Raw genomic sequence first — 57,671 nt, 5'->3', positions numbered from 1 at the left:
CGCAACCAGAAAGCGGGTATCAATAGCAATGTTACCGCCAGGAACGTTATTGCCCGTAGCGTTGGTGGTAATGTTGCTGCCATTACGGAGGAGGATGAAAGGCGATCGCAGATTGATATTTCCACCACCGCCCGTTGTATCGGCACGGATGCTGCCTTGATTGTTAAGGAAGATGCGATTCGCATCCACAAATAGAGAACCCGCCGTGCCAGTACCGGAACTACTCACCGTGACTTCCGCTTGGTCTTGAATGTTTAGACTTCCAGTGCGGAGACTTAAATTTCCACCTGCCCCAATGCCCCCCGCTCCAGCGGCGATGATGGAACCATTCCCTGCTAAAGTAATGGATTCGGGAGCAGCGATTGTTAATTGTCCTCCGCGACCGCTGCTGGCGGTGGAGGCAGAAATCTGCGCCCCATCTTGAAGGTTCACTTGGACACTTTGCCCGTTTCCGCGTGGCTGAATTGTTAAATTACCCGCATCTCCGGCACTGGTCGTGCCAGCAAAGAGACCACTGTTTGCGCCTGATAATTGCAAGTTTGGAGTCTTCACTGTAATGTCGCCTGCTCGACCGTTACTAGATGTTGTGGTGAGCAGTTGTCCACCGCTGTTCACAGTCACCGTATCGGCACTGGCTGTAATATTGCCCGCATTCCCGTTGCCAGTGGTGGAAGCTGAGAGTTGAGCGTTATTCAGAACAGAGAGCGATCGCGCCTCAATCTCAATATCACCGCCCCTACCTGCTGCTTCTGAATCGAACGTACTGATAGCATCGCCACCATCAAACAAGACAACACCACTCGCTTGAATCTGGATATTGCCGGCATCGCCTTGCCCTTCAGCATTTGTAATGATTCTTCCCTGGTCGGAAACGGAGAGTGAGCCTGTTGCAAGGCTGACATCCCCGCCGTTTCCCACCGATCCTGGCGTTGCCGAGGTAAACACGCCACTGCGGAGATAAGTATAACTAGGCGCTGTGCCACGAATCTGCACAGAGTCACGTGCCTGGATGGTAACGCGACCGGCATCGCCTGTACCACCTGTGTTTGCAGTATTGATAGCACCCCCGTTGGTTAGAAACAGCGTTCCCGTTGCGATCGCCACATTGCCACCCTGACCGAAAGCACCTGGATTCACTTGCGTGAAGATAGTGCTGGCTATAGTTCCATCCAAAGACTCACCGTCCACGGAAACGCGATCGCGGGCATTAATTGTAACGTCACCAGCATTCCCCTGTCCCGAGGTTCCAGCAATCATTTGAGAACCCTTCACGAGAGATAGTGATTCCGTAGTGATGTTAATAGCGCCAGCATTCCCGATGCCTGTTGGTTCCACAGTATTAAATATAGTACTGCTGTCTAAGGAGACGCGATCGCGGGCATTGATAGTCACACTGCCTGCGTTTCCCTGTCCACTCGTGTTGGCAAGCAGGTAACTGCCCCCTGTGAGCGTAAGTAACCCTGTCGTGATAGCGATATCGCCAGCATTACCGATACTCGTTGGTTCCACGGTATTGAATATCGCACTGTTATCTAAAGAGATGCGATCGCGGGCGTTGATAGATACATTGCCGGAATTTCCTTGTCCTTCCGTTCTGGAAATCAGTGCAGCGTCGTCTGTGAAAGCAAGTGCCCCCGTCGTGATACTGATGTTACCAGCATTCCCAATACCCGTTGGCTCTACGGTATTAAATACCTTACTGTTATCCAAAGAGACCGTATCGCGGGCATGAATATTCACACTTCCTACGTTTCCCTGCCCTCTCACGCTGAAAACTAGTTCAGTACCTCCTGTAAGAGAAAGCAATCCCGTAGTAATGTTGATACCGCCAGTATTACCGATAGCCGCATTTTGCACAGCGTTAAGTATGTAGCTATTGCTATCGAAAGAGACCGTATTGCGGGCATGAATATTTATACTTCCTACGCTTCCCTGTCCGCTCGTAGCAGCAACTAGTCGAGAAACCCCAGTGAGAAAAAGCGATCCGGTCGTGATCGTCATGTCACCCACATTACCTGTGCCCCTAGGAAGTACTTCAATGCGGATCGAGCCCGCATTAAACAAATTGACTGTTTCTGTCGCATCAATCTGAATGCCCCCTGTTTGAGCGCCAACAAAGCCCAAATCAGCATCAATTCCTACCCGAAATCTGCTTTCCTCACTCAAGGAAACGTTTCGGGCTGTGACTGCAATACTCCCACCTTCCCCACCAAGAACGTTGATTCGGGAGTCATTACTGAGAGAGACATCTGCTCGCACAACACTATCGGGAATACTCAGTTGCCAATCTTCGGAAGTAGTTGACAAACCAACGGTTCCTACTCCACCCACATTTCCTGACTCGACATAACTGCCCGGACTCGCTATCCGTCCGTTATCGAATTGCACAGCGCCACCAACCAGTAATAAGTTCTGTTTCACTGGAACTTGTAAACCTGTGCCGTTGAATGTTGATTGATTGACGATCGGCTTGGGTGTCAGTTGATTAAAGAAGAAGGCATTGGGATTTACAGTGAGCAATTGACTCGGTAATGGTTGCGTCGCGTCGCTGCTGAACACCTCACCATTGGGGAAGCCGATCGCATTAGCAGTCGTTGCCGCAAAGGAACCGCCAATGTTGAGGGATGCATTTGGGCCAAACAAAATCCCGTTGGGATTGAGCAGAAATAGATTTGCCGCCCCATTTGCCCGAATTAGCCCGTCGATATTCGAGACTGACCCACCCGTCACGCGGCTGAAAATGTTCTGCACATCAGCGGCATTGTTGAAATAAGCAGAGCCTCCCGTTGGCACAGAGAACTGACTGAAGCTGTGGAACAGGTTGCCGCCTCGCCTTGCCCCACCATCAATTTGCACGTTAGGGTTGCCTGTGACTTGCGATCGCTCTCCAGCAGGCAACGTGGCATCAGGAACAACTTGAGCGGCGATCGGTTGCACACCACCGAATACCCACATAACACTGCTCAGCAAAACCCATGTCCTTAAATTCCATTCGGTCATCTCGCTGCCTCCAGCAATACGTGAAGCACCTTTATCGTTCCCTAGCCGACTTTGAACGATAACCAGATTGCCAGGAGACTTACTTTTGCTGCAATAGTCATACCATTTCAGGACTTAAACGGCTGTTCCTTTTTAGGCCTTTTTTCTACAGAGCTTGAAATGATAGTGACCACGCTTCAATCCGTTTTAGAGCTGCTGGCTTCTATGTTCCATTTGAAACGCCACTGCTGGCCGTTTCGGGTGTGGTTGGGGTTCGGGCATCATGGGTTGCCCCTCAATAGAGCGGTGATCGCCTTCACCAACGCTTCTGGTGCAATGGGTTTACTCACATGCTGTTGAAATCCGGCTTGCAAGGCCTGTTGGTAGTTAAAGTCTCCAGCGTAGGCGGTGAGAGCGATCGCCTTCACCTGTCCATTTTGCTCAGGTGGAAGACCTCTCACCTGCTGCATCAGCATATAGCCATCCATATCCGGCATCCCAACATCACTCAGCAGCACATCGACTTGGGATTGCAGCAGCAGGGCAATGGCTTCTGCCCCAGAAGCCGCGATGCTTACGGTTGCCCCCGCCTGCCCGATCACAAAGGCAATGAAGTCACGCGAGTCAGAATCATCATCCACCACCAGAATGTGTAAACCAGTGAGAGGGGCGTGGGGTGTGGGGTGTGGGGTGTGAGCATTTTCTCCCCATCCCCCCGTCTCCCCATCTTCCTGTCTTTTTATTAACGGTAGCCTGACCGTAAACGTGGCTCCTAACCCTTCGCCCTGGCTCTCTGCCCAAACGGTGCCGCCGTGCAGTTCCACAATCTGGCGGACGATCGCTAACCCTAACCCTAAGCCACCAAACCTGCGCGTGGTGGCGCTATCTTCTTGCTGGAAATAGTCAAAGACATGCGGTAAGAACTCTGGCGCAATGCCTTTGCCATTATCACGGATGGTCATTTGAGCTTGATTGTCTACTGATGCCAGTTTCACTGCCACATGCCCCCCAGCAGGGGTAAACTTCACCGCATTGGAAAGCAAGTTCCACACGACTTGTTGTAAGCGAGTAGCATCACCCGAAACCATAAAGGCTGACAAGTCAGCAGGGAGAGGTGCGGGGAGGTCTGGTTCTTCACTCGCCACTCCTCTCAACTCACACTTCACTTCTATCCCTTTGGCTTCCGCCGCCAGACGCACCGTTTCCATTGCCGCTCGCATCACCGTTGCTAAATTGACTGCGCTAATGTTGAGACTGAGTTTTCCTTGCAAAATGCGGGAGACATCCAGCAGGTCTTCAATCAGTTCCGATTGCAGTTGGGCGTTGCGTTCGATCGTCTTGAGTGCCTGCTCGGTTTTTGCGGCGTCTAGTCTGCCTTGTCGCAAGAGTTTCGACCAACCGAGGATTGGGTTAAGGGGCGATCGCAACTCGTGAGACAACACCGCCAAAAACTCATCCTTGACGCGATTGGCGCGATCAGCTGATTCTCGTGCAGCTTCGGCTGATTTCCGTGCGTGCTGTTCTCCTTGGTACGATCGCGCACTTTCCACCGCTACCGATGCCATCTGCGCCAGTTGCACCAGCAGCGCTTCGTCTTCCTCAGTAAACTCACCCACATATTTATCGGAAAGTTGAATCAGCCCAACGGTTTGCCCATCTCGCCCGACTAACGGTGCAGCTAACCAACCCCGCATGGGAGGATGGTTTCTAGCTTCTGCACCAAAGCCCCGCCAGCGAGGATGCGCTTCCAGTTCAGCTTGAGTCATGCGGATGGGTTGGCTGATCTGACAAATCAGGGCATAGATGCCCGTCCCGTCTATTTGTGCGTCGTAGTCTCGCCACTGGGCATATTTATCCGAGAGGTGAGCGACGGTAATCGCTTCCGTCCAGTTCTGCTCAAACACGATGTTGATCACCGCTTGATGAGTACCAATGATGCGGTAGGCTTGTGCCGTTACAACGTTTAGCACGGCTTCAATAGAGAGGGTAGCGTTGAGCGCGATCGCCGCTTGATTCAACTCGTGCAGTTTGGTGGTGTAGTATTGCTCTCGGCTCAGGAGTTGCTCTCGCTCGTATTCGACTTGTTTGCGATCGCTGATATCCAGTGCGACCCCTGTCATCCGTATGGGTTTACCTGTCAGGTCATAGGTGCAGGAACCTTTCGCCGCAATCCAATGTACGCTACCGTCTTGCCAACAGGTGCGGTATTCAATGTCGTAGTCGGCGTGATGGTTAATGGAATGAGTCACGGCAGCGTGTGCACGATCGCGATCATCTGGGTGCAGGGCTGCCAGAAAGGTGTCGTAAGACATCTCCGTGTCCGGTGGTAAACCAAACAGCGCCTTACATTGTTCAGACCAGGTGAGGCAACCCATTTCCAGATCCCAAAACCACACTCCCAGGCAAGAGGCGGCTGAAGCCAATTGCAATCGTGCTTCACTGTCGCGCAAGGCTTGCTCAGATTGCCGTTGCTCAATCAGGTCGGCGGCTTGACGCGCCAGGAGATCGAGGAACCGCAACTCGCGATCGCTGGGTCGATAGTGGTCACTCCAATGGGTGGAAACCATGCCGATCGCCCTGCCAGAACGGGTGATCAGCGGCGTGGACTGAGCCGAGCGATAACCCGCCTCCAGATGCATTCGGCGTGAACCATCGGGGTCTTCGCTAGCGGGGACATCAAAATCAATAAAGGTGCGATCGCCCGTTCTCAGGGCAATGTCGCAGGAGGTGTTGGAACTGGCATCAAGGCGGTAGAAATGCTCAAAGACAGCGCGACTAAAGCCCTGGCTGGCAAGCGTCAGCAACTTCTGCGTTGCACTGTCAAGCATCTGCACCGTTCCGCCATTGGCGCGGGTGAGCGCGATCGCGGCAGACAAAATCTCTTGATACAGGGTTTGAATGTCGCCTTCTGTGACGAATCGTGCCCCCAGTTCTTGCAGCAGTTGCGTATCTCGCAGATCGGCAGCAGTGGCTTCCTCTGCGCGAGCACGCTCCAGGCGTGGAAAGATCTGGTTAGCGAGTTCACGGAATAAATCAATCTCATCCGCTCGCCACTGACGCGGACGCGAGTCATACCCGTTGAAGAGAAACTTCCATTGCCCATCGCGCAGAAATGGCACGTGGATGAATGCCTGGATGTTAAGTGCGGCACAGTTCTCTGCATGGGTACGCGGATCTGTATTCGTATCGTTAACGATGACAATCTCTCCAGCCCGTACCGCAATGTAGAATGCTTCCGATACAAACTCAGAAATGCGATACGTGCCCATTAGGTTTGGTGCGTCTGCTCGATGCCAGTTGTGCTGCACGATCGCCCGATCCTGGGCCTCGTCCACATCTACAAAGGCACAGATCGAAAGATTCAAATAGGAGCCGATTTTCGCACCAACGGTTTGCATCATGGCATCAGCCGTGGTGAGATGGGCGCAGTCGTTCTGGATTTCAGCTAAAAAGACAAGGTTGGCTTCGCGGCGTTTGCGATCAGTGATGTCATAGGATATTGCCAGCACGGCATAGATCTCACCCTGATCGTTCACCAATGGAGTGCCGTGAGAAATGTAGTGGCGATCGTGGCTGTCATGCTCATGGCTAAACGGTTCACCCTTTAGCGCTTGGCGGTAGTTGGGTTCATAGGTCGCCGCCAGGTCTAGGTCGAGTGCCTCCCAAATGGTTTTACCCACCAGGTCTTCAGACGTCATGCCTGCATCTTCAAGCGCTTTGCCCTCCGCCAGGAGATAGCGCAAATCGCGATCGACCACAAACACCGCTCCCTGGGGCAGGTTCGCCGCTACTGCACGAAAGCGGGCTTCACTTTGCCAAAGTGCTTCCTCCGTCTGACTGCCCCTGGTTCGCGCTGCTGCCTCGCGTTCCATAGTTTCTCGGAGCGTCTGATCGTGTGCTCTAGCATCGGCGAGTGCCCTGTAGCGTGACCGACTGAGCCAGCTGATGACTCCTGCTGCGATCGCAAACAGGCCCAACTGCACGATCGTTCTAATGCCAAAAATTTGTAAGGAGTAGCGTGGCTCAATCCAGAAGTAGCCAATGGCTAGCATGGACAAAACGGTCGCCAGCAACCCCGCTTCCCAGCCTCCCACCCACGCACTGACCATAACTGCCACAAAAAAGAGGGGCGTAACGGTGGGATAGAGCCACGGTGCCAGCAGCTTCGTCAGTCCCAGTGCTACAACCACACTGAAAATGGCTATCCCAAAGTGAAGCAAGCGACTGCTCTGGTTTCTCCTTCCACCCCTCATGCGTTTGCTTCCTTTGCCAGAAAATATTTGCCTCGAAGAGCCTGGCTCCGTTCCCGCAACGTTACATTAGGGGCCTGAGCCAGTTGGTTCAATAATGTGTCAATTTGCTTGAGTGCTAAAGGAGACAGCGTGGCGCGTCCATTTTCCCACCGATTGATGGTGGCAAAGGTCATGCCTAATTCGTCAGCAAACTTTTCTTGGGAGAGCTGCATTATAGCGCGCAGTTCCCGCACGAATTGAGCGATCGCGAGTTGTTGTAGCCGATGCGATTTGGGTTGGGAGCGCATCTTACGGGAAAAATAGAGAGAGAGCTACCTACCACTTTTGACGGAGATCTCCCTTCTGTTATCTATCTGTAGGCTGAAGCCTTGCTCTGATACCAATTTGAATTGAAAATGCGACACATCCTGTAGGGGCAAGGCAATGCCTTGCCCCTACCCACCGATTGATCTGTAGCCGTCATTCTTTAAATCGGTATGAGCTTAAAATGATGCAACATGCTTGAGCGCTACTCAGTCCACCGCAAAGCGGAAGCAAGCTACAGCACTCAGCACTCTTGCAACCGACGTTGCAGAACTTTTGCTGCGCTGTGCTAGAGGCAACAGTGGAGCCAAAAGTGATCAACTTATGAAATGGATAAAGTTGCCGCCGCGATCGCACGTTCAATTAAATCAGTGTTTTTCTCGCAAGCGCAATCGGTGAAAAAGACGAAAATCCCTATGATTTCTTGTTCACAGAACGCTGGAAAGCCAAAGCCAGCTTTAATGCTGAATGCTTTCGCAATTTGGTTACGCAGAAAGTAACTTTCTGACTGCATGGAAACATCGTTAATCCACTCAGGCTGTCGCGATCGCCAAATTCTTCCTGGCAAGCCTTCGTCAATGGATAAAGCAAATTTTTCACTACAGGCTCTAAACTTTCTCAAGTCTTCCAGGCGATCGGAGCTTCGGTTTGGGTGCCCATGCCAAACTGGACTGAGTTCGAGTAGATTTATTTCTAGATTGGGTAGCCAAACTTCGCCATAATCCCAATCAATAACCTGACAAACCCCACTGAGCGCAGCGGCGAAATCAGCATGCAGTGTTGAGGAATCCATACGCATGAAACTAACCATTATTGAATCGCTTCCATACCTCCAAAACCTCACACCCGTTCTCAAAGGACTGTGGCTTAGCCAAACAATCACTACTGTAAGTACTGCATCGCCTGAAATATGCACAACAACCGTCAGGCTACCGTTTCTAACGGCTAATTAGTGATGTCTTCGACCGCCAGTAGAATCATCTGAGTGCTATCAATCTTGGGCATTTTGCGCGCTTTGAGCCGCATGACTTTACGTCCGATTTGTTCAAAATGATGCTCAACCACAAAATCTTGAAACTGGGTATTGTCAGCAAGAATCGCTTCAAGCTGCGATCGCAGTTGGGGAATGTCCCACTGTCCGTCGCCCAGTTCAAACAGCGACTGCTGCTCGGTTTGCACAGGCGCAACCTGAAACGCCTCGTAGAATGAATAATTGGCGGTGATGATCTGCAACTCATCATTGAGCACAAGCAGCGGTTCCCAAATAGTTTCGACGATCGCAGCGGCGTAGCTTCTGGCTTGGAGCAATTGGGCATTACCGCGTTTGAGTTCATCAATATCAATCAAGACCAATACTGCCCCATCGATCTTGTTGTCGAGCGTGCGATAGGGACGAATTTGCAAATGATACCAGTGTCCATCCCGGTCTTGAATCTCCTGAGTCCTTAAATTGAGCGTCCGAATCACCTCCAAAATTTGTTGCTCTAAGTTGGGCAGATTCAGCTTGTGGGTAATGTCGCTCAGGGGTCGCCCAACGTCGGTCGAGATCAGGTTAAAAATACCTTCAATGGCGGGGGTAAACTGCCGAATTTGCAGATCCGCACCCAGCATTAAGATGGGGATCTGAATGCTGTTGAGTAAATTCTGCAAATCGTTGCTGACTTGAGTGGCTTCCTGGGTGCGGCGGCGCAGCTCGTCATTCACGGTGCTCAGTTCTTCATTCACCGCCTGAATTTCTTCTTTTGCCGTCTCCAATTCCTCATTCGTACTCTGCAACTCTTCATTGCTCGACAAAATTTCTTCGTTAGCGGCGCGCAAGTCTTGATTAGTGGCTTGTTGCTCCTCAATGATCGATTGCAGATGCTCTCGCGTTGCGGCCAGTTCTTGTTTAAGCCGATTGATCTCCTGAGTTTCTCTGGCCTTGCGCTTTGGGGTGCTGCTGCCATCGTCGGTTATAGGGGGTAACTCCAGCATCGGAGCATCTTCAAACAGCACTAAAAAACACTCCTGAGCGTTCCCCAACTGAAAAGGGGTGACCTTGATGGCGACTTGCCGCATCTGCTGCGAGGCTGTTCCTCCGTCGGGGTAAATGTTCACGGGTAAGCCATCTCGCTTGACGGGCAAATTCTGTTGTTTTGCCTGATAGATGGCAGATTGCAACTCTCGCCGCAATTCATCTTTCGCCATGCTCAACAGGTTTAAGCTGGCGCGACCCGGTGTTGGTTCCAGGTAGGGGCTGGTCTGTCCCCGAAATTGCAGAATTTCCAGGTTGGCATCAATCACTACTCCAGCGGGGGCGTATTGATTCAACACAATGCGATCGGCTTCTCGTTGCAGCTCTAAGTCGTTGGGAAAAGGCCCAGCCACGACCAGTTGGGGATTGATCATCGCTGGTGTATAAGAGTTGGCGGTCAGCTCAATATTGGGTCGAGCCGTTGTCAGCTTTTTGGCATAAATTTTGTTCTTTTTGTCGTTCAGCGTGAACAGGTCTGTAAAGTCACCGATGGTTTCTGACGTACCTAACATGAGAAACCCGGTGGACTTTAACCCGTAATGGAGAATGGGCAAGAGCCTTTTCTGCAAGGCGTTGCCTAGATAGATCAACACATTACGACAGCTAATTAAGTCCAGCCGCGAAAAGGGTGGATCACCAATCAGGTTTTGGCGGGCAAAGACGCACAGTTCGCGCACGGCTTTACTGATCTGATAGCCTCCCTCAACCTGGACAAAAAACCGATAGAGCCGTTGGGGAGCAACATTGGCAACCTGGCTCGCCGTATAGAAACCGTTGCGGGCATGTTCGATCGCCATCTCACTGATGTCAGTGGCATAGATTTGGATCGGCGTGCGGGGCGACTGATCGGCGAGAAACTCTAGCAGGCAAATGGCGATCGAGTAGGCTTCCTCCCCCGTGGAACAGCCCGCTACCCAGATCCGAATGGGTGTACCGGGCGATCGATCTTTGAGAATGACGGGAAAGACGGTGCTTTTTAAGGCATCAAAGCTTTCCGGGTCGCGGAAGAAACTGGTGACATGAATTAAGCAATCTTGATAGAGCGCCATCACTTCTGTCGCGTTGTTCTGAAGATAGCGAGCATAATCCTCCAGGTGCTCTAGCTTGTACAACACCATCCGTCGCTGGATCCGGCGATTTAAAGTAGTCTGCTTATAGTGGGTAAAGTCAACGCCAGTGGTGCGCCGCAGCAAACTGAAGATCACCGTGAGGGCATCCTGGCTGTTGGCTGGAATAACTTCCAGTGCAACGGGGAGAGAGCTGGCAATGTAGGGATGACGGCTAATTTCTGCCAGTTTCTCGGCAATTTGGTCGGGCGGCAAAACGAAGTCTACTTCGCCTGTGGCAACCGCCGTGTTAGGCATACTGTCGACTTGTGCCGTACTGTCAGATTGGGCAAAGGTGACACCCCCCACCCCTTTGATCGCTTCAATCCCCCGCGCTCCATCGGAATCGCCCCCCGACAGAATGATGCCGATCGCTTTGTTGCCCCGCTCCTCTGCCAGGGAGAGCAAAAACGCGTCTACCGACATAAAGGCACCGAGCGCCTTTGAGCGCGGCTTGAGCCGAAGCGCCCCCTCCACGATCGTCATTGACACATTGGGCGGAATGACATAGATCTGATTGGGTGCTACTATCATCCCCTCTTGCGCTTCCTGCACGGGCATAGCAGTGGCTCTACCCAGAATGGCACTCAACCCGCTTTCGCGATCGGCAGGCATATGCTGAATCAGGACAAACGCCATACCCGTATTGGTTGACAAATGATGCAGCAATTGGGTAAACGCTTCCAAGCCTCCGGCAGATGCACCAACCCCCACGACCGGAAAGACTTCATGGTCGTTGCCGATTTGATCACTGCCTGTTGAATTGACACTGGTTTGATTGTCACTATCCGGCTGTGGCTCACTCGGAGCCTTGCCATCCGAAGCATTATCATCCGAAGGGTTAGGTTGAGCTTTTCTGGAAATGCGTCTGGGTGCCATATTTTGTCGCTGTTAGCTGCGTTGACTACGCTGATTCTAGATGAGTAACCGGAATCTGTTCGGTTCGTGCAGGAGCTTTTAGCTTCTCGCCCGGTTCGTGTCACTTCCCTTGCACTGATGAGGCGCGCTGCCTTATTTTCGTCCCAGTCAAATTGCATAAGTTATTGTTAGGACTTACGCACTTGCCCCCGAACCCCCAATGCTGGGGGGTTTAATTGGCTCTGTTCCCCCAAAATTGGAGGCTTAAAGCCCTTTGGGCATACAAGAAAAGGGAGCCACTGCGTAAGTCCTGACTTCAACTGATTGCACAGTTTGATCTGGAAGCACTTTAATTACACGGCAAGATCGGCAGGCGATTGCACTTACGAACAAACACTTAATAGCTTCGGCATTTCTCGTAGGGGCGCACGGCCGTGCGCCCTTACCTGCAAACATTTGTCGGTTTTATCTAATCCACGATCCTTAACACAAACTTACCACCGCTTAATCACGCTTGAACTAGCACTAAGGTAGTGTCGCCTGTTGAGTGCGCGTGTTAGCGTAGTGCATTAGAGTTAGCTTTCTGGTGATCAGGAGTGTTGTGTGTCAAAGCCAGATATCGTCGTCATTGGAGCATCCGCTGGAGGACTCGCAGCCTTTGAAACGCTGGTTGCTCAATTGCCCTCTGACTTTCCGGCGGCAATTTTCATTGTTTGGCACATCGCTCCAGACTATCCAAGTTTGTTGCCCAAAATTTTGGCCCGGTTCACTCCTCTGGCCGTAGCCCATGCGATCGACCAGGAGCCGATTCAACCGGGTCGCATTTACGTGGCTCCGCCCGATCGCCATCTGTTGGTGGAGCCAGGGAGGGTAAGGCTCTCGCGGGGCCCCAAAGAAAACCGCTTTCGTCCAGCGGTTGATGTGTTGTTTCGCTCTGCTGCCTGGTCATACGGAGCGCGAGTGATCGGCGTGGTGCTATCTGGTACCCTGGATGATGGCGCGGCTGGGATGTACGCTATTAAAGAGCGCGGCGGCATTGCCATTGTGCAAGACCCGTTGGATGCCCTGCACTCCTCCATGCCCAAAGCGGCAATGCAAGCAGTAGACGCGGATTATTGTGTGTCGATGAGCGAGATGGGAGCGTTGTTAGAGGCTTTAGTGAACAAAGCCATTCCCACGCAGGAGGAACCGATGTCTGAAAAGATGGAGATCGAAGTGGGCATTGCGCGAGAAGACAATGGATTGGAGCTGGGGATTATGAAGCTAGGCGGACTTTCTCCCTTTACCTGTCCTGAGTGTCATGGGATTTTGTTGCAGTTAAAAGAAAATAACCTGATTCGCTTTCGTTGCCACACTGGGCACGCCTATTCGCTCAACTCTCTATTAGCCGAAGTGACCCAGTCGATCGAAGAGTCGCTCTGGGATGGTATTCGCACGATCGAAGAAAGTGAGATGTTGATGACTCACACCGCCAAGCATCTGCACGAGGTGAATGAGCATGAGGCGGCAGACTTGCTGTTGCAAAAAGCCGAGGATGCCAAGCGACGAGCAAAACTAGTGCGGCAAGCCGTGATGAGCAACGAAATCTTGAGTCAGGACAATTTAGAGCAAGAATTAAAATCTAGTGAAACCATTTAGTGTCTTGATTGGCTACCAACCACAAACAACGCTTAAGCTTGCGGATTAAATCACTCCGCCTTTTGTAGATCTACAAAAAGTGGAATGTACTACGCTGCTATCAGATGCATTAGCCTGTCGGCGATCGCGTCTAACGGCAACACCCAATCCACGGTGCCTGTGGCAATGGCTGCTCCTGGCATCCCAAAAAACTCAGAGGTCGCTTGATCCTGAGCGATCGTCGCCCCTCCGTGCTTCTTAATGCAAAGGATACCCAGGGCACCATCAGAGCCGTTGCCTGTCAGTACTACCGCGATCGATCGTGCCTTGTAAACGGTCGCCATTGACATCAACAGTTTGTCGGCAGCAGGGCGAACAAAATTCATTTTGGGTGTATCCAAAAGCATCAGCGTCCCGTTCGGCTGCATCATCAGGTGATGAGCCGGAACCGCGACATAAACGGTGCCTGGACGCAAAACCTCTCCGGTTGCGGCAGGCTTGACCTGTAACGCCGTTCGCCGACTTAAAATTTCAGGCAGGTAGCTGGGGGAATGAGGGCTGAGGTGTAGCACAACCAGAATCGCGGCGGGAAAATCAGCCGGTAAGGCAGCCAGAATGGTACAGAGTGCGGCGATGCCGCCCGTTGAAGCGACCAGTGCCACAACATAAAAGGCGATATTGGGAAATTGGGAGCAAAGGCGATGTTGCGGATGCTGGATGAGGGCGTTCACAAGCACAGACTCCTGAAGATTGAGCCAAAGGCAAAAATTGTACTGCACCGTACAATTGTCTCTCTATCAGCTGTACTCTAGCGTACATTCTTTGTTTACAGTAAAGTTCCCCTTGCGTCAGAGGTGTTTCCCTCCGTTTCTGTGTTATCCCGTTAGACAAGAAGCGACGTAGTCAGGCAAACCTTTGTGACTCCAGATTTTCCACCTGTCAACAATCGGCTGCTGGCTAGCCTGCCCAGTGAAGAATACGAACGACTTCAGCCTTATCTAGAACCCGTTTCTCTCAGGCTCAAACAAGAGCTTTATCAGCCAAATGTGCCGATCGAGTTTGTCTACTTTCCCTTAGCAGGGGTTTGCTCACTGCTGGCGTTAACGTCAAATGGTGACCTGGTCGAAGTGGCGACGATCGGCAATGAAGGCATGGTGGGGCTACCCGTCTTTTTGGGAGCCACGCAAATTCCAGGTTTAGGCATCTGTCAAATCTCAGGAGAGGCCTTGAGAATGCGCACTGAAGACTTTCAAACGCAAGTCACTCAGGGCACCACTCTGTATAATGTGCTGCACCGTTTTACGCAAGCCCTATTTAACTTTATTTCGCAAACGGCGCTGTGTAACCGAGTTCACTCCATTGAGCAACGCTGCTGCCGCTGGCTGCTCTTGACGCGCGATCGCGTAGGAACCGATGAATTTCCGCTCACCCACGAATTCTTATCTGCAATGCTGGGAGTGCGGCGAGCCAGTGTCAGTGATGTCGCGGCTAGGTTACAAAACGCAGGCTTCATTTCTTCTCGTTACGGCAAAATCACCGTTTTGGATCGAGCCGGGTTAGAAGAGACAAGCTGTGAGTGTTATGCCGTCATTAAAGCGGAGTTTGATCGCTTAATTGGCGACAACATGAATTAAGACAATGCCCTAAAGCGTGTATGACGCTTCCCAGGCAAGTGATACCAATTTAAAATTCGCTATCTTGCAGATCCACAGTAGGGACGTTACAGATAGCAGTAGGGACGTTACAGATAGCGTCTCTGCTCTATACTTCGCTGCTACCGAATGTGAGGATAGCCGTTTCTCAGGTTAACATTCCTTGCCCCTAATTGTCTGCAAAGCGCCACTGACTGCCGCAGTGAAGCTCTCAGCTCCCGACTACTAGCAAGCACTTCTTTGACAAGGCGCTCTTGTTCGGTCGCATCAATAGCTTCTAGCGTGAGAGGCTGTATCGCCGCTGCCTCTGATCGCGGATGACCACCCACCAGCATCGGCACCGGGAGGGGCGGTTCCTGTGCGGTTAATGCGAAGGAGCGACCTAAGACGTCTGTTTTGGCTGTTTGTTGCCCAAGCTGTTTTTGCAGTTTTTCAATTTGGCGATCGATCTGCTTGAGCTGTCGTCCCCGTGCGATCGCGGCACTGTAAGCCTCCACTTCATGCGCTTTCAGGTGTTTTAGGGTCTTGCCATTAAAGAGCGGTTGGCGGCTTCGTACCTGCCAATACTTGCAGTTGGTCTGGGCAGTACCTCCGGGTTTTACCTGTACCAACCAGCAATGTTGCAAAAACCAGCCTTCCTCAACAACCTGTGCTCGTTGGGTCTTGAGTGCTTCTAGGTCAAATTGAACTCTTTCTACTGGTGACATACGTGGCTAGTATGCTGACGACAATCTCATCTTAAAGCTTTTTCTATACAATCATGCATATTCGTACTCAGTACTTCATGTTAAAATTTGCATACGAATGATATACCGACTCTCGCTTCATGATGGACAAAATTTTGCAATCAAGAATTTTATACCGATTTAAAGAATGACGGCTACAGATCAATCAGTGGGTAGGGGCAAGGCATTGCCTTGCCCCTACAGGATGTGTCGCATTTTCAATTCAAATTGGTATTACATCTGTCATTGCGACAACCGCAATTCTTTAAAGACGGGATCTAAACATGCCTGTTCAAACAAGCTTCAAGGTTGATTCTGTTCGCGATCACGTTAAGAACACCAACATGGGTAAAGAAAATTATCTCCTTGAGTCGTTTCCCCCTGAGGCATATCAAAGGCTTGCTCCTTCCTTCCAAACTGTCTTCTTAGAGCAAGGCAAGCGACTTCACGAACCGGGCGATGCACTTGAGGCGGTCTACTTTCCCATCGACTGTCTCCTCTCAATCACCGTTACCATGAGCGATGGTAAGGTGGTTGAAACGGGTGTGGTGGGTTGCCGTGAAATGCTCGGCATCAATGCTTTCATGGGTAGAAAAGAGACCACCCAGACAGAGTACACCGTACAAATTTCTGGCAGAGCGATCAAACTAAAGGCGCAGCGATTGCAAGAAGAATTTGACCGTGATCAAGAGCTGCGTGTCGTTTTATTGCGCTACACGCAAGCCTTTATTGCTCAGGTTTCACAAACCGCCGCTTGCAACAGCGCACACATGCTAGACCAGCGCCTGGCACGCTGGCTACTGGAGGCCCAAAGTCGCATCGCTTCAAACGAGCTGAAATTAACTCATGAGTTTATTGCAGAAATGCTAGGTGTACGCCGATCGGGAGTCACCCAGGCAGCCCAAATGCTTCAGGACATGGGACTCATTCGCTACAGACGCGGACATATTCACATTTTGAACCAGGCTGGACTGGAAGCCCGTTCCTGCGAGTGCTTTAAAACCGTCAAAGATGAATACGATCGCTTGCTGGTTTCCAGCAAGCGAGATTTAGTATGAATAGCGACCTGTCACCCACGATTTTACTCGTTGAGGAGGATAATCAGGTACGACCCATCCTCAGCCAAAATCTTCGTAATCACGGCTTTCAGGTCATTGTGGCGCTCAATGAAGCCGATGCGATCGACCTCACCAGGGGCAGCAGTCTCTGCCCTGTTCTCATTTTGCTGAACCAGGTACGGCAATCAATCCAGGAGCATGTGGTGAGCGGACAGCGCATTCGACAACGCGCAAACCTTGACAGCCAGACGCCGATCGTGGTCATAGCAGAACACTACGGAGCGGATATGGAAGGGAAAAACATTCAACTGAGTGACACTGAGTACGTCACCTATCTGGAAGATGGGCGGCAGTTGATGGATCTATTGCATCGTTTGCGCCCCCTCCACAGTCCCCAGGACTGATTGATCGTCTTTAGCGTGGTGATCAATCTGCTCGTGAAAGCGATCAAATTCCCACATCAGTTTGAAGTAAGTCTTCATCGACCAGCAGTAGGTCAGCTCAGCTCTAATCCGCCTGCATTCGTTATTTTCTTCACGCGTTCTCATACCAATTTAAAGAATGACGGCTACAGATCAATCGGTGGGTAGGAGTAAGGCAAGGCCTTGCTCCTACAGGGTGTGTTGCATTTTCAATTCAAATTGGTATCACTTGTCGCTTATAGAAAGAAGATTTAAGCGCTTTAACGGTTCCAAGCCAGACCACGACTCAATAAAAGCAATTTACAAGCTAGCCACAACCGTTAGAAAAACGTTTTTCTAATCTAACAACGTTAAATAAGCAGGAAGTGATTAAAAATAGATCCGAAAAGCAAAAATCGAAGTAGAGTATTTTTAGTAGGACGTATGCAAATTCTCGCAAAACTAGCCTCTCAGGCAGTGCTTTAAAACTTCAATCGTTTCATTGCTGATAGCTTCTGGCTCCTTTCCTTGTATGCCTAAAGGGCTTCAAAGTCTCCCATGCTGGGGGACTTTGAAGCTGGTTTGTAAGCCCCCAAAGTTGGGAGTTGAGGGCTTCCGGGGGTTTTAAAACACGCCCTAGCACTCAGCTCCGGGGGGCAAGCACTCAAAGTTTTCAGAATTAGGGGCTTAAAGCCCTCTGGGCATACAAGGAAAGAGGGTGGTTTCATGTATCAGAAGAAAAAAGGTTGGCAACAGATTGTGGAGCGGATGAAACAGATAACCCAAACAAAAAGCCACCTAACTCATCCGTTTCATCGGTTTGCCATCCGTTGCTCATTTGATTTCCTTATATGAAAACACCCTGCTCTGGGCATACAAGGAAAGGGGGCGGCTGCGTAAGTCCTATCTAGAACGTTGTTCTCTCAGAGAGTCAGCTTTTTAGAAAAACGTTTTTCTAACTCTATCAGCCGAGCAGGCCAGAGATGGATTAAAGGCTTTAGAAGTCAACGAGATCAGGCACATTGCAAAGCTAATAAAAGTATTTACGTGTAAAAGGATTTAAGACAATGGCAGAGGCAGTTGTAATTTGGATCGCTTCTAACGCCGGAGGCGTCGGAAAAACGACTTTGAGTATTCACATTGGCTATCGGTTAGCGCAGCACGGCGTTAAAACGCTTTTGGTAGATCTTGACACTAATGGCTCTTTAGCTCGCTTTTGCGGACTAGAGTCTCCAATCGACGCAGAGCAGACCAGCGCTGCACTCTTCTCAAGACAGTTTAATGGAAACTACCCTGTTGCTTTCCCTACCTGGAAGCAAGCAGCACCAGAAAAGTTTGGCTTATGTTTAGGTGGGGATATTATGGTCTCGGTTGCCCTCGATTTACCAGCCCGGACGGGTAGAGAGTATGTGCTACAAAAAACCTTCAAAAAATTTCCACCCCCGGCTGAGGTGATCTTGCTTGACTCACCAGCATCCCTTGATGTTTTGAGTTACTGCGCCTTAGCAGCAGCAACTCACATTCTGATTCCTAGTCCTATGAGTATCAAAATATCAGGTGTGGATTCCTTACTTCAAATGATTCGAAGTGAGTCCGAAGAGTTAAATCTGATTCCGCCGCCTCAGATTCTGGGAGGAGTCCCCATGAAAGTTGCCAAAAATGCTGATCAGCAAATGTTTGCGACCGAAATCAAGGATATTTTTGAGGATCAAGACGTTCATTGCTTCCCAGCAATTCGTGAAAATAAACATTTTGAAAATGCCGCTAATCGTGGCATTGCACCGTTGTATCTTTACCGTCCTGGAAATGAAGCCTGTAAAGATTTTGAGCCAATTGTTGATGCGATTCAAAGCTTGCTGAACAAGAAAAATTAGAGGAATGCCAATGCCAGTTCAAAGACCAAGCGCCAGAGAATTTTTGTCTAGTAGTCAAAAATCTCTGAATGTTCAAGCAGAACTCAAAAAAAAGGTAGAGACCTTAGAAGCAGAGCGAGAGCAACTCCGCCAAAAACTAGAGCGAGCAGTAGGAAGCCAGTCGATCAGAGAAGGGATTGAAATTCCTATTGCTCAGATCAAGCGTCGCCCTTATCAGTCACGACGCGAAAAAGATCCTGTAGCTCATGCGGAGCTAGTAGAATCGATCCGGCTTTACGGGTTTCGCGGCTCAATTTGGGTGCAGCGGCTCACGGATAGCTCAGTACGTTTAATTGCTGGGGAGTCACGTTTAGAAGCCGCGATCGAGGCTGGATTGAGCACGATCAAGGTCGATATTGTTGAAACTGATGATGTTACAGCCGTCAAACTATCGAGAATTGAGAATGCTCGCCGTCGCAACCTTAATGAGCTTGATGATACGAAGGAACTACTCTACTTGCTATCACTCACGCTCGAACTCAATGAAACTGAAGTGATCAAGCTGCTGTACCAAATGAAGAATGCAGCGGAAGCAAAAGCAGCGCCGATTCCCTCAGACCAGGAACAGGCAATTCAACATGTCTTTAGAGAAGTTGCACCTGACATTTCCTGGCAATCGTTTGTCTCAGTGAGGCTAAGGCTACTAAATTTGCCTGAAGACGTGTTAGCGATGTATAACACAGGGCAACTTGCGTATACGAAGGCTTTAGCGATCGCGCAAGTGGAGGATGAAAAGTGTAGAGAACGATTGCTGAAATTGACTATAGAAGAGGGCTGGAGCGTAGAAACCCTCAAAACTCAAATCAAGCAACTCGTAGCAAACCCTGAGCAGACTCTATCGCCTCAAACAAAAGCACATCCCATCATCGCTGGGTTAGAAAAGATTGAGGCTCGCATCCAGGCAGTTAACTTTCAAAAGGCCAATAAGATGTCTCCAGTAGAACACCAAAACTTACTGATGACCCTGGAACGCATGGAGAAATTTTTGCAGACCAAGCGAACAGAGCTATCAGGGCTGGAATGATTAAACGATGACCAAGCCCGGTACTTCTAGCTCGGATCTCATGTTTGAGCAGGTATTCGTGTTACATATAGTGAAAGCAATTTGTGACACGAATACTTATGCCGTCCTCAAATGAAGCCTTACAGCACCAGTTGTCCTCTTTAGAAGCAGAGATGGAAACTTTAAAGGGAGCTGGAGATTATCTCATCGGAGTCCGCCTTGAGCGATCGCCAGCAGGCGGATCGGCTTCCAAGGCAGCTAAAGAAGACTGCAAATATGCACGGCTTCGGGCTGGCAGAGGCAAGCTCCTTCCCAATGGGAAGAAGAGCCTTTACATTCCAGTGGAACAAATCGCTCATTACGAGGCAGCGTGCGATCGTGGTAAGCAAGTGCAGCAGCTCGAACGGCAGATCGAGCACCTCAAAACCCAAATCTGGACGCTGGAACAGTCCCAGTACCGTCACTGGGATGACAAAAGCCGCAAACCGCAAAGGCACAGAAAGCTTGCCTTGCCTGTTGCCCATCAACCGTCTGCAATCATTGAAGTTGAACCACCGCTACGACCAACTGCGCCAGCTGCCATCCTGGTTCTGTATCGCCAAGCTGCCGATACACCTGTACATGCGGTAGCGGCAGAGGTTTGGCAAGGTGATGAAAAAATCATGGAAGTCAAACCTATACATTGCATGGGCATGAGAGCAGACAAAGTATCCGACTACATCAAGGCACTTTTGAGCGACCTGCACCAACGGTTTGCTGTCACTCGCTTCGAGGATGTCATCAAAGAAAGGCCAGTGCAGCACTGCCCTATTCCCTCATGCCCATTGAAAGATGACCGATGATGATCTGATCAAGCGCCCAGTGTAGGCCAGGTAATTTTTGTTTTTCAGCCATCTTATAATCAGTACAGTCCTTCACTGGGGTCTTAGCCATGAGTGCACGCTCAGCACCCGGATGCTCCTCAACGCTCAATACAGGCAGCTTGAAGTTTTTGCCTGAGCACGTTGCAGCCGTCTTGCCAGACGATGCCGCCCGTACAGGGCTGAGTGAGACTCAGGTTGTAGAGTGGGCGATCACCCGTTTTTTGGATTTAGCAGCGCCAACTTTTGCCAATCTCGATTCGAGCCAACTCCAAGCCGATGCCAAAAGGGAGGCTCGTTTAGAGTATCTGGAAGAGACTTGGAGTGCCACTACGGAAAGCAAACTAGACTCAGCAAGCCATCACTCAGCCTGCCGGATTGGGCTGGTAAGCGTCTGACTCATGGAAATTTCTTCGCAGCAAAGCGCCAAGATACAGGCAGAACAGCCAAAACGCAACCTAGACCTGGCAGTGCAAGCCGCGATCGCGTCCCCTCGCTCTGCCAATCTGCGTCAACTGCTAAGCGACTTTGACGACTTGCTAAACCTCCTGCCGCCACACTTGCATCTGAAGCTAGCAGGCGATCTTTTGGCTCAACTCACTGGCATCCTGGCGGCTCGTGCCGATCAATTATTAGAGGATTGGGAAGAAAAACACAATCCTGTCCAGGCTGAACCAGTTTTAACAACGGCCATGCTTCAGGAGGTTTTGCGACACACGATGTCGCTCAATCTGGAAGCAGTTTTAGGGGATTCGCCGTTGAAACACCAAACATCGCAGTCGTCCAATTCTGTGATCGGCACCGTTGAGAAAGACAACCTCTTAGCGTTTTTAGAGCAGGTTGATCAGAAGCAAGCACAGCAAGAAGCACTCGCAATCGCCCACGACGAAGATGTCACAGCCTGGATAGACGCCATTGGTCAATGGCAACAAGCACATCACCACCAGGCAGTCTCGCTGCCAGAACTACAGCGATCGCTCCAGATGCCGCTCATTCAACTTTGGCTTGCACTCTTGCTGGGCGGGTTTACCATTGAGCAGCGGGGAGAGTTTTACCAGGTAGATGGTATCTGGCTTACCCAAATGTCTAGAAAGCATAGGACTTAAGCAGAGTGAAAAGGGCAGGGAGATCCAAAGTTATACCAGTTCTCAGTTTTGAGTAGCGCTTTACGCCGCGTTGCTAGAGAGTTTTGAGCGATCGAACCTGCGTAGCATCGCTGGTTGAAGTGCATCATCTGTAGCTCAATTAAAGAGAAATGGGATTAGAGATGGGCCGCTAGGCTGTGTTGTAAAACTCCTAATCGCTTCGTTGCTGAAGCTTCTGCCCCCTTTTCTTGTATGCCCAAAGGGCTTCAAAGTCCCCCAAGCTTGGGGGACTTTGAAGCCTGTTTGGAAGCCCCCAGAATTGGGGGTGGGAGGCTTTCGAGGGTTTTAAAACACGCCCTAGAGTCAAAGCATGAAAAACCCTGTCACACGGCTCAAAAGGCATTGGCTCAGCTTGCTTTTGCACTATCTCATACCAAATTAAATTGAAAATGCGGCACACCTTGTAGGGTCAAGGCATTGCCTTGACCCTACCCAGCAATTGATCTGTAGTCATCATTCTTTAAATCGGTATCACGTTTGGAGATATGCCTGTGCCGCAATGATTCAGACCCTCCGTTCACCAACGCCCGCGGTTGTTAGGATCGCGAATTAAATAACTTCGATAAGTGAGGTTTTCTGTAAGGGGCGCACGGCCGTGCGCCCGTACCCAAGATCACACTTCAATCAACTCTCGTCCCTAGCTGGCGATCGTATCTCAGCGTCGCAGCAGCTTAAAGCCAACTTGTCCAAGTTGCTGAGTATACGCCAGTTGAATCAAGAGCATCATGGCGGGTTCAACATAGCGCGAGTTCTTCAGCGACCCAGCATCAACTAGCTCAACATCCGTTTCGCGCAACAGGTTTGCTACAACCTGTTTTGACGGCTCGTCGTCACCTGTGTAGAATACGGTCGCTTGCTGATCGCCAAAGCGGCGTGACTCAGAATTGAGAACTTCAGCAAACACGGGTAACGCTTCAACGACATGGGCATTGGTCGCCAGTTTAGCAATTTCCTCGGCGGCTGATGTAGTGGTTCCAGCTGCCATGCCGCTCATATCGGGCAACAGCGCATTGACAATACTGAAAAGAATTTTGCCATTGAGTGAACCGGCTGCGTTGAGGGCATCTTCAACTGAACCGTAGGGCACCGATAATACAACTACATCAGCAAACTGAACGGCTTCAGCGGGTGTGCCAACACTGGCATTGCTACCGATCGCTTGGGCAACTTTCTCCAACTTCGAGATGTCGCGGGAGTAGCTAAACATCACCTGATGCCCGTTCTGTGCCCAGATTTTACCCAAGCCGCTACCCATGTTGCCTGCGCCAATAATACCGATGTTCATAGAGTTCCTTTTAGCTTTAGCGTTAGTGAGAAGAGTTGAACCTGTGGTTTATTTGCAAAGCCATAAGCCTGACAGTTTTCCTAAGGGCTTAAACCGGAGAGGTGGCCGGAACAACAAATAACCGAGGGACAAGGACTCCATTGGGTTGTTCCAGAATAAACCGCACACACCGAGCAACATCTTCACTCTTGAGAGGATCTGGCACGATTTCATCAAAGCCTTGTTTGCCCCGATCCCGCCAAGACTCATACAGATTAGTGGCGACGGCTCCAGGTTCGACGGTTGCGACTCCTACACCAGAACCCGCCAGTTCCATTCGCAACGAATCTGTAAAAGCTTCGAGGGCGTGTTTTGTGCCATCATAAACACCCGTCATGGGAGTGGTTTTTAATCCAGAAATACTAGATATGTTGACGATGAACCCACTGCCCTGCTGTTTCAAGTATGGCAACATGGCATAGCTGATGCGAACAACAGCTTCAAAGTTGACGCGAATCATGGTGCAGAGAGCTTCGATGTCAGCCTCTTCGATCGACATCATATGCATAACGCCAGCATTGTTGATAACTGCATCTAACTGACCGAATTCAGCGAGCGCTTTGTCTAAAAGCTGTTGAGGCAACGCTGGATCGGTGATTTCACCGGGTAAAATCACCGCCTTTTGCAATTTGCTCGCCAGCTCAGTGAGCTTTTGCTGCGATCGCGCCGTCAATACTAACTTCATCCCTGCCGCATCTAGATTGGTCGCAATAGCAGCACCAATGCCGCTGCTAGCACCTGTAATAACAGCCACTTTATCTTGTAAGTTCATAGTGTCTAAATGATTTATTGGATCGATTGAGCATTCTTTAAGCCTGGGTAGTTTTGGCTTTTTCCTTTTCAATCTCCGATGCCAAAGCATTTGTATGCAATTCTGGCATCACTTGTGCCCAGCGACGAATCTCTATTGAGTCAAAAACTCTACCCGATGCGTAATAAGGTTCTGCATCAATGAAGTGTCTGGCTTCAGTGGGGTCGCTCACTGCAACAACCAGAATCATCATCTCTGGGATGCCGTCCTCATCTAGGGTTGGACCTCCAAAGGCAATCTTCTCATAGTTCGCCTGAATGTATTCCAGATGCTTTAGCCGCAATGTCTTTCTGGATTCATCACTGTCTCGCTTCAGTTTGCAGAGAATCATGTAGCGCATCGTGTATTTACCGGAATTGTAGTCTTGGTGAAAATCATTCAATTTAAGCGATGAGCTTTTGTCCTGCGATGCCCACATCAAGCCGCACCACTTTGCCAGCTTGCACCCCATCAACAGGTGGCAAGCTCATACCCCCATTGGTCGTCACATAAAGGGCCTGGTTGTCTGCGGCGGTATGACCGAAGGCGATCGCGGTGCTGCCTGTCATGCCCTGTTCGGCTTTGGCGATCGCGGTCACTTGCCCATCCGGCGAAATTCGCACCACGCTGTTGTAAACGTGGGTTGCCGCATAGAGATTGCCCTGAACATCGAAAGCAAAATCATCCAGGTTGACATTTGTTAGGAAAACTTCGAGTAATCCGGCAGTCCCATCGCTGTGCAGTGGAATGCGGATCAGCTGTTGACGTTGCGTATTAGAGACATAGAGAGTATTGTGATAAACCTTAAGACCGTTGGCGGCTGGAAAGGGTGGAAACTTAGACTCTGACGGGGCAAGCCGTTCATGCTGCAACCAAATTTGAGCCGTTTTCTTAGCAGCATCAATCTCCCAAATTGCGCCTTTAAAGGAATCGGCAATTAGATAGCGATCGTCCCTCAAGTAAGTCATGCCGTTGAGAAAAACCGCGTCAGGGAGCGTTAGGAGTGTGGCAATTGCACCAGTTTGATCAATCCGATAAACAGTTTGAACTTGATCGACACTGGTGCCAGCGACCAGCAAACTGCCTTGAGGTTCAAACGCAATTCCGGCTAAATTGCCGCCAATAGTGGCATAGTCAGCAACACCGCCTGTTGGCGTGACGCGATAGATTTTGCCTTCCTCGTAGCTTGTGACAAACAGATCGCCCTGCTGATCAACCGCAATATTTTCTAGAAACGTATTGACCGGAAACTCCGCCGTAATTTGGGCAGGGACGATCGCCTCGGTCGTCTGCGTAAAAATGGGTGGAAGTTGGTCAGTGAGAGCCGCGACGATCGCTTGGGCAATGCTGGCGCTAGAGTTGGGATTCTGCCCTGTAATCAGTTGTCCATCCCGCTCAACGTGATCGGCTTTATTTTCACCTGTGATGAATGTTGCACCTAACTCCTGTAGACGGTGTTCTAAGATAAACGGCACTTCCTGATCCAGTTTCGCTGCTACCTCTTCCGAGTAAGTGTAGGAGGTCAAAATTTTCCCTTTCACCAGGGGAGTGCCATCTGCCAGCACTGCACCCACTAATCCAACCGGCCCGTGACAGATCGAAGCGATCAATTTCCCCGCTTGCTGAAACTCAGGCAGCAATCGCTGTAAGTCAGGATCATTGGGCAAGTCAAACATGGGACCATGCCCCCCCGGTATAAAAATAGCGTCAAAGTCCTCCGACTTTATCTCAGCTAGTTTGAATGTCTGTGTGGCGGCTGTGATCGCAGGCTGCCATTCTGCTTCCTGCTCTGGCGTGGGTAAACTGCGTGGATCAATAGGCATCGCACCGCCTTTAGGACTGGCAACCGTTAGCTCAACATTGTGTTTGAGCAACTCAATATAAGGTACGGCAAATTCCTCCAGCCATACCCCTGTTAGATGCGGATTTGCCCCTTCAAAGCGATCGTGACTGGTCGTTACCACCAAAACCTTTTTCATGTAACTCCTCTATAGAGCTTTACCCTGGATACAGTTCTCATCGCCAGGACTAGGACAGATCAACCCATACAGTTTTCGTCTGTAGATAGAACTCCAGAGCTTCCCAACCTTGTTCACGCCCATAGCCGCTCATTTTATAGCCACCAAAGGGAGCCGATGGATCAAAGTGCCCGTAGGTGTTGACCCAAACTGTGCCTGCTTTAAGCGCTGCTGCCGCTTTGTGGGCTTTCTTAATATCGCGGCTATGCACTCCAGAGGCTAATCCATATTGGTTACTGTTAGCGAACTGAATTGCTTGATCAAACCCATCAAAGGGAATGATGGCAAGAATTGGACCAAAGGTTTCCTCGCGGGCGATCGTCATCTCGCTATTAACATCGGCAAATACCGTTGGTTCGACAAAATACCCTTTGCCTGTACCGATATCGGCAGCTTTGCCGCCAGCGACCAGTCGCGCCCCATCTTGCTGACCTACCTGCATATAGTTGAGTACTTTGTCGTACTCGCTCTTGTTGGCGATCGGCCCCATTTGACTGCCTGGATCAAGGGGGTCTCCCGGTTTCGTCTTTAATGCCCGTTGACGAACGCGATCGACCACTTCGTCGTACACTGCCCGTTCCACCAACATTCGTGAACCTGCATAGCAAATTTCGCCTTTATTGTAGAACATGCCGTCGTAAGCGGTTTGTGTCGCAGCATCCAAATCGGCATCGGCAAAAATAATGTTGGCGCTTTTACCACCCAGTTCCATCGTCAAATGCTTCAACGTGTCGGCAGAATCTTTAATCACGCGAATGCCGCTGGCAGTCGATCCGGTGATTGCCACCTTTTCAATGCCCGGATGGGTGGATAGGGCATTGCCGACCGTACCACCTGGCCCCATCACCACATTGAAAACACCCGCTGGGACGCCAGCCTCTTGCATGATTTGAGCGACCTTCAAGGCAGAGAGGGGGGTTGCCGAAGCCGGTTTGTGAATGAGGGTATTTCCAGCAGCGAGAGCAGGCGCAAACTTGCTGATGGAAAGTATGAGCGGAAAGTTGAAGGGTGTGATGGCAGCGACTACACCCAGTGGCTCTCGAAGTGTGTAGGTGTGCAGCCCTTTTGTAGCTTGTTTGACAGCACCTTCGATTTTGCTTGCCCAACCTGCGTAATAGTGAAACATATTGGCAAGATGGGGAATGTCTACGGTCATAGAATCGGTAAACAGTCGCCCCATTTCTTTGGCTTGCAAAAACGCAAGCTCTTCACCATAGTGAAGGAACAAATCTCCCACTCGCCAGAGAATTTCTCCCCGCTCATGTCCACTCATCTGTCCCCAAGCGGCAACAAAGGCAGTCTCGGCAGCCTGAACCGCCAATTCAACATCTGCAACAGTGCCTTCTGCTAGTTGGGCAATTTCAGCTTCAGTGGTGGGGTCGATCGCCGCAAAGGTTTTGCCGCTAGCTGAATCACGCCATTCGCCATTGATGTAAAGCTGAGTCAGGTTAATGGGAAAATCTGGGCGTGCTGATAATTTGGGTTGCTCAACTGGTTCACAAACTTTCATAGGTATTCCTGAATGTAGCGCTACTACTTAATAGCAGCGATTCATCCCGCGCTGAAAGCTTGAAAGAAAGAATCCAGATTAATCATCCATAGTTGCCAAATTTATTGGAATCCTGCTCTCTGATTAAAGTTTAAAGATTTTTGCGATAGCCGCTGGGTGTTGTACCTGTGAACTTACGAAATTGAATCGTCAGTTGATTCTGATTGGAAAAACCAGTTTGCATCGCGATCGCGGCTACTGAAAGCGACGTCGTTCGCAGCAGATGTTTTGCTTGCTCAATTCGCTGCTGCATGACATATTGATAGGGCGATACGCCAATGGATTGCTTAAATAAGCGCGAAAAATAGTATTGACTCATCTCTAACTCATTTGCGATCGCACCAATCGTTAAGTCTTCTCTTAGGTGTTCATTGATGTACTCGATCGCCTGTCTTAACTTACGTTGGGGTAGACCGTTTAGACCTTCGCGCAAAGATTGCTGCCAGTCTGAATAATGTCTTAGTAGATGAATTGAAAGCGCGATCATCAATGCATCTACAAATAGACGACTATGTAGCTGATTATTTTCTAATTCTGCCGTGAGTGATTGTCCAATTTGGTTAATCAACGGATCATGCGTAGCGCTATGGGGAATGAGTTGAACACGATCGGCCGTGATGGATTCGTAAGCTACTTGAGTCAGACGGTTTGGATCGAGAAATAGCAACGAGAAGGAACATTCTTGTGTCCAGGTTACTTGATGCGAAATCATCGCTGGAATAAGCACAATGTTATTGCGACCCCCAACGCCTTGCTCCTGCTGCCTCCGTCCATCAAACCAGCGTTCCGATTCCACTGGCGTTGTATGGTTATGCATCACCAGCATATGTTTGATCCCGTAATTCTCAGGTACTTCCCACGCAGGTTGCCAATGCTGTTGAACAGAAATACCATCCCAGCCCAAGTTTGCACTCGATCGCAGTGCTGGACGCGGCAAAATCTGCAAAAGCTCATCTTCCTGAGTCAGATCGATGATCGGGGGCTGTGTTTCTGCCATAGCGTTTACTTTTGCCAAGTAATGACGATACTATCACAAGCTCAAAAAGCTAGAATCAAGCTCAAAAAGCCAGGATTGTAATAACTGGTTATATCAGGGCAACCGCATGAAAAGCATTGAGAAGATTCTGAGCCAATGGGCATCACCCAACCCGCCTCTTTGCGTTTAGCGCACCACTAAGGCTCTACCATAGACGACTATGCTGTCTTGTCGCGATCGGAGGAATTTCACTTTGCCACAACGAGAATGGATGATCAACGGCTTGTTTCTCGCTATCTTGTCGCTTTACCATTAGAAGAAACTCCCAAGCAATGGTGGCGTGAAAAACAACGGCTTGAGAGCCGCCGATAAGACCTAAGCTTATTGATGGGAGCGTAGCTTTTCAGGATTAATTTGAAACTGAATGTTAGCCGCTTTTTTCTTACCGGGTAATTCCTGCGCTCCTAACAAATAACCTTCTTGATTAAGTTCATCAACAGTCCGCCAAAAGATTTGATTGTTACGTGAGGAATTACTTCCCAATAGGTCAAGGTTCTTAAATAAATACTGCTTTGAGATCACTAAATATTGCCCATCTTGAGGCGTATCCCACTTCATCCGACTTGCAAGGTAAATCAGTAACTTAGTCTTATAATCATTTTTTGTATTACTGCCCAGTTTTTGAGTAATATCAATGTCATTTGCCAATAATACATAATCTCCGGTACGGCTGGGCCCATCAAAAAACTCCAGAGAGATGGTGTAAGCATCGGCTAATTCGTAGGTATAATCCGCTGCTTTAGCGAGATCAAAATCTCGTGGAACATTATCAATTTCAAAATCCTTAATCCGTAAAATGCTTTTGATCGTGACTTTGGCACCAACATTATTACCCTTACGAAGGGACTGAGCAAACACTAGCTCCGTTCGGTGTAGGGCAACCAGATCGCGATTGAGTTGCGATCGTAGCTTGGATGCAAACCCTCCATCCTTAGTGCGAGTGTATCCAAGGCTTTCAAGTAAGTCATTGGAGCGAAAGGAAACGGTTGCCCCAGTTCTTTGACGGGCAGCTTGTTTGTAGAGGTAGAGAACGATCGAGACTTGTCGGGGATTTAAGAACGTCAACAATGCCATAAACAGGCGCTGAATTTTCCGGTCTTGAATTTTTTCAAGTCCCTTACTAATTCCCTGATCAGCACAATCGCTAAAATCTAACTTGGCATATTGCGCTTTTAATTCTTCCCACTCGTCAGTCGAAAGATCTTCTAGCGGCATTCGACGAGTTACAGCTACTTCAGTCGGGTCAGCAGCATCGGACTCAACTCGCATCTCTAAGTAGTAGCCATCGGGGTCAGAGCGCAGAATTGGAAGTTTCACATCTGGGTTGTGAATCGAAGCGCCCGCTCTAGGCAACACCATTAGAAGCTGCCCGTCAATCGGAAAGGCTAACTCATCACTTTTACTCACAATACTCTAACCCTCAACGTGAGCAGATCTTAGCAGCGATCTTACTTTAAAGCACTTTCTTCTACGATTTGCCCACGACTCACATTTAGCGTTTTACTCAAAAAAGCGATCTCAAAACACTATTTGTAGGTTTAAAGAATGAGAGTGCCTGTAACTCTCGCGTATGATTTTGACTGACTGACCTGTAACTCCCACGTATAGTTTTGACCTGTAACTCCCGCGTACAGTTCCACAATTTGCCTATAACTCCGGCGTATAGTTTTGACCTGTAACTCCCACGTATCGATCTAAAAGACACTAATTTTTGCGCTTAATTTCTCTCAATTTGAAATTGGAAACCTGTAACTCCCACGTATAGTTTTGACCTGTAACTCCCGCGTATCATTCACAGCTAGCCTATAACTCCGGCGTATAGTTTTGACCTGTAACTCTCGCGTATAAACCACCTGTAACTCTGGCGTAATCCTTAGCCAGTCATAGTTTGAGTATGTTTTGGTTTGTATTTTTCGGTGTTTAATAGGTCTCAGTCGGATCAAATTAGTTCTTTTGTTCTAGGTCTATTAAGAGCAGAAGCGCAGACTTTTAGTTGCTTAGGCATCCGTACTCACTTATTCGATCGAAAGGTTTCTATCCAAATCTTTTGATTTACCCTTCAGATCTGCGGTTGCACTATCTGTTTGATCTGTTGGCTATTTGTTGACTCACAGCCGTGAGAGGAGGAAAGACAGGTAAAAAAAAGCTCTCAATCACAGTCGGTTGTGGAGAGCAAAAGCATCAAAACTGAAAATAGCTATGGACTCTAACTTATCCGCCGACCAAGCAACAAGTTAAGAGTCCAGTAATTGACTACAGGGGAAAGCCATGTAGTGGCGATTATGCTTTTGTGGGCATAGTCTGCTTTATCTTGCTCAATTTTAGAGGTGTTTATGTAGATGTTGCAACCTATCTGCAAACATCTTTAGCTGCTGCATGGATATTTCTCCCTTTTGCGTGTGAATTTAGGGAGACTAATGTGTTTACTTCTTCTAGGGAGCCGATTTCAACGAGATCTTTCAGGCTAGGGACTAGCGCCACACAAGTTAGCAGGCAAAATACTTCTCAAATAGAATTCTCTCAACAGATCGAGCGAGAGTTTATGCAAGGGAGTGCGATCGCTCGGTCTCTCTATCAGACGGCTACTCACGTCGTTAGCGATACTGAAGTCCTCCCTGGCGGTGACGTTACTTATCCCATTCATGAGGCTTTGAATTGGAATGTGACTCGCTTTGGCTATCAGGCACGTATCAATCTGTATGCCATCTTGCTGGTTAACGAAGATGGTTTTTGCTGGCAGGCAAAGCTGAGTCACCCCCGGCAAGATGCCAAGAAAGGCAAAATTCAGAAATACGAAACCCCTGTAGGAAATGGATCTCGCGCTTATTTACCTGCTATCCCATCTGAAATTAGGTCATTAATCAGCGATCGCTACAGCGTAGAAGTCCCTCTGTTCGGCTCTTTTTGGGATTGGTTAGAAGCCCATCCAGAAATTCCAATGGTGCCAACTGAAGGCGGCAAAAAAGCTCTTGCTCTACTCAGTCAAGGCTTTGTTCCCCTCGCATTCTATGGAGTAAACGGGGGCTATCAAAAACGATTAGATGGGACTCGTCGGCTCAGCCAGGATGCAGCCCGCTTTGCCAAGAATAGTCGGCGGTTTGTCTTGGCGTTTGACCAGGATGAAAAGGCAGCCACCAAACGGCGAGTATCGGTTGCTCTGTACCGGTTTGGAGGCTTGCTGCATCAGGCGAGTTGTCCGACCAGCGTCACAACTTGGAAAGCGGAACAGGGGAAAGGAGTCGATGATTTAATTGTCCAGGGTGGCGCTGCGGCTTGGGAAACTGCTTATGCCCAGGCGCTTCCTCTGCAACACTGGATGATTTGGCAACGGTTAGAGAATCGGCTGACCTATCCTGCTGCCGTCAAGGTAGTGACGGCAGATCTTTCTAGCTTAGTGCTTGAGAGCGTACCAGAGAGAGGCATTATCGCGATCGAGAGTGCGAAAGGGACTGGAAAAACGAAACACATTCAGGCATTGGTGAAGGATGCTGAGAAGGCGATTGCCGGAGGACATCGCATTGCTTTAATGCGTAACCTATCGGCTCGATTGGGACTGGATTACAAAGGAGACCTTGATAAGGTCAACGGAGCGTTTATTAATGGAGCTGGTTACACCCTGCGGATCGGGCTGTGTGTAGACTCTTTGCTGAGCGTTGATCCTAGCAAGTTTAGTGACTGTGACCTGATCCTTGATGAAGTCGTTCAGGTGCTCCGACATCTGTTGACCAGCTCCACCTGTGCCCGTGATGGCAAACGTCCAGCCCTTTTATCTCGACTACGGGAACTGATCCGGCTGGCCCGTCGCGTCATTGTCGCTGACGCAGATCTGGATAATGCGACCTTGCACTATTTGAAAGAGCTGAGAGGCGATGATACAGCCATCTTCCTGATCCGCAATGGCTATCAGTCCGCAGGTTACCCAGTACGGTTTATTCAATCCCCCGATCGAACCGTCATTACTGGAGAACTGCTGGCAGACGTTCAAGACCTGATTGTTGGGAACGTCTTATTTGTCGCGACGGATAGCAAGGGCACGAGTAAGGCGATCGCCCGACTCTTGGCGAAGGAAGCTCCTGACAAGCGAGTGCTACTAATCAACTCCGAAACCAGCGGGGGAGAATGCGAACGAGAGTTTATTCAAACGCCTGATGCAGTGCTACAGCGAAGCGAGTACGACATTATTATCTGTTCTCCCTCAGTGGCAACTGGAGTTAGTATTGAATCTCAAGGCACGATTCAAAAGATCTATGGCATCTTTACAGGAACTTCCAGCACGGATGCTGACATGGCACAAGCCTTGGGCAGGGTTCGAGCACCTGTGAATCGCGTTGTCTGGTGTGCCCAGCGGGGCAATAACTTCTCAAAGGTAAGTCGTTCCACAAATGCTTTAGAGCTAAAAGATCACCTTCAGCAACGAGCAACCGCCACAATTCAACTCATTCGCTCCGGTTTAAAGGAAGATGTTACCGGAGAAATCAGCCGCTATGACTGGCAGAGTGATCCTCATCTGAGCCTATTTTGCCGCATTGCTGCCGAACAAAACTTTGCGATGCACAATTTGCGCAATGCACTTCTGGTGCGGCTTCGGTTTGAAGGGAATCCAGTGACCGTCGAAGACCGAGACAGTAACCCTGCAATGCGAAGTTTGCTGCTGATTGCCAGACAGGAACAGCAGGAAGTGGATGCACAGGCAATTTTAAACGCAGAGGATTTAATGTATAGCGAACTCCTTCTGCTAGAGCAGAAAGAGGGGTTAGGACGGGAAGAATCGTTAGCAGTCGCCAAATTTTACTTCAAAGAGTTCTATTGCCTGGACAGCCTCACCCTGGAAGATGTGCTGTGGGATACCGAGGGCAGGCGACGCGGGGAGTTGCTGAATCTGGAAGTGCAACTGTTTCCGGGGGTGGCCGTTGATCGCACCGCGAGGGCACTAGAAAAACAGGCAACTTGGAACCAGGGCTACTGTCCTTGGGACCTTTCCGGCTCAGAACTCCGGCGCTGGCTCCGCTCCAAAATTGGTTTAGATGAACTGCTTGCCAAGATTCAGGCTGGATGGCAATGGTGCAAGTATGAGCTGAAACCTTATGCCGATCGTGCTAGGGAACTGGCTCAGCAAATTAAAGTCGCTTTGCATTACAGGATTACTAATGCCATCAGTGACACGCAGATCATTCATCAGCTATTGTCCCAGTTAGGTATTAAGTTAACGATGAGATGGTCACGCTCCCATCCTGGCTATGAAGGGGAAAAATTGAGGCTTTACAACTTGAACGTATTACATTGGGAGCGCGTGTGGTCGATTTTGCAGCGACGGCAGACGAAGCGGGAGGCTTTACAGCAACAGCGAATGGAAATTGAGTCTGGAAATGGATCACCCGTCCCTTTTAATTTTGAACCTCCTACGGGTGATCCAACTGCCCCTGCTTCTTCTGGTACAGATCCGTGGTCAACGGAGGGAGCAATTGAAGCTGTGACGGCATGGACAACAGCCTTGGGGCAGGATCCTGACGTAAGGGCAGAAATTGAGCGCACGGTTCCTGCTGTTGTCTTCCAAAAGTTGACGCTACCTCCTTCTAACTCATACCAATTTGAATTGAAAATGCGACACATCCTGTAGGGGCAAGGCAATGCCTTGCCCCTACCCACCGATTGATCTGTAGCCGTCATTCTTTAAATCGGTATCAGATTCACTGGGTTCGCCCTCATGACAGCCTCAAGATAAACACATCTCCAGCATTGAAATCGGACGATGATAGAGTCCGATTTCAATGCTGGAGTGCTCTGATGACGCGCGTCATTGCCTCACCAATTAACCCTTGCATTCTGTAAGGGTGTTAGCTGTTGAAAGTCCGACTACGCCATTTATTCAAGCGGGCTTCCCCAATCGCTGCATAGGGTTGGGCATTGGCGATCTGTGCTTGCAACGCCGCTATTTGAGTCGTCTGTGCGTCTGCCTGTTGTTGTAACTGAGCCGCTATCTTTTCAGGAGGAGAAGCTACTGTGGACTGCCAATCGCTTTTGAGATAGGCAGATCCGATCGCAGCAAAGGGACGCAACGTCGTCAATTGTTGTTGCAAACGGTCAATCACTTGGGCTTGCTCTTGAATGGTCTGTCTCAAGGCTGCTTCAGCAGCGTAATTAGGTGCGGTAGCCCAAGCTTGGGTTTGGCTGGCTGGATGCTTGGGCTTGAAGACTGCTGCCAGGATGGCGCTTACATCAGTGCCAGCAGCCGGGTATTGCCACGAGGATGGTGCGCCTTCAACAGGCGCGATCGCGCTAGGGCGGTTAGTCATGAGGGATGCATTCAACCGGGAGCGATTCTGGTGGGTCAGATCTTTGTCGCTACTGACAGAACCGCGCAAAAGTTGAAACATGTGGGTAAAGCCGACCATTTTCTTACCCGTCTGAGTTTTGTATCCCCGGTAGTAGGGCACGGTATGCTCACCAAAAGCTGCCTGATATTCATCACTATCAATATAAGAATCGATTTCCGCCTCAAACCCGCCCTGATCGAGCCACTGACCATGTTGAGCCACTTCTTCATGACTTTCAGGCGCACGACCGAGTAGGTGCTTGAAGTTAAGCTCGATCGATCGCGATCGTGAACAAGCTTCAAAAAAAAGCGCGCGGTAGAGAGCCGACTGGGCCACCTGACGCACAAACCCCCGCACACTGATGTCTCCCTGTCTGAGCTGAGATTCTGAGACGATCAAGCGTTCACTTTCCATCACATGAGCATTGCCCAGAATTTGGCGATAGGCTGCTCGAATAACCACATCAACCTCTGCGTCAGAGTGGTTCTCCCATAGACAGATGGGTGCAGTGTCATTGAATGTGCCTACTCCAAGGCTCGCATCTGGATTAAGCAATGGATTAATAAACGTACTGACCATATGAGTCATCTCCTTAACGCACCAATCGCGTTTATAGCGGTTTTCAATCCGGTAAGCCACCGTCTTGTAGAGACGGGTACCGGGTGTAGAGTATCGGGTGTGGCGAATACAAATGGAAATAGCTGGTAAGTTGTAAAAATCTGAATCTAACAGGGACTACCGTTTCAATCAGCCAAATTGTCAGGCGGATTCGGTCAAGTGCTGACTGATTAAACGCCAACCAACTGACTAATCATGATGCCTAGTGATGGAATTCCCAAAAGCAGCATCAAACCAGCAGGCATAAACTTGCGCGTTTTGATCCATCGCATCACAAACGCCACTAGCAAGATCAGCGTGACAACTGTGGCAGCTACCAGCCCCCAGGGTTGTCCTTGAAATTGTAACAAGGCACTGACCAGCAACAGAATGCCACAGCCGCAGCCAGCAAACAGAGAAACCTTACTCTGTGCCTGAACATAGCCTAGAATGCCGCCCACGATCGCAAGGATGCCATAAACGAGTGTGACCATTACACCTACATCCATTGTTATTTCCATGCTATAGCTCCATAAAAAAGTAATGAAACCCGACGTGACCAAATTCATCTTCAATCGAGCGATCCTTAGGTTGGGCGATCGCATCGCTTATGCCGTCTATCTAATCTTGAGGATCAAAGCGAGAGCGAAAACCGCCATATTTCAGCCAATATTGTTTCAAGGCATGACAGGGTGTATGCAAACTGGCTCTGGCACGATACAAAATCACTTGTCGGTGATCGCCCATCCAGATTTTGTCAACCGGATCAACGGAAATGACGCTGCCACCCAACGTTTCAACGCACTCACAAAACCGATCAACCGCACTATAGTCCACCGTTTCAAACACAAAGAAATTGCCTGAGCAAACTAAATGGCGGCTGCGAATCCAGCACTGCATTTTTTTCTGCGCTTCTGGGGGCAGCATTTTAGTTTCAATGGGTGCTAGATAGGGCAGGGAGAGATCAGTCAATAGTGGGGACTTCATGGGCAAAGCTCTCCTGTTTTTCAAACCGCAAAGGTCCAAAGGTAGACCCCCAAACTTGCTGATGTGTATTGATATCTAAGCCCTTATCCAAGCTGACCCAGGTAGTTTCACTGATTTCAACATAGCTATCCAGATACGTTTGGCAACCATGTTTTTCAATCAAGCAAAGGTTTCCAGGCTCAACATTGCCTTGAAAGCGATCGCCCTCTCGCTTAAAAATCATCGAGCAGTGGTAGCGACGTTCAATGCAGGCAGGCGTGATGGTTTTGAGAATATTTAAATCACGCGCCGATCCGGCATAGAGCATTGGTTTTTTTAAGCTGTAGTTTTCAATATAAATCTGATCATCCTGTTCGACTAAGCGGTGCACTCCTTGCCGATAAGGACTCCACAAATCGTAGTCATAAACCTGCTCTGAATAGAGTCCAATACCAGAAAAGAATGCATAGGGTAAGGGACGAAAAAAAACATGGATGTGGGCGTAATCCTTGGCATTTTCAAACGCCTGCTTAGCATTACTAAAGTCCCCCGCCATCCAGCGTGCCAGGGTCATTAAATCATTGGATGTCGCTTGAGAGAAAGACAGTGGAGTCGATGACATGGGTATAAAGGCGATGAAAAATTAAAACCAAAAATTAAGACGTTAATGAGCGCGAATTTTTAAGCTTTAATGTTTAATTTCTTGGCGAATCTCTGAAGAGAACGAAGCCGTAACCACTCCCGTACCAGCACTGGTTTTAATCAGAGAGACCCTACAGCGAACATTGGGGTTAACAAACCAGATTTTTTCTTCAGCAGCGGCGCGATCGTACGCCGTAACAAGCACAAACGTGCCGTCTTCGGTGAGGGTGTAGTCACCCACCGCCGCGATTTCTTCAGCGTACCCTTGATCGCGCAGGAGTTTGCCACGCTGAGGCTGGCTCGGATCGGGAACAGGCACCAAAACGCACGTTCCTTTGACAAGCTCACTATCTTCCCAATCCGACTGACCTTCCCAACTCATACGGAAGGGTGAAATGGCAGCCTGTGGATCAATGCTGTAGGTTTTGCATAGATCTAACACTGCCGGATCATCCACCGAGAGAGCCACAATGTCGATCTCGGACTGAACGGCTTCAAAATGACCAAATGCCAAATGGTGAGCGCTGCGCTGCGATCGCCAATGCCCAATCGAACTCGCAACAAACTCCGTAATGTTCATCAACGTTTTGCTTTTCGTTGTGATTGTTTCTTTTGCGTCTCGTCCGCCGATTTTGGGGTCTGCCGAGCATTCGACGCAGGTTTTGCCTGCGGTTGAGCAGACAACGCTTCACCGGAATAATGAGGGATGGCTACATTCGTAACCTTTCCACCAAACCGATGAATCCGTTGCATTGTTTGAGAGAGGCATCTGTAAGGAATCGTTACTGTATACAATCCCTTCCGTAGCATCTCCTGGTGACCACCCCTCACTTCAATGGTTACCAGACGACTATTGTAATCACTGAGGTCAATGGTGCCAGAAGCAATCATTGCACTTGCCATACAAATCACCTTGAATGCGATGCTCCACTATAGCAATAGAAGAGAAACTGTATTCGTCAGTCTTAAAGTAACTGCCAGAACAGTGGTGCTGGCTCATGGGTGCGTTTCTACTCAGACTTTACCCAGGTATGATTCAGCTTTTTCAGAAATGATCTGATCAGTTTTGGCACGTTGAGCGGCTCTAAAAGCCTGGGTTCAGACGGCTGTAATGAAGTTAATGTGTCCGCTTCTGCCACAGCTTCTGCTACAACAGTCGGCTGAGTTGTTTCACTAGCTGTCGGTGCGTTTTCGAGGGCTAAAACAGGGTCAGGGTCAAAAGTAGAGGAGGGGTGTGCGGCGATCGCTTCAACCACTCCTGGATTAGCTAGTGATGTAGCATGGTTCCAACTTGCCGGAGTTGGTAGCAATAAAGACGGAGCCTGAATCCGAATAACCTTTCCACCCTTGCGGCTAATGAATTGAAGGGTGCGAGCAAGTGAGCGATAGGGAACCTTAAAGGTGTAATGACTCGTTGGCATCGTACCCTGTTGACGTAAGCCACTGACCTCAATCAACAAGATGCGATCGTCATATTCAGTAGTCGCCATAGTCGATACCTGAGATCACTAGAAAGCAGTCAGACAAAGCTAGGGGTTGGTTTTGCCTGTATCCTTACTAGACCCAATCGCTCAACTGCGATCGCCCTTCTCTAAGCTACCTCAGTAATACTCAAAATCTTGCCGCCCGTCTTCTGAATATTTTGAATTTTTTGGGAAAGCTGATTGTAGCCAACTTCAAAGGTCGTGGCGCTTCGGGTCACACGCGGACCATAGCTGGCTTTGGAAACCGCAACACGGAACCGCTTCTCCCGATTGCTGGAAGCGCCAGAGCCGCTCGCTGGAGCAACAATTTTGGTCGGCAAATTACCGCCAATATCGCTAATTAGTTTTGCTGCTTTGCCCACATCATTCGCTGCAAAGCCCCGCATTAAGGCAAAAGTACGGTTGAATCCAACATTTTTGATGCCAGCTTGAGTGCGATTTCCACGTGCAGAAGGCACAACATGCTCACCAAAATTCAGAATGTATTCATCGCTGGAAATGTAGGCATCAATCTCGGCTTCATAGCCCTGGTTGTTATACGTTTGCACATGCTCCGAGATTTCAGTTTGATCCTGTGGCGCACGACCCAGCAAATGCTTAAAATTCAATTCAACAAAACGGTAGGGAGAAGATGTCTCAAAAAACAAAGAACGGTACAGATCAGACTGCGCCACTGCGCGGACAAATTCTCTGACGGTAATATCACCATTCCGTAACTGAGACTCAGCGCTGGTGAGCCGCTGGTTGTCCATGACGTGTGCATTACCCAAGACTTGCCGATAAACCGCCCGAATAACGGTTTGCAGATTCTCTTCCGTTGCATTGGGGCGTAATTCAACCGACTCAGCTTCAATCCAAAGTGCCATACTAATGACTCCTAAAATAAGGTTTGTAGTTAATGAGGATGGCTTAAATATCAGCGTTGCCATGATGTAGTCTAAGCGAACTACAGCGCAACATTAGATACTTCTCGACATCCTCTGTGCTTTATCGAAATGGAGCAAGTGGGCATTGCCCACTTGCTAAAACGATTAAATCTCGGTGATGCTGACGATTTTGCCAGAAGTACGGTTAATCCGCTGGATTTGAGGAGTCATCTTGCTCGCTGAAACAATGTATTCAGTGGCACTCACTCGTCTAGGGCAGTCAAATTTTGACCCTGCCACCAGAATTTTGAACCGCTTTTCAGTACCAGAACCCGTCACGGTTGCTGAAGACGGTTTGATAGCATTGGCGCTGTTGGTGGCAATGTCATATACCAATTGCGATGCTTTCACCGAGCTGTCAATCTGAGAGGGGCCGCGATCGATCGCAAAAATGCGGTTATACCCTACTTGCTTCGCGTTTGCCTCGCTGCTGCCGCCACGCGTGTAGGGCACAATATTCTCACCAAACGCCGACTGGTACTCACTGCTGTCGATATAGGAATCGATTTCAGCATCGTAGCCTTCGGTCGTCGTGCGAACAATGTGCTCGGATACTTCCTTTTGATCCTGAGGTGCCCGACCGAGCAAATGTAGAAAGTTGAGTTCCACAAAGCGGTAGGGAGCGCAGGATTCAAAGTAACGGGCACGGTAGAAATCAGATTTCGCTACGGCACGCACGAATTCTCGCACGGTGATGGAGCGATCGCTCAACTGGGACTCAGCGGTGACCAACCGCTCACTTTCCATCACATAGGGATTGCCCAGCACTTGCTTATAAACGGTTCGGATGACGGTCTGAATTTCCTCTAGATCGCTGGTCGGCCAGAGTTCCACCGGAGTGGCATTGATGACGATACTACCCATTGAAACCTATCTCCTAAAGTCCTGTAATCTTGAGCTGAGGCTATACAAGCGTAATACTGGCAATCACGCCACCCTGCTGGTGAATCCGCTGATACTCCTGGGAAAGTTGCTCGTAGGGCACCAGAAACACCTTGTTGCTGCGGCGGAACTTAGAGACCCGGTTGACTGCGTTAGAGCGATAGCCTGTAACCTCAATCCGATACACTTTGCCATCGGCACTGGCACCCACACCCAAGCGCGTCTGAGGATCATTAGACGGCGCAGAGAACAAGGCACCGCTACTGGCAGGCGAAATCACCGGAGTGGGAGTGCTTTGAATCACCAGCGCATTGAGCTTGGGACTCTTGCCAGACAAGTCACCCTTCAGGCTGCTGCTGCTGGCTCCACGCACCAATTGAAACGTGTGGGTAAATTGCACCATGCTCTGACACGCATCGCTCTTGTAGCCCCGAATGTAAGGGACAAAGTTTTCGCCAAACGTGGTTTGATACTCGTCACTGTCGAGGTAGGAATCGATTTCTGCTTCAAAGCCCTGAGTATCGAGAATCGTGCTGTGCAGCCGCATCTCTTCCAGATCCAGGGGTGGACGACCCAGCAAATGCCGAAAATTGAGTTCGATCGCCCGGTAACGCGCACAACTGGTAAAGAAACGAGACTGATAGAGGTCAGACTTTGCCACTGCCCGGACAAACTCACGAACACTCAACTCACCCCGCTTAAATTGGGATTCGGGCACCGCGAGCCGCTCGCTTTCCATTACGTAAGCATTACCTAACACCTGACGATAGACTGCCAGAATAATCGTCTCGGCTTCTTCTTGTGAGCGACCGGGCACCCACTCGACGGGAGGGGTTTCATCAAAGAGGCTGACCCCTAAGCGTGAAGCTGGTCCAAATGGCATGAATGGAATCTCCTGGCTAACGACAAAGATTAAGAAAATTGTTTCAAAGCAAAAAGAAATTTCAGATTTCTCAGCCAACTCGCTTAGATACCAGATTAAATCTATCGTCAGAAAAACTCCTGCGATCGTTTAGGAAAAGGCTAATTTCTAAGCGGTTCAGACCTCTCAAGCGTTTCATACGCTTTGTTATGATCAATCTTCCTATAAGCCTGCAACCATAATTATCAAGATTTATAAAGCTTGATACAGTCAGCTCGTATAGAACACTACTGGAGCATAAACTCCTCAGGCATCCAGTTGTCGTCTGGAGATGGGTTTTCAGGTTGGCGATCTACTGTTACAGATTGTAGGACTTACGCAAAGTCTCGCAAAACTGGCCCTCCAGTCCTCAATTTATAGCCCTAGCGGGCATACAAGAAAGGGGAAGCAAGCACTCCAAGTCCCCAAGAATTGGGGGCTTAAAGCCCTTTGGGCATACAAGAAAAGAGGGGGGAATGCGTAGGTCCTAAGATTAAAGGACAAATTGATGTGCGATCGCTCTCTGGCTTGTTATCCCATCACCGCAACGCGCTGTCTAAAGCCGCCGCAACCACGTAATGATTCTCGTCTTGTTGCAATTTCGCCAGCATTGGCTTGGCTCTAGGATCAGTCGCCAGGGTCAGGGCTGTGGCGGCTCGCCAGCGATCGCGCCAGAAATCAGCCTCGGCTAAGGATTCCAATAGATCAAGCGCCTCCTGCTGGAGAGGTCCTTTAAGCAACTGACCCAGCGCCAGAATGGCCGTTTCTTTAACCGTTTGGGTCTCGTCGAGTAAGGCTTCCCGGATCACTGCCAGCAAAACGTCGTCCTGGTCGGACTCCATTAAGATCGATAAAATAGTTTGCCGGGTCAGCCAGTGACGATTGCGCTCAAATAGCTGTTGTAGCAAGGGGATGGACGCATCGCCAAAATCAAACAAGGCATTGGCAATCTCTGCCAGAACATTATCATCCTGCTCGTTCTCTAACAGAGTTCTAAGCGCCTGGAATGATGCCTCGGTGCGATGGTTGCCCAGCCCCATGACGGCAAAACGACGACAGAGGAAATCGGGGTCAGTCGAGAAGCGTTGCAAAAGCGGCACTGCGATGTCAGAAGGGAAGCCAGCCAACTCATCGATCGCCTTTTTGCGCTGGTCGATCGCGCCCGAACGTAGCCAGGATTCTAACTGAGCCAAACGATCAACATTCATCTTATTCAATGGCTCCGGCTCGGATTAACAGCTCAGATGCCTGCGCCGATCGAAACGATTTGCGGGCTTCACTCAGAGCAGTGGCACCCCAGCGATTGACCGAACGAAAATCTGCGCCATGCTCCAGCAGCAGGCTGATGATTTCCAGATTGCCCTGAGCTGCTGCCATCATCAGAGGAGTCCAACCACCGATGTTGGCGGTATTGATTTCAGCCCCCAAATCAATCAGCGCTTTGACGGCGTAAACCTGATCTCGCTCTACGGCTAAATAGAGGCCAGTGTTGCCAATTTTATTGACAGTATTGACCTCAGCACCCAGTTTCGCAAGGCGTTGGACGAGATCAGTCTGACCATGACGTGCCAGTACCATCAACACGGTTTCTTCGTAGGAATTGCGATCGCCGATCGCTGCACCATGATCCAACAGTAGAGAAACAATTTCACGCCGATCGCCCTCTGCCGCAAACATCAAAGCGGTATAGCCTCCGGCATTTTTCGTATCGACATCGGCACCTTTCGCCAGAAGTTGTTCCACGATCTCAAGGTAGCCTTCTGTAGCAGCCCACATCAGTGCCGTATTACTCGCGCCGACGGCAGTAACCCCTCCAGCGGTATTGGACTCTGCACCTTGGGCTAACAGGCTCTCCACCGCTGCCGCATCCCCCTTGATGATCGCCCGGATTAGTTGTTGATTCAGTTCTGGATTGGAGGGCATCGTCAGTCTTCCTGCCATTCAATTTTGAAGACACTTTCAATGGGCTTCTGGGCAATAGTGGCATCCCAGCCTATCCCTTGCAAAAAAGCTTCCCTGGAGCGAGTTTCCACCACATCGACTCCCCACTCTCCTGGTTGCAGGGCCTCGGGTGAGTTGGTGGTGGGAGGCGTAGTTTTAATACCCCCTAACACCAAAATTTCTGGGAAGGCGGCGCTTAATTGCTGCGATCGTCGCTTCTCTGCCAAAGCTTTTGCACACAGCGCTCCAACCTGTGACGGTAAAAACTGGTTCGGCGGAAACTGGATCTCGACTATCCAATGCGGATGATTGATCATTCTGCATTGCAAGTGGTCTTGCTCACTTAGACCCACCTGAAACACAGCCGCAAACTCTTGACGACTCAAAGCTGGAATGGTGTCTGGTAAAACATCAAAATTATGAGAGAGTAGCATCCGCCCCTGAACCTGTTTACTCACGGCTGTAGTGAATTGTCATAAAAGTGTGGCTTGCATCCCCTAGACTACCATTTCCCCTTCACCTCTTGGTCTCTAACTGCACCTCTTTTAACCCCGTTTTGCAGAGGATAATTGAGCATCCGTCACAATCGCAAAATCCTTTTTATAAATCAGCATTACATCCTTCTAAAGGCTTGGGTTAAAGGCTTTGTAGAGCTTTAAATCGTTTCAACTCTCTACCCTTAGTAGGGTTAACAACCTGAGTATGATTGTTAACTTTGGTGAAGTTAGAGCGATTCCTTTGAATGGTCTAACAGCAAATTGATTGATGAATTTGGAATAATTTATGACTGCATACACAAGCCAATCTGCAAAACATGCAGAAACTTTCAAGCAACTATCTGTAGACGACCAACTTGCTGTTTTGTGGTACGTTTACGGCTTTATCTGTAGCGAATCGGGCATGAAAGAGCCAGATGGAACGGCACCTGATAGCCCTGACGAGTTATTCGGTAAAGCGAAAGGACTCTCTCAGGATGAACAACTTCAGTTGATGCGTGACATTCTGAAAGGAACCGACACAGGAACTGCTCGTGAATATCAAGCTCTTACCAACAACACCAAGCTAGCCTTCTGGTATCAACTAGCTCAAGGAATGGAGCGTTCTGAAATTATTCAAGCTCCGTCTGACTACCAGCCATCATCGGCGGTTCAATCGTTGGTATCTGTGTTGAAACCCATTGGCTTTGAGCAGCAATTCGTCTTCCTGCGTGATGCCTTACTATCAGATGGTGGTACACCTTCTGTGTAGTGCAAGCGTAACGGCTATGAGCTTAACGTAAGTTCAATTGCACCATTTCAGCCATTTCATGTGGCTGAAATGGTGCATATCCTGTTGCCGAGTTGTAAATCGTAAGCTAATTGGAGTAATCTAATCGGCTTCCAGTATGCTTAATGGCTTATTAAGATTTAAAATACTAGTTTAATTAACTTGAAGTTTTAACAAATCTGTTTAAATCTGATTAAAATTAAATGCTTTGCACTGTGTCAGATTTTTCGCAGTGACTCTCACTAGCAACAATTACCTGTATCATCTTTAGAGGTGCTGGCGAACTCCACCAGCGAGCAAACTGGCAAGTCGAGTGCTGAACCGCTTACAGTGCGTTTTGTGCCTGGGCAAGTTGAACGCTGCACAGTTTTTGTACAGGCTTCATGCTAAGGCGTTTATTACAGATTCAACAAAGACATTAGTCTAACGTTTATGCAAGGGTCATTAAGAAATTACCAGCACTCCTTGATCCGTCAACTGGCAGATTGCGTAGAAGAGGCCTGGCGGCAACATCTGGATTTGTCTCCATACCCGATGCCAAATGATTTAGGCTACATTGAAGGTAGCCTGGAAGGCGAACGATTAACCATTGAAAATCGCTGTTACCAAACGCCACAATTTCGCAAATTGCACTTGGAATTGGCTCAAATGGGGAATGGCTTAGATATTCTCCATTGTGTCATGTTTCCCAATCCCGAATATGCCCTTCCTATTTTTGGCGCTGATCTAGTCGGTGGGCGAAGTGGGATCAGTGCCGCGATCGCGGATCTATCTCCCGTCAATGCAGATCGATCGCTGCCAGCCCATTACCATCAAGTTCTTTCAGCACTACCTGAGCTACAATTTTCCCAGCCTCGCGTCTTGCCAGAATGGGCAGATATATTTTCCGAATTTTGCTTGTTTGTCCGCCCCGTTGGAGCGGCTGAGGAAGCAGCCTTTCTTCAACGCGTGCGCGAGTTTCTGATGCTCCACTGCCAAATCGCTAGCACAGAAGTCCCCTTAGCCTCCGAACTGGAAGTCGCTAGTACGATCGCAGGGCAACAGTATTACTGCACTAAACAACAGCAAAATGATAAAACCCGGCGGGTTTTGGAGAAATCCTTTGGTGCAGAGTGGACTGATCGCTATATGACCACTATGCTGTTTGACTATGTGACCTGAGTCAGCGCGCTAAGGCATTAGAAGCAGATAGTCTAGTTTGCACATAGTCGAGACCGCCAACCGATCGCTGAAGCGTTTGTAGGGCTTACGCGCTTTGATCAAAAACTCGGAGGTTTAAGCCACTACATTGAGTTTGTGCTTCATGTTTGGTTAAAGCCTCCGAGTTTTGCGTCATTCCTACGGCTAGCAAAACTGTTTTAATCGCTCAATCAGATGATCAAAATAGGGAGATAAAATCGCTTGCTGATCGGGTTCTACTCGTTTTAAGCTAGCTGTTTTGATGCCTTCCAAGCCCACCACCATCGCATCCAGGGGCACCTGCAATTCTTGATAGAGCAATTGCATATAATGCAACCCTTCGGGGCTGGTGTAGTCTACATGCTGTCCAGCGATGCCATAGGTGATGCAGCGCAAAAAATGCCAGAAATCTCGCCAGCAGGCATTTGCCCGTTCGGCTGGGTAAAGCCCACCACCGGGTTGAGTAATGGTGGGAAAGGTCTGCAATACCTGATCTCTCGCTTCATCGACAATTTCACTCACGCGATCGCGCAACTGCTGCGCCAAGGAGGCGAGAGCGATTGTCGTAGGTGCAAGCTGTTGAATTTGCTTCACATCCTCATCTGTGAGATACCGTCCCTCATCATCTGCCGCCTGAAAGCGCTGAATTGCTCCTGTGGGATGAGTATGATGCCAGGTGGCAAAACTAACAATCCTGGCTTTTTGAATCAATTCTCGAACTTTTTCGCTAATCTGTGGCTGGGTCATTGTAGAAATATGAGAGTTAGAGATTGTACCGTTGTAACTCGTTCAATTTACAGACTGTCTTACCTTAAGAATTTTCTTCTTTGAGAAAATTATCACTTTTGGTGGAATCAGCCAACTAGTGGAATCAGCCAACTGATGGAGTCAGCCCACACATCTTTTCAATATCACTGTAGTTAGACGATTCAGCAACAAAGCAGGCTTGAACGGTTCCAGAAATTGGAATTGAAAATCTTGATGGTTGAATTGCTGAATGGCGTACTCTGTAGCGAATGGGAGCATTTCAAATGGTTGGACAAATGTGTTGGCTTTCCAGATTTGGCGGTGGTGAGTTGATTTTACATCTTCGACTAGGGCTCCTTCAACCCTGGAAGCCCTATACCCAATTTCCACATCTAGCTGTTCCAGACTACCCTATTGCTGGTGCATCTAAAGGATTTGCAACCTCTCAAAAACTATTATCGACAGGCTGGACATTGCTTTCTGTAACTGAGGCCAAAGCCGCTTTTAATCGCTCTCAAGCAGCATAATCAGGAGTTAGAGTGTGAATGAGGGGATTGCCTTAAGCGTTAAAGTAGAGGGTGACGTTCACGCTTTGCCTCATGGATCTCAGCCAAATTGAAACTGATCGGCAAAATCCGGACTTTCAATACCGCCTCAAGGCGATCGCTGCTCTTAAAGATTACCCGCCCGATGTTGCAGTGCCAATCCTCACTCAGCACATCCAGGACTCAGAATTTCTGGTGCGAACCTTTGTGGCTAGAGAATTAGGCAGGCAAAAAACCTCTGAGTCCTTTGCCGCCCTCCTCCAGATTATGCGGCTTGACGATACCCCCAATGTGCGTGCAGAAGCCGCTAACTCCCTGTCGCTGTTTGGGAGAGTCTCCGCTTCTCATCTGGTGCAAACCTTCTTTAGAGACGACCACTGGTTGGTCCGCCGAAGCATCTTGGCGGCTTTAGTTGAAATGGACTGTCCTGAAGAAGTTCTGGAAGTTTGTAGCTTAGGACTGGCAGGCAAGGATGCGGCTGTACAGGAAGCATCGGTTGATGGTCTGGGGGCGTTAGTCAATTCTCGTCAGTCTGTGGCTGCGCTAGCCCAACTTTTGGAGCTAAAAAATGCGGGGGCAGACTATATCCGAGTCAGAGTCTCCTACGCCTTGAAGCACTTTGCCGTTCCTGAAGCAAAAGAAGCCTTAGCCCAACTCAGACAAGATGCCGATCATCGAGTGGTGAGAGCAGCAATGGAAGATTTAATCTCGTAACATTGCACACATCTTCACCCTGATTTTACCCTCTGCCAAAAAGGTACCCCTTCAGGTTATGGTTACCTGACTTTGGAAAAGCTATATTTTATCTACGCTCTATAGCAGTTTGGCAAAATTGTCTAGAACTAACGTAGCATCGTTTACAGAATTTAATATCTAGACTGGCAAAATTAGCAGAGATATAGCTTTAGACTGGCACTTTTGGTTAGATAACAGGAGGAACCTATGGTAGACATTCCAACGGGTGGTCAAATGCTCTGGAAATTAGAGGGAGACGATCGAGTCCTGCACTTACGGCATGATGAGTCAGAGCCCTGGTCTCACTACGAAGAGTTTCCACAATATGTGCTGCCTGATCCTGAAGGCTTTTCTAAAGGAATTGCCACGTTTCTGGCATTATTGAAAAAAGATTGGACAGCAACTAAGTCCTAAACGAAGGCATGCCAGTCATTTTGGCAATGGTTGGAAACCAGACAACATTTGTTAGCTTCCTCGTTCTCGCCATACAGTCAGAGCAGATTGAGGGCACAACTAGCAGGTCAAGCTTTCCAGGGTCGTTCTGAGAGTAAGAGGATGAGTCGTTTCCAATTGATCGTCGGGGTGACTGAGTAGGCACGATCGCATCGCTTCACTGAGTCCCTGAACCTGCGAGAAATCTGCGCCAGCAATGCTTTCAAACTGCTCAAATTCTACGTCGGTGAGATCGGCTGCCCGTAAATCGACGCTGGCTAAATTTGCCCCATTCATACGAGCCTTGCGTAGAAAAGCTCCAGTCAACATCGCTCCCCGCAAGTCCGCCTGGACTAGCTTTGCTCCTTGCAAGTTTGCTCCGGTTAGATCTGCCCCCCCTAAATAGGCTCCTAGCAGAGTTGCTTCTTGTAAATCGCTGTGTCGCAGATTAGCCGTATTTAGCGGTGCCCCATTCAGGTTGGCTCTGGGACCGATCGCCCCAGATGATTTGTAGGCAAAGCCCTCTGGAAAAAGAGTCCGGCTATCATACCGCGCCCACTGCATCTGCGTCTCAGTTAGATTCGCCCCACTCAAATCGGCTCCACTCAAATCAACTCGATATAAACAGGCTCCCTGTAAATTGGCAGCCTGCAAAACAGCGTCGCGTAGATCAGCACCGCGTAGATCAGCACCGCGTAGATCGGCGGCACTGAGATTGGCTTGTCTGAGGTTTGCTCGAATCAGGGTAGCTTGCTTTAACGTCGCGTTTCGCAGATCTAACCCATTCAGGTCGAACTGGTATAACTCTTCTTGCTCCAGAGTGAGACCTGCTTGAAGCGCTGCCAAAAGATCTTGTGGGGTTCTCTGAAGTGCTATGCCCATGAGTCCTATCGGTAAGGCTTACGAGCATCATACCGTTTCTTTAAGTGGTTTCCGGTTGAAATTACAGAAGATCCACCGAAAGACTGCTTTGTTAAGAATTTTACTGACGGTGCGATCGTAGCTAAAACGAGGGGCACTCTCAGACAGAGAGCGTAATTGGGTTAACACTGCCCCCCATAAGGTTAAACCACCTCTTTCCCAGACTGAGGAAGCCATTGTTAGTGATTGGTCAAATTAAATCTGACGCGCCATTAAGCCCTGGACGCTGATTAGGGTTGAACTTTGAGGTCTTTGACCCACCAAACTTTCTTGACAAAACATTCGCGCTCGGCTTATGTCCTCAGCCGAGGCACATCTGCAACTTAAAGGTTAGAGGAATTTTCTATGCACGACTTTACATCGGTAACTGTCAGCCGACGGTCTTCTCTAGAAGAACGTCAATTTGCATTGACGCAGCTCTACCGCCAAGTTCTAGAGCGGCAACCCTATGAATCAGAGCGGCAGACCATTGCGCCGCTGGAAAAGGACTTTCTCAAAGACAAGATTGGCGTGCGCCGTTTTTTGAAACACTTTGCCTGCACAGACATCTATCTCAATCAGTTTTACTACAAACTCTCCAATGTCAAGTTTATGGAGGTATGTTTTAAGCATTTCCTGGGGCGAGCAATCCTGGATCATCAGGAAATGCAGGTCTACAACAATATTTTGATCACCCAAGGAGTGGGTGGACTGGTGACAGCCATACTGGATTCAGAAGAGTATCGCAAAGCCTTTGGTTGCTTTACCGTGCCGTATCCGCGTACTTACAGCTTGTATCGATCGCCCGAAGCTTTTTTAGAAACGAAATTTCTGAACGAGGAACACTATGGTCAACGAGGACAGTCAGTGCCAACGATGTATTGGCGACAGCTTGGGTTGAACTGCGCTAACGGTGTTTGTCGCCACCCTGAAGTGGATGAATTCTTTACAACGACTGCCGAGCCTGTCCGGCGGGCATCGAGCGATGTCGAAACCTTACTGCATATTCTCAAGACGAGTGATGTTGGCAAAGCCAAAGCCTTGCTCGCCAATTTATCGCCCCAGCAACGAGAGGCATTGTTAGCTTTGTGTTAGACAGTTTTTCCCAGACCCCATAACCTGTCTAAAATCAATAAGGGCATGGCGTCGCCATGCCCTTATTGATTTGAGAGAACTCCCATGCCACTTGTCCAACCGCTGACGATGATGGATTTTTTCCGCAAGAGTGAAGGCATCTGGTTTACCCAACGGACTGTGCATCATTTTGATGCGGTCGCCGATCAGTCAGGGGAATCAAAGCTTTATGTGCAAGTGGTTGCAGCCGACGATCCTCGGATCAAACAGGTTTGCGAACCACAGGGTGTTGATCCGGCGTTCGCCGTTGGTGGAGCTAGCTTCATGTGGCAAGAGCATCAAGATAACCAGGCACCCAATGCTGAGCGGGCGGCTGTGTTAGTGGATGTGCCCGATGATGAGACGGGGCGATCAGGTAAACTTTTGCGCAACCAAGGCTACGTCGAAAAGATTCCTGTGGTCAGTCGCTACTGGTTTGGTAAGGACGGCATTTTGACGATCGATACTGATTACGATCAAAATCAAGGTCAGGAGCGCTGTTGGTTTATCACTGATGACTTCCGGGTGCGCGTCAGCACCGTGCGGGCCATTAACGGGGTCTATATGATGACCTATTGTTCAGAACGGCGCTTTGTTTCTGATCAAGATTTAGCTGCCATGATTCAACACAACTTGGCTAGAGCCTCTCAGCCCGACAGTACCCCTATGCTGAAACCTTAAAACGCTATAGATGCAGTCGAGTTGTGTGCCATCACATTAAGGATCATTACTTTCTGGCGCTCGTTTGAGACAGCGTACCCCAAAAGCACCTATTTTGAGGGATGACGCATGTTAATGTTTGATCCAAATGTATCAACCTTTCCTTGACTATTTAGAACAATCGTTGCAGGCACAATTTGCTTTACAAAGCCGCCCGATTCCAGCAGGGTTAGAAGCTCAAACGAGCGATCGTGGCAGAAGCCCCGCTACAATCAGAAGCTGGTGCTATCAATGTCCTGAACTGCGCAAAATCCGCTACACCTACATTGATGCAGGTGCGAGTGCTCAGATTTTTAATAGTGTCATTTATCCCAATCATTGCTACGACTTACCGTTACTTGGGGTTGATTTTCTATCATTTGGGCAGGTCAAAAACTTGATCGTGATGGATTTTCAGCCCTTATTTCAGGATGATGCATATCTGAAGAAATACATCCATCCTTTGAAAGCGCTACATGATCAGTATCCAGACCTGGCACAAGATCTGGAAATGAAGTTCTATGATGCGAACCAATATTTCTCTAAGTATTTATTATTCGCCAAAACTGATCCTGAAACCGTGAGGACGCGAGTCTTTGAGGCATTCAAAGATTATTTAAATCTATACTGGCAGATGCTGGACGAGGCTGCGCCCCTGAATGAACCAGAAGATATGCAGCGAATTGTGAAGGCCCAAAAGGAGTATGACCAGTACAGTGCTGACCGTGATCCGGCTTCAGGCTTATTCAGCAGCTATTTTGGACACGAATGGTCGGAACGCTTTTTGTATGGCTTTCTCTTTGAAGATGCCGTGCCCTTAGCGGCGGCCGCTAAACCGTAATTTGAGTCCCCATGACCTTATATCAACCTTTTTTAGATTACGCGATCGCCCTGCTGCAAGATCGCCTGGATTGGCAACCCTACCCCATTCCAGAGGGGTTTGAGTCAAAAGCAGCGATCGTGGGTAAGGGCAAACATCAAGATGAGGTCTTGACGACAAGCTATGGGTATCAAGCCCCAAAACTGCGGCAAATTCGCGCTGCCCATGTGCAGGGAGGCAACTCACTCCAGGTTCTAAACTTTGTCATTTTCCCTCAGCTGAACTATGACTTGCCCTTTTTTGGTGCCGATCTCGTGACCCTGCCAGGGGGACATCTGATTGCACTGGACATGCAACCCCTGTTTCGGGATGACCCCACGTATCAGGAAAAATATACGAAGCCGATTCTGCCCCTCTTTGAGTCTTATCAGCCATCTTTGCCCTGGGGCGGAGATTTTCCTGAAGAAGCGCGCCCCTTTTTCTCCCCCGCCTTTCTCTGGACTCGTCCTCAGCAAACTGAGCTGGTGGAGACCCAGGTGTTTGCTGCCTTTAAAGACTATCTCCATGCCTATTTAGACTTTGTTGATCAGGCAGAACCGATCACCGATCCGCAATCATTGAGTGCGATAGAGCAAGCCCAATTGCGCTATCTGCGCTATCGGGCTGAGAAAGATCCAGCTCGCGGTATGTTCACCCGCTTTTATGGTGCCGAGTGGACTGAAGAGTATATTCATGGCTTCTTGTTTGACCTGGAACGCAACCTGCTCCTTCACAAGGGGTAGCGATCGCGATCGCAGGTTGCGCTTGAGGGACAAAGAGCGGTGTTGTTCAGATTCATCCTATCAATGCCCTGCACGAAGATAAATCGGCTGGGTTTTCAACCTCGAAACAAGCCTTTGCAATTTGTAATAAATAGCGATCCAACGGCATAGTATAAACAGAGATGTTGGAAAACGAACAAGCGGCTATAGATGTACAAATGCAGGTTGCTAAGTCATCTACATGAGTGAGGCGATCAAGCCACTTAGGAGATGTAAATTCTCTGGACTTCCGACAGGACAGTCTCAAGAAGCATTTCATCGATCTTGATTCACTGGCTTTGCCTGGTTCAGTTTATCCATGTGGATCATGTTTTTGGTTTAACCCAATTTGGTTGTGATCTCAACCATCCTCGACTAACACACTAGGAGATTGAAGTTTATGTTGGACGCATTTGCAAAAGTGGTTTCCCAAGCGGATGCACGGGGTGATTACCTGAGCACTTCTCAGATCGATGCTCTCAGCGCTATGGTCGCAGATGGCAACAAGCGCACAGACGTTGTGAACCGGATTACCAGCAATTCATCTGCAATTGTTGCGAATGCGGCTCGTTCTCTGTTTGCAGAGCAGCCTGGGTTAATTGCGCCGGGTGGAAATGCTTACACCAGCCGTCGTATGGCAGCCTGCTTGCGTGATATGGAAATCATCTTGCGCTACATTACCTATGCCATCTTCGCGGGCGACGCCAGCATCCTGGACGATCGCTGCCTCAATGGTTTGAGAGAAACCTATCTGGCCTTGGGAACCCCTGGTGCTTCTGTGGCAGTTGGCGTTCAGAAAATGAAGGATGCTGCGCTGGCGATCGCGGGCGACCCCAATGGTGTCACGAAAGGCGATTGTTCTAGCCTCCTGTCTGAGGTGGGCAGCTACTTCGATAAGGCTGCATCCGCAATCGGCTAAAAATGGCTCGTTAAGGCTTTTCAATTAGCTCCTGGTGGCTCAGTCACCATCCGCTCTTTTACAAAACAAGGTTATTTGGAGACAATCTGACCATGAAGACCCCTCTGACCGAAGCAGTTTCTGCTGCTGATTCCCAAGGCCGCTTCCTTAGCTCAACTGAAATCCAGGTTGCCTTTGGTCGTTTCCGTCAGGCACAGGCTGGCTTATCTGCTGCAAAAGCTCTGAGCGAGAAAGCACCCACCCTGGCAAGCGGTGCAGCGAATGCTGTTTATCAAAAGTTCCCCTACACCACCTCTATGCAGGGTCCTAACTACGCCTCTACCCAAACGGGTAAAGATAAGTGCGTGCGGGACATCGGCTACTACCTCCGCATGGTCACTTACTGCCTGGTTGTGGGTGGCACAGGTCCTCTGGATGACTACCTGATTGGTGGTATCGCTGAAATCAACCGCACGTTTGACCTGTCTCCCAGTTGGTATGTGGAAGCGCTGAAGTACATCAAGGCAAATCACGGTTTGAGTGGTGACCCTGCTGTTGAAGCAAATTCCTACCTTGATTATGCTATCAACGCATTGAGCTAGTCATTGACGGGTTTTGCCCGGAGAGGAATATAACTGCCAGCTTAGGGTTGGTTGCTATAGGCTTCTCCGGGCACTTTTTAAGTCAGATAACGGGTACTCTTCTTTTCCTGATTAGTGTGTATGGATGGGGAGCCGAGCATACAAAAGCTGAGCATACAGAGCGATAGTTCGCTGACCGTGGAACAGGCGATCGCCAACCTCCAGAGTGAAGATCTGGGATTGCGGGTGTATGCTGCCTGGTGGTTAGGGCGCTTTCGAGTCGATGCCCCAGAAGCCATTAATGTTTTGATTACAGCCTTGTCCGATGAAGATGATCGCACCGATGTGGGTGGCTATCCTCTCCGACGCAATGCAGCGAGAGCCTTGGGTAAGTTAGGCGATCGTCGAGCGGTTCCTGTGCTGATCCAAGCGCTGGAATGTTCTGATTTTTACGTGCGAGAAGCAGCAGCGCAGTCCTTAGAGATGTTAGGAGACGTGGCCTGCATTCCCCGCTTGATCGAGCTACTCAACAATCAGGTGCCTGGAACCCTGCCCGCCCGAGAGCCACCCCAACTGGCCCAGCCCTTTGATGCCATCCTGGAAGCATTAGGAACATTGGGTGCAATCGATGCGGTTTCCAACATTCTGCCCTTTTTAAATCACGACGTGCCTCGAATACAGTATGCGGCAGCACGCGCGATGTACCAGCTAACGCTGAACCCTGAGGTCGCTAGTCAATATGGCGATCGCTTAATACAAGCACTTAACAACGATGACTTGCAACTCCGTCGAGCCGTTCTGGCAGATCTGGGCGCGATCGGGTACTTGCCTGCTGCCGATGCGATCGCTCAGACTCTGGCTGAGAACAGTCTTAAGCTGATTTCGCTGAAGGGAGTGTTGGAAAAGCAACTCCTGCACACTACACCACCCAATTTATCCAACGGGGCAATTAAAGTTATGGCCTTAATGGATGACTTGTTGTAGCAAAAGACGTTGCAAGCTAAAAGGCTTTAAACCAGGACTTACGCAAATTCTCTAAAACTAGCCCCCAGCCCCCAAATTTGGGGGAGCAAGCACTCAAAGTTCCCCAGAATTGGGAGCTTAAAGCCCTTTAGGCATACAAGAAAAGGGGGCGACTGCGTAAGTCCTATAAACATTCAATTCTATTTTTTTAAGTATCAGCAATGTTCAGCAGAAAGAGCGAGAATGTAGATGGTAGAACTTATTGCTCTTCTCCTCTGTCATGACTGATCACCTTTCCTCCCTGATTCGAGCTGTAGAAAAGGCAGATTCTTCTAGTCTGTTGTTAGAGGCGGTGGAAAACCTGGCGTCAGCCCGTTTTGAGGGGGCTATCCCAACATTGATTGCTGCTCTCAGCTATAACAATCCAGGAGCGGCAGTAGCAGCGGTAGATGGGTTGATTCAACTAGGAGAACCCGCCGTACCCGCGCTGCTAGAGCAATTGGATCTTCATAACTATACCGCCAGAGCCTGGGCAATCCGTGCCTTGGCTGGCATCGGTGATCCGAGAGGCTTAGTGACCTTGTTAGGGGTTGCCACGGCAGATTTTTCGCTCAGCGTCCGACGGGCAGCCGCTAGAGGATTGGGGATGATGAAGTGGCACTGGTTCCCAGACGAGCTCCTGGAAGTTGCTCAGGAAGAGGCATTAGAAGCGTTGCTCTTTGTGGCGCAGCAGGATGAGGAGTGGGTGGTGCGTTACTCAGCGATCGTGGGCTTACAGGCACTGGCTCATGCCATTCCTTCGACCCATCCAGAGTGGAAAGCGCAAATTCAGTCCCAATTTGAGCAGATGGCGGTCAACGAAGACAGTTGGGCGGTACGGGCGCGTGTCTGGGTGGCACAGCAGAACCTTCAGGCAGAAACAGTGGTACAACTGGCTGGAGTTGAAGAGCAGCACTCACCCCTATCTGCAAAGGATTGGCAGACGATTTTAGGGAAGCTGTACGATCGCAAAGGGCAGGAGCGACTTGTTTTGGCAGAAGGCGATCCGCGTCGCTATCGAGATCTGGCAGTGTCACTTTCTCCACAGACTGGCAGTCTTTAAGCCTAACTTTAAGGACGATCGCTGCTTGATGTTAGTGATTGAATACTAATAATCTTGCCACCTAACCGATTAATCCGCTGGAGTTCAGAGTTGAAGCGGCTCAAGGGTACTCTAATCAACACACTGGCACTAGAGCGAATAGCGTAATTGTCTTGATCAGTCCTATCGTTTTGATGCAAACCCGACACTTCAAGCTGAAAACTTCGATTCTCTGAAGTAGAACTGGCGTTTTCATTGACAGCAATTTGATAGACCATGATAAAATCCTGCAAATTTGACGAGTTATATAGCTGTTACGGCGCTTAACCTATTTCAATAGGCTTGAGCTTTCAACCTGAGATTGATCTCAAAGTGAATGGCGCTGAAATAGCGCTCTGCCCTCCAGCCTTAAGAAGGGCAGGGTGGTTTCCATGTAGAAAAAGAAAAACTTGAAAGGTTGTGAGAATCCCACCTTCGCCCCTTAAATCCCCAAAATTGGGGGACTTCAGACAGATTTCCCACCGAATTGGGGAGATGGGGGGCATATGCAAATTCTTTGTATGAAACCGCCCTGCCTCCAGCCCTAAGAATGGGGGCAGCCGAACTTCACAACTCCTCAACTCTGGAAGATTTAAGGGCCAACCAGGGTGAAGCGCGTTTTTAGATCAGCGCCATTCAACCACTGGCGACAGGGATTTTTAAAGAGGGGTAATGCTGGCAATTTTGCCGCCCCGTCCCTGCACCTGTTGAAAGTAGTTGGATAGCTGTTCGTAAGGAATCACAGCGGACTGATTCACCCGGCGTACTTTGGGATAACCCGGCTTAGAAACATTAGACACTTCAACCCGATACAGTCGCCCAGTGCCAAAAGCCTGAGAGCCGCCAAAGGTACTGTTGGGAGTTTCTCCCTGCAAGGGCGCACGATAGGCAAAGCCATTATTGCTGCCCGCAGGTGCAATCACTGTTGAAGCACTATTTTTTGCTAGTTCGCCAATTAACCGCGCTGATCGTCCTGGAATCTGGGCGCGATCGCTGCTGGCGTACCCCCGATAAAGCTGGAAAAGGCGGGTAAAGCCAACAGTTCTTTGCCCTGTTTGAGTGGCAAAACCCCGGTAATACGGCACAATATTGTCGCCAAAATTGCTCTGGTACTCGATCGAGTCAATGTAGGAATCAATGTCAGCGTCATATCCCTTCGCCTGGTATAAATCCAGGTGATCAATCACCTCAGATTCATCGTAAGGGGCACGACCGAGCAAATGCTTGTAATTCAGTTCAGTGAAGCGGGTATGGAATGTATTTGAAAAAAACTTGGCTTTGTACAGATCGGCTTTTGCCAACTGCCGTACAAATTCTTGCACAGTGATGGTTTGATTCAGCAGCAGCGATTCCAGCCCCACTAGCCGTTCCGCCTGCAAGATGTAATCATTACCTAACACCTGACGATAGATTGCCGCAATCACCTGGTAAATCTCTGGCTGGCTGGCATTAGACCGTAGTTCAATTGGGGTCGCGTTACTAAAGGCAGACGTTCCAAGCCGGGATGCAGCGGTGGTAATAGCCATCAAAAAACTCTCCAAATCTCCAACGTTTGTAACCTGTTAATGCTTTGGTGTCCGCGATCGTGGTAGAAGCAGGCAAAGCAATGCTTCACT

General features: G+C 49.3%; 54 protein-coding genes and 1 pseudogene (1 of these 55 cut by a window edge). 24 read left to right on the top strand and 31 right to left on the bottom strand.

The window, feature by feature from the left end; all coding sequences use genetic code 11:
- The 4 genes from AC5JLP_RS01830 to AC5JLP_RS01815 form a co-directional block, all read right to left on the bottom strand.
- A protein-coding gene (locus tag AC5JLP_RS01830) for a two-partner secretion domain-containing protein (protein ID WP_496066186.1) crosses the window boundary here: on the bottom strand, nt 1-3,000 show its 5' portion. It extends 630 nt beyond the left edge of the window; the window shows 3,000 of its 3,630 coding nt (coding positions 1-3,000); its start codon is at nt 2,998-3,000; its stop codon lies beyond the left edge, outside the window.
- Nucleotides 3,001-3,260: 260 nt separating this feature from the next.
- Nucleotides 3,261-7,232, bottom strand: a complete 3,972-nt coding sequence (locus tag AC5JLP_RS01825) for a GAF domain-containing protein (RefSeq protein WP_496066185.1) — start codon at nt 7,230-7,232, stop codon at nt 3,261-3,263.
- The gene (locus tag AC5JLP_RS01820; protein WP_496066184.1) at nt 7,229-7,519 is read right to left on the bottom strand and encodes a helix-turn-helix domain-containing protein; all 291 of its coding nucleotides are present in this window, start codon (nt 7,517-7,519) and stop codon (nt 7,229-7,231) included. Before AC5JLP_RS01820 ends, AC5JLP_RS01825 begins: the two co-directional genes overlap by 4 nt.
- Before the next feature lie 338 nt (nt 7,520-7,857).
- On the bottom strand, nt 7,858-8,334 hold the full coding sequence (locus tag AC5JLP_RS01815; RefSeq protein ID WP_496066183.1) for a hypothetical protein: 477 nt from the start codon (nt 8,332-8,334) through the stop codon (nt 7,858-7,860).
- On the opposite strand from AC5JLP_RS01815, the gene AC5JLP_RS01810 reads away from it, so the two are divergent.
- On the top strand, nt 8,333-8,488 hold the full coding sequence (locus tag AC5JLP_RS01810; protein ID WP_496066182.1) for a hypothetical protein: 156 nt from the start codon (nt 8,333-8,335) through the stop codon (nt 8,486-8,488). The two genes, AC5JLP_RS01815 and AC5JLP_RS01810, sit on opposite strands and share 2 nt — an antisense overlap.
- On the opposite strand, the gene AC5JLP_RS01805 is transcribed toward AC5JLP_RS01810, so the two are convergent.
- The gene (locus tag AC5JLP_RS01805) at nt 8,481-11,534 is read right to left on the bottom strand and encodes a chemotaxis protein CheB (protein WP_496066181.1); all 3,054 of its coding nucleotides are present in this window, start codon (nt 11,532-11,534) and stop codon (nt 8,481-8,483) included. The genes AC5JLP_RS01810 and AC5JLP_RS01805 overlap by 8 nt on opposite strands.
- 582 nt (nt 11,535-12,116) lie before the next feature.
- Between AC5JLP_RS01805 and AC5JLP_RS01800 the strand changes: the two genes are divergently transcribed.
- Nucleotides 12,117-13,151, top strand: coding sequence for a chemotaxis protein CheB (locus AC5JLP_RS01800; protein WP_496066180.1), 1,035 nt, complete (start codon nt 12,117-12,119; stop codon nt 13,149-13,151).
- Nucleotides 13,152-13,240: 89 nt separating this feature from the next.
- Here AC5JLP_RS01800 and AC5JLP_RS01795 read toward each other — a convergent pair whose 3' ends face one another.
- On the bottom strand, nt 13,241-13,861 hold the full coding sequence (locus AC5JLP_RS01795) for a chemotaxis protein CheB (protein ID WP_496066179.1): 621 nt from the start codon (nt 13,859-13,861) through the stop codon (nt 13,241-13,243).
- 186 nt (nt 13,862-14,047) lie between these two features.
- Between AC5JLP_RS01795 and AC5JLP_RS01790 the strand changes: the two genes are divergently transcribed.
- Nucleotides 14,048-14,764 carry a Crp/Fnr family transcriptional regulator gene (locus tag AC5JLP_RS01790; RefSeq protein ID WP_496066178.1) on the top strand — a complete coding sequence of 239 codons (717 nt, stop codon included), beginning with the start codon at nt 14,048-14,050 and terminating at the stop codon, nt 14,762-14,764.
- A 140-nt stretch (nt 14,765-14,904) separates the two neighbouring features.
- Here the strand turns inward: AC5JLP_RS01790 and AC5JLP_RS01785 are convergent, their stop codons facing one another.
- Nucleotides 14,905-15,489 carry a hypothetical protein gene (locus tag AC5JLP_RS01785; RefSeq protein ID WP_496066177.1) on the bottom strand — a complete coding sequence of 195 codons (585 nt, stop codon included), beginning with the start codon at nt 15,487-15,489 and terminating at the stop codon, nt 14,905-14,907.
- Between the two features lie 362 nt (nt 15,490-15,851).
- On the opposite strand from AC5JLP_RS01785, the gene AC5JLP_RS01780 reads away from it, so the two are divergent.
- The 7 genes from AC5JLP_RS01780 to AC5JLP_RS01750 all read left to right on the top strand — a co-directional run bounded on the left by AC5JLP_RS01780 (nt 15,852) and on the right by AC5JLP_RS01750 (nt 21,848).
- Nucleotides 15,852-16,565 (top strand): Crp/Fnr family transcriptional regulator, encoded by a 714-nt coding sequence (locus AC5JLP_RS01780; protein ID WP_496066176.1) that lies wholly within the window; start codon nt 15,852-15,854, stop codon nt 16,563-16,565.
- Nucleotides 16,562-16,969 carry a PleD family two-component system response regulator gene (locus tag AC5JLP_RS01775; protein ID WP_496066175.1) on the top strand — a complete coding sequence of 136 codons (408 nt, stop codon included), beginning with the start codon at nt 16,562-16,564 and terminating at the stop codon, nt 16,967-16,969. The genes AC5JLP_RS01780 and AC5JLP_RS01775 overlap by 4 nt, the downstream gene beginning before the upstream one ends.
- Nucleotides 16,970-18,033: 1,064 nt before the next feature.
- On the top strand, nt 18,034-18,840 hold the full coding sequence (locus tag AC5JLP_RS01770; protein WP_496066174.1) for a ParA family protein: 807 nt from the start codon (nt 18,034-18,036) through the stop codon (nt 18,838-18,840).
- Between the two features lie 10 nt (nt 18,841-18,850).
- A complete protein-coding gene (locus AC5JLP_RS01765; protein WP_496066173.1) occupies nt 18,851-19,903 on the top strand; it encodes a ParB/RepB/Spo0J family partition protein in 1,053 nt (350 codons plus the stop codon).
- Nucleotides 19,904-20,001: 98 nt separating this feature from the next.
- Nucleotides 20,002-20,724, top strand: coding sequence for a hypothetical protein (locus AC5JLP_RS01760; RefSeq protein ID WP_496066172.1), 723 nt, complete (start codon nt 20,002-20,004; stop codon nt 20,722-20,724).
- 89 nt (nt 20,725-20,813) lie between these two features.
- Nucleotides 20,814-21,140: a hypothetical protein gene (locus AC5JLP_RS01755; protein WP_496066171.1), complete on the top strand. Its 327-nt coding sequence runs from the start codon at nt 20,814-20,816 to the stop codon at nt 21,138-21,140.
- A 3-nt stretch (nt 21,141-21,143) separates the two neighbouring features.
- Nucleotides 21,144-21,848, top strand: a complete 705-nt coding sequence (locus AC5JLP_RS01750) for a hypothetical protein (RefSeq protein ID WP_496066170.1) — start codon at nt 21,144-21,146, stop codon at nt 21,846-21,848.
- Nucleotides 21,849-22,542: 694 nt separating this feature from the next.
- Here the strand turns inward: AC5JLP_RS01750 and AC5JLP_RS01745 are convergent.
- The 7 genes and pseudogenes from AC5JLP_RS01745 to AC5JLP_RS01715 all read right to left on the bottom strand — a co-directional run.
- Nucleotides 22,543-23,187, bottom strand: a pseudogene (locus AC5JLP_RS01745) (NADPH-dependent F420 reductase); the annotation flags it as partial.
- A 73-nt stretch (nt 23,188-23,260) separates the two neighbouring features.
- Complete coding sequence (locus AC5JLP_RS01740) at nt 23,261-23,983, bottom strand: SDR family oxidoreductase (RefSeq protein WP_496066169.1); 723 nt, start codon at nt 23,981-23,983, stop codon at nt 23,261-23,263.
- Between the two features lie 37 nt (nt 23,984-24,020).
- The gene (locus tag AC5JLP_RS01735; protein WP_496066168.1) at nt 24,021-24,404 is read right to left on the bottom strand and encodes a YciI family protein; all 384 of its coding nucleotides are present in this window, start codon (nt 24,402-24,404) and stop codon (nt 24,021-24,023) included.
- 1 nt (nt 24,405) lies between these two features.
- On the bottom strand, nt 24,406-25,980 hold the full coding sequence (locus AC5JLP_RS01730) for a DJ-1/PfpI family protein (protein WP_496066167.1): 1,575 nt from the start codon (nt 25,978-25,980) through the stop codon (nt 24,406-24,408).
- Between the two features lie 49 nt (nt 25,981-26,029).
- Nucleotides 26,030-27,529: an aldehyde dehydrogenase family protein gene (locus tag AC5JLP_RS01725; RefSeq protein WP_496066166.1), complete on the bottom strand. Its 1,500-nt coding sequence runs from the start codon at nt 27,527-27,529 to the stop codon at nt 26,030-26,032.
- Nucleotides 27,530-27,659: 130 nt separating this feature from the next.
- Nucleotides 27,660-28,565, bottom strand: a complete 906-nt coding sequence (locus AC5JLP_RS01720) for a helix-turn-helix domain-containing protein (protein WP_496066165.1) — start codon at nt 28,563-28,565, stop codon at nt 27,660-27,662.
- A 360-nt stretch (nt 28,566-28,925) separates the two neighbouring features.
- On the bottom strand, nt 28,926-30,011 hold the full coding sequence (locus AC5JLP_RS01715) for a hypothetical protein (protein ID WP_496066164.1): 1,086 nt from the start codon (nt 30,009-30,011) through the stop codon (nt 28,926-28,928).
- Between the two features lie 1,135 nt (nt 30,012-31,146).
- On the opposite strand from AC5JLP_RS01715, the gene AC5JLP_RS01710 reads away from it, so the two are divergent.
- Nucleotides 31,147-34,221: a plasmid replication protein, CyRepA1 family gene (locus AC5JLP_RS01710; RefSeq protein ID WP_496066163.1), complete on the top strand. Its 3,075-nt coding sequence runs from the start codon at nt 31,147-31,149 to the stop codon at nt 34,219-34,221.
- Nucleotides 34,222-34,438: 217 nt separating this feature from the next.
- On the opposite strand, the gene AC5JLP_RS01705 is transcribed toward AC5JLP_RS01710, so the two are convergent.
- From AC5JLP_RS01705 to AC5JLP_RS01645, 13 genes are all read right to left on the bottom strand, one after another.
- On the bottom strand, nt 34,439-35,497 hold the full coding sequence (locus AC5JLP_RS01705) for a phycobilisome rod-core linker polypeptide (RefSeq protein ID WP_496066162.1): 1,059 nt from the start codon (nt 35,495-35,497) through the stop codon (nt 34,439-34,441).
- A gap of 209 nt (nt 35,498-35,706) precedes the next feature.
- Nucleotides 35,707-36,036 carry a TMEM14 family protein gene (locus AC5JLP_RS01700; RefSeq protein WP_496066161.1) on the bottom strand — a complete coding sequence of 110 codons (330 nt, stop codon included), beginning with the start codon at nt 36,034-36,036 and terminating at the stop codon, nt 35,707-35,709.
- Nucleotides 36,037-36,136: 100 nt separating this feature from the next.
- A complete protein-coding gene (locus tag AC5JLP_RS01695; protein ID WP_496066160.1) occupies nt 36,137-36,502 on the bottom strand; it encodes a CpeR family transcriptional regulator in 366 nt (121 codons plus the stop codon).
- Nucleotides 36,480-37,103 (bottom strand): chromophore lyase CpcT/CpeT, encoded by a 624-nt coding sequence (locus AC5JLP_RS01690; RefSeq protein ID WP_496066159.1) that lies wholly within the window; start codon nt 37,101-37,103, stop codon nt 36,480-36,482. Before AC5JLP_RS01690 ends, AC5JLP_RS01695 begins: the two co-directional genes overlap by 23 nt.
- Nucleotides 37,104-37,169: 66 nt before the next feature.
- Complete coding sequence (locus AC5JLP_RS01685) at nt 37,170-37,703, bottom strand: phycobiliprotein lyase (protein ID WP_496066158.1); 534 nt, start codon at nt 37,701-37,703, stop codon at nt 37,170-37,172.
- On the bottom strand, nt 37,703-38,026 hold the full coding sequence (locus AC5JLP_RS01680) for a rod-capping linker protein CpcD domain-containing protein (RefSeq protein ID WP_496066157.1): 324 nt from the start codon (nt 38,024-38,026) through the stop codon (nt 37,703-37,705). Before AC5JLP_RS01680 ends, AC5JLP_RS01685 begins: the two co-directional genes overlap by 1 nt.
- Nucleotides 38,027-38,133: 107 nt before the next feature.
- Entirely contained in the window at nt 38,134-38,613 is a 480-nt protein-coding gene (locus tag AC5JLP_RS01675; protein ID WP_496066156.1) for a rod-capping linker protein CpcD domain-containing protein, read from the bottom strand.
- Between the two features lie 101 nt (nt 38,614-38,714).
- Nucleotides 38,715-39,473 (bottom strand): phycobilisome rod-core linker polypeptide, encoded by a 759-nt coding sequence (locus tag AC5JLP_RS01670; protein WP_496066155.1) that lies wholly within the window; start codon nt 39,471-39,473, stop codon nt 38,715-38,717.
- A 165-nt stretch (nt 39,474-39,638) separates the two neighbouring features.
- A complete protein-coding gene (locus AC5JLP_RS01665; RefSeq protein WP_496066154.1) occupies nt 39,639-40,397 on the bottom strand; it encodes a phycobilisome rod-core linker polypeptide in 759 nt (252 codons plus the stop codon).
- A gap of 40 nt (nt 40,398-40,437) precedes the next feature.
- Entirely contained in the window at nt 40,438-41,298 is an 861-nt protein-coding gene (locus AC5JLP_RS01660) for a phycobilisome rod-core linker polypeptide (RefSeq protein ID WP_496066153.1), read from the bottom strand.
- A 557-nt stretch (nt 41,299-41,855) separates the two neighbouring features.
- Nucleotides 41,856-42,524 carry a HEAT repeat domain-containing protein gene (locus AC5JLP_RS01655; RefSeq protein WP_496066152.1) on the bottom strand — a complete coding sequence of 223 codons (669 nt, stop codon included), beginning with the start codon at nt 42,522-42,524 and terminating at the stop codon, nt 41,856-41,858.
- A gap of 1 nt (nt 42,525) precedes the next feature.
- Nucleotides 42,526-43,239: an ankyrin repeat domain-containing protein gene (locus AC5JLP_RS01650; protein ID WP_496066151.1), complete on the bottom strand. Its 714-nt coding sequence runs from the start codon at nt 43,237-43,239 to the stop codon at nt 42,526-42,528.
- Between the two features lie 2 nt (nt 43,240-43,241).
- On the bottom strand, nt 43,242-43,715 hold the full coding sequence (locus tag AC5JLP_RS01645; protein WP_496066150.1) for a DUF2656 domain-containing protein: 474 nt from the start codon (nt 43,713-43,715) through the stop codon (nt 43,242-43,244).
- Between the two features lie 325 nt (nt 43,716-44,040).
- Between AC5JLP_RS01645 and AC5JLP_RS01640 the strand changes: the two genes are divergently transcribed.
- Complete coding sequence (locus tag AC5JLP_RS01640) at nt 44,041-44,505, top strand: orange carotenoid protein N-terminal domain-containing protein (RefSeq protein ID WP_496066149.1); 465 nt, start codon at nt 44,041-44,043, stop codon at nt 44,503-44,505.
- A gap of 450 nt (nt 44,506-44,955) precedes the next feature.
- Nucleotides 44,956-45,684, top strand: a complete 729-nt coding sequence (locus AC5JLP_RS01635; protein WP_496066148.1) for a phycocyanobilin:ferredoxin oxidoreductase — start codon at nt 44,956-44,958, stop codon at nt 45,682-45,684.
- Between the two features lie 183 nt (nt 45,685-45,867).
- Here AC5JLP_RS01635 and AC5JLP_RS01630 read toward each other — a convergent pair whose 3' ends face one another.
- A complete protein-coding gene (locus AC5JLP_RS01630; RefSeq protein WP_496066147.1) occupies nt 45,868-46,449 on the bottom strand; it encodes a phycobilisome protein in 582 nt (193 codons plus the stop codon).
- 284 nt (nt 46,450-46,733) lie between these two features.
- Between AC5JLP_RS01630 and AC5JLP_RS01625 the strand changes: the two genes are divergently transcribed.
- From AC5JLP_RS01625 to AC5JLP_RS01615, 3 genes are all read left to right on the top strand, one after another.
- Nucleotides 46,734-46,976, top strand: a complete 243-nt coding sequence (locus tag AC5JLP_RS01625) for a hypothetical protein (RefSeq protein WP_496066146.1) — start codon at nt 46,734-46,736, stop codon at nt 46,974-46,976.
- A gap of 72 nt (nt 46,977-47,048) precedes the next feature.
- Complete coding sequence (locus AC5JLP_RS01620; RefSeq protein ID WP_496066145.1) at nt 47,049-47,708, top strand: HEAT repeat domain-containing protein; 660 nt, start codon at nt 47,049-47,051, stop codon at nt 47,706-47,708.
- A 228-nt stretch (nt 47,709-47,936) separates the two neighbouring features.
- Nucleotides 47,937-48,143 carry a hypothetical protein gene (locus AC5JLP_RS01615; protein ID WP_496066144.1) on the top strand — a complete coding sequence of 69 codons (207 nt, stop codon included), beginning with the start codon at nt 47,937-47,939 and terminating at the stop codon, nt 48,141-48,143.
- 99 nt (nt 48,144-48,242) lie between these two features.
- On the opposite strand, the gene AC5JLP_RS01610 is transcribed toward AC5JLP_RS01615, so the two are convergent.
- Complete coding sequence (locus AC5JLP_RS01610) at nt 48,243-49,043, bottom strand: pentapeptide repeat-containing protein (protein WP_496066143.1); 801 nt, start codon at nt 49,041-49,043, stop codon at nt 48,243-48,245.
- Nucleotides 49,044-49,427: 384 nt separating this feature from the next.
- On the opposite strand from AC5JLP_RS01610, the gene AC5JLP_RS01605 reads away from it, so the two are divergent.
- The 8 genes from AC5JLP_RS01605 (at nt 49,428) to cpcF (ending at nt 56,037) form a co-directional block, all read left to right on the top strand.
- Nucleotides 49,428-50,156 (top strand): phycobilisome rod-core linker polypeptide, encoded by a 729-nt coding sequence (locus AC5JLP_RS01605; protein WP_496066142.1) that lies wholly within the window; start codon nt 49,428-49,430, stop codon nt 50,154-50,156.
- A gap of 84 nt (nt 50,157-50,240) precedes the next feature.
- Nucleotides 50,241-50,855 (top strand): phycobiliprotein lyase, encoded by a 615-nt coding sequence (locus AC5JLP_RS01600; protein ID WP_496066141.1) that lies wholly within the window; start codon nt 50,241-50,243, stop codon nt 50,853-50,855.
- A 127-nt stretch (nt 50,856-50,982) separates the two neighbouring features.
- Nucleotides 50,983-51,714, top strand: coding sequence for a 15,16-dihydrobiliverdin:ferredoxin oxidoreductase (locus AC5JLP_RS01595; protein WP_496066140.1), 732 nt, complete (start codon nt 50,983-50,985; stop codon nt 51,712-51,714).
- A gap of 11 nt (nt 51,715-51,725) precedes the next feature.
- Nucleotides 51,726-52,475, top strand: coding sequence for a phycoerythrobilin:ferredoxin oxidoreductase (locus tag AC5JLP_RS01590; RefSeq protein ID WP_496066139.1), 750 nt, complete (start codon nt 51,726-51,728; stop codon nt 52,473-52,475).
- Nucleotides 52,476-52,893: 418 nt separating this feature from the next.
- Nucleotides 52,894-53,412, top strand: coding sequence for a C-phycocyanin subunit beta (cpcB, locus tag AC5JLP_RS01585; RefSeq protein ID WP_496066138.1), 519 nt, complete (start codon nt 52,894-52,896; stop codon nt 53,410-53,412).
- Between the two features lie 92 nt (nt 53,413-53,504).
- Nucleotides 53,505-53,993, top strand: coding sequence for a C-phycocyanin subunit alpha (gene cpcA, locus AC5JLP_RS01580; protein ID WP_496066137.1), 489 nt, complete (start codon nt 53,505-53,507; stop codon nt 53,991-53,993).
- A gap of 120 nt (nt 53,994-54,113) precedes the next feature.
- Nucleotides 54,114-54,956 (top strand): C-phycocyanin alpha-cysteine-84 phycocyanobilin lyase subunit CpcE, encoded by an 843-nt coding sequence (gene cpcE / locus AC5JLP_RS01575; protein ID WP_496066136.1) that lies wholly within the window; start codon nt 54,114-54,116, stop codon nt 54,954-54,956.
- 259 nt (nt 54,957-55,215) lie between these two features.
- On the top strand, nt 55,216-56,037 hold the full coding sequence (gene cpcF / locus AC5JLP_RS01570) for a C-phycocyanin alpha-cysteine-84 phycocyanobilin lyase subunit CpcF (RefSeq protein ID WP_496066135.1): 822 nt from the start codon (nt 55,216-55,218) through the stop codon (nt 56,035-56,037).
- An 8-nt stretch (nt 56,038-56,045) separates the two neighbouring features.
- On the opposite strand, the gene cpcD is transcribed toward cpcF, so the two are convergent.
- Nucleotides 56,046-56,294: a rod-capping linker protein CpcD gene (gene cpcD / locus AC5JLP_RS01565; protein ID WP_496066134.1), complete on the bottom strand. Its 249-nt coding sequence runs from the start codon at nt 56,292-56,294 to the stop codon at nt 56,046-56,048.
- A 420-nt stretch (nt 56,295-56,714) separates the two neighbouring features.
- On the bottom strand, nt 56,715-57,581 hold the full coding sequence (locus AC5JLP_RS01560; protein ID WP_496066133.1) for a phycobilisome rod-core linker polypeptide: 867 nt from the start codon (nt 57,579-57,581) through the stop codon (nt 56,715-56,717).
- Between the last annotated feature and the right edge of the window lie 90 nt (nt 57,582-57,671).

The sequence above is a fragment of the Stenomitos rutilans genome (assembly GCF_059505485.1).
Note: the sequence above shows the minus strand (reverse complement) of the source record. Positions and strands in the feature narration are given on the sequence as shown.

Bases quoted from the DNA above. Each gene is read 5' to 3' on its own strand.
- AC5JLP_RS01825 (WP_496066185.1), bottom strand. From the start codon at position 7,232: ATGAGGGGTGGAAGGAGAAACCAGAGCAGTCGCTTGCTTCACTTTGGG.
- AC5JLP_RS01820 (WP_496066184.1), bottom strand. From the start codon at position 7,519: ATGCGCTCCCAACCCAAATCGCATCGGCTACAACAACTCGCGATCGCT.
- AC5JLP_RS01810 (WP_496066182.1), top strand. From the start codon at position 8,333: ATGAAACTAACCATTATTGAATCGCTTCCATACCTCCAAAACCTCACA.
- AC5JLP_RS01815 (WP_496066183.1), bottom strand. From the start codon at position 8,334: ATGCGTATGGATTCCTCAACACTGCATGCTGATTTCGCCGCTGCGCTC.
- AC5JLP_RS01805 (WP_496066181.1), bottom strand. From the start codon at position 11,534: ATGGCACCCAGACGCATTTCCAGAAAAGCTCAACCTAACCCTTCGGAT.
- AC5JLP_RS01785 (WP_496066177.1), bottom strand. From the start codon at position 15,489: ATGTCACCAGTAGAAAGAGTTCAATTTGACCTAGAAGCACTCAAGACC.
- AC5JLP_RS01780 (WP_496066176.1), top strand. From the start codon at position 15,852: ATGGGTAAAGAAAATTATCTCCTTGAGTCGTTTCCCCCTGAGGCATAT.
- AC5JLP_RS01775 (WP_496066175.1), top strand. From the start codon at position 16,562: ATGAATAGCGACCTGTCACCCACGATTTTACTCGTTGAGGAGGATAAT.
- AC5JLP_RS01770 (WP_496066174.1), top strand. From the start codon at position 18,034: ATGGCAGAGGCAGTTGTAATTTGGATCGCTTCTAACGCCGGAGGCGTC.
- AC5JLP_RS01765 (WP_496066173.1), top strand. From the start codon at position 18,851: ATGCCAGTTCAAAGACCAAGCGCCAGAGAATTTTTGTCTAGTAGTCAA.
- AC5JLP_RS01760 (WP_496066172.1), top strand. From the start codon at position 20,002: ATGCCGTCCTCAAATGAAGCCTTACAGCACCAGTTGTCCTCTTTAGAA.
- AC5JLP_RS01755 (WP_496066171.1), top strand. From the start codon at position 20,814: ATGAGTGCACGCTCAGCACCCGGATGCTCCTCAACGCTCAATACAGGC.
- AC5JLP_RS01750 (WP_496066170.1), top strand. From the start codon at position 21,144: ATGGAAATTTCTTCGCAGCAAAGCGCCAAGATACAGGCAGAACAGCCA.
- AC5JLP_RS01740 (WP_496066169.1), bottom strand. From the start codon at position 23,983: ATGAACTTACAAGATAAAGTGGCTGTTATTACAGGTGCTAGCAGCGGC.
- AC5JLP_RS01730 (WP_496066167.1), bottom strand. From the start codon at position 25,980: ATGAAAAAGGTTTTGGTGGTAACGACCAGTCACGATCGCTTTGAAGGG.
- AC5JLP_RS01725 (WP_496066166.1), bottom strand. From the start codon at position 27,529: ATGAAAGTTTGTGAACCAGTTGAGCAACCCAAATTATCAGCACGCCCA.
- AC5JLP_RS01720 (WP_496066165.1), bottom strand. From the start codon at position 28,565: ATGGCAGAAACACAGCCCCCGATCATCGATCTGACTCAGGAAGATGAG.
- AC5JLP_RS01710 (WP_496066163.1), top strand. From the start codon at position 31,147: ATGCAAGGGAGTGCGATCGCTCGGTCTCTCTATCAGACGGCTACTCAC.
- AC5JLP_RS01705 (WP_496066162.1), bottom strand. From the start codon at position 35,497: ATGGTCAGTACGTTTATTAATCCATTGCTTAATCCAGATGCGAGCCTT.
- AC5JLP_RS01700 (WP_496066161.1), bottom strand. From the start codon at position 36,036: ATGGAAATAACAATGGATGTAGGTGTAATGGTCACACTCGTTTATGGC.
- AC5JLP_RS01695 (WP_496066160.1), bottom strand. From the start codon at position 36,502: ATGAAGTCCCCACTATTGACTGATCTCTCCCTGCCCTATCTAGCACCC.
- AC5JLP_RS01690 (WP_496066159.1), bottom strand. From the start codon at position 37,103: ATGTCATCGACTCCACTGTCTTTCTCTCAAGCGACATCCAATGATTTA.
- AC5JLP_RS01685 (WP_496066158.1), bottom strand. From the start codon at position 37,703: ATGAACATTACGGAGTTTGTTGCGAGTTCGATTGGGCATTGGCGATCG.
- AC5JLP_RS01680 (WP_496066157.1), bottom strand. From the start codon at position 38,026: ATGGCAAGTGCAATGATTGCTTCTGGCACCATTGACCTCAGTGATTAC.
- AC5JLP_RS01675 (WP_496066156.1), bottom strand. From the start codon at position 38,613: ATGGCGACTACTGAATATGACGATCGCATCTTGTTGATTGAGGTCAGT.
- AC5JLP_RS01670 (WP_496066155.1), bottom strand. From the start codon at position 39,473: ATGGCACTTTGGATTGAAGCTGAGTCGGTTGAATTACGCCCCAATGCA.
- AC5JLP_RS01665 (WP_496066154.1), bottom strand. From the start codon at position 40,397: ATGGGTAGTATCGTCATCAATGCCACTCCGGTGGAACTCTGGCCGACC.
- AC5JLP_RS01660 (WP_496066153.1), bottom strand. From the start codon at position 41,298: ATGCCATTTGGACCAGCTTCACGCTTAGGGGTCAGCCTCTTTGATGAA.
- AC5JLP_RS01655 (WP_496066152.1), bottom strand. From the start codon at position 42,524: ATGAATGTTGATCGTTTGGCTCAGTTAGAATCCTGGCTACGTTCGGGC.
- AC5JLP_RS01650 (WP_496066151.1), bottom strand. From the start codon at position 43,239: ATGCCCTCCAATCCAGAACTGAATCAACAACTAATCCGGGCGATCATC.
- AC5JLP_RS01640 (WP_496066149.1), top strand. From the start codon at position 44,041: ATGACTGCATACACAAGCCAATCTGCAAAACATGCAGAAACTTTCAAG.
- AC5JLP_RS01635 (WP_496066148.1), top strand. From the start codon at position 44,956: ATGCAAGGGTCATTAAGAAATTACCAGCACTCCTTGATCCGTCAACTG.
- AC5JLP_RS01630 (WP_496066147.1), bottom strand. From the start codon at position 46,449: ATGACCCAGCCACAGATTAGCGAAAAAGTTCGAGAATTGATTCAAAAA.
- AC5JLP_RS01625 (WP_496066146.1), top strand. From the start codon at position 46,734: ATGGTTGGACAAATGTGTTGGCTTTCCAGATTTGGCGGTGGTGAGTTG.
- AC5JLP_RS01620 (WP_496066145.1), top strand. From the start codon at position 47,049: ATGGATCTCAGCCAAATTGAAACTGATCGGCAAAATCCGGACTTTCAA.
- AC5JLP_RS01615 (WP_496066144.1), top strand. From the start codon at position 47,937: ATGGTAGACATTCCAACGGGTGGTCAAATGCTCTGGAAATTAGAGGGA.
- AC5JLP_RS01610 (WP_496066143.1), bottom strand. From the start codon at position 49,043: ATGGGCATAGCACTTCAGAGAACCCCACAAGATCTTTTGGCAGCGCTT.
- AC5JLP_RS01605 (WP_496066142.1), top strand. From the start codon at position 49,428: ATGCACGACTTTACATCGGTAACTGTCAGCCGACGGTCTTCTCTAGAA.
- AC5JLP_RS01600 (WP_496066141.1), top strand. From the start codon at position 50,241: ATGCCACTTGTCCAACCGCTGACGATGATGGATTTTTTCCGCAAGAGT.
- AC5JLP_RS01595 (WP_496066140.1), top strand. From the start codon at position 50,983: ATGTATCAACCTTTCCTTGACTATTTAGAACAATCGTTGCAGGCACAA.
- AC5JLP_RS01590 (WP_496066139.1), top strand. From the start codon at position 51,726: ATGACCTTATATCAACCTTTTTTAGATTACGCGATCGCCCTGCTGCAA.
- cpcB (WP_496066138.1), top strand. From the start codon at position 52,894: ATGTTGGACGCATTTGCAAAAGTGGTTTCCCAAGCGGATGCACGGGGT.
- cpcA (WP_496066137.1), top strand. From the start codon at position 53,505: ATGAAGACCCCTCTGACCGAAGCAGTTTCTGCTGCTGATTCCCAAGGC.
- cpcE (WP_496066136.1), top strand. From the start codon at position 54,114: ATGGATGGGGAGCCGAGCATACAAAAGCTGAGCATACAGAGCGATAGT.
- cpcF (WP_496066135.1), top strand. From the start codon at position 55,216: ATGACTGATCACCTTTCCTCCCTGATTCGAGCTGTAGAAAAGGCAGAT.
- cpcD (WP_496066134.1), bottom strand. From the start codon at position 56,294: ATGGTCTATCAAATTGCTGTCAATGAAAACGCCAGTTCTACTTCAGAG.
- AC5JLP_RS01560 (WP_496066133.1), bottom strand. From the start codon at position 57,581: ATGGCTATTACCACCGCTGCATCCCGGCTTGGAACGTCTGCCTTTAGT.